We start from the raw sequence: 56925 nt of genomic DNA, 5'->3' as shown, positions 1-56925 counted from the left end.
AAAATACTGTCTTAGATATACGCTGTAGTACAGGATAATTGTTGCATTTTAGTAAGCTGTTGATTGGTTTTCGAAGTTAATGAACGATTTGGCATGCGATGGAATTACGTTCGTTACTTTTGCGTATTATGAAAGTTTGTTGTGGAAAACGAAATCCCTTCTGGCCTAGATGAAAAAATTCATCTTCTAATTGTGGAAGACTACAAACATTTAGCTGAGACTTTTGGAGTGGTTTTTAAAATGGCGGGTTTCTTGGTAACTGTTGAATCTGACCCACTTAGTGCCTTGAAACTCGCCGAGGCTAATGAATACAAAGTGTTTTTAATTGACTTGGGTTTGGACAATTTTAGCGGACTTGAGTTGGCGCGAAGAATTAGAAAGATGCCGCAATTTAAGTGTGCGTTTTTGATTGCGATGACAGGTTTGGGAGCGGAGTATAGACGTGCTTGCATTAACGCAGGGTTTGACGAGTTCTTTACAAAACCTGTTGATGCAGCAGAAATTGTAGAAATTTTACGAGGGAAATTCCAATTGAAGTGTCGTTCTGAAGCTGGTGGTAACTTCAATTGTAATTAAGGAGAGCTTTACGAATGACTGTGCCAGTAACTTTTAAAGAACTGGAGTTGCGCTTGCGCAAATTGGACTCTACAACGCCCGATTGCAGGACTGCGATATCCGGTTTTCGTCAAGAAGTGGATGCAGCGTGCGATAAAAAGTATATTTCACTTAAAGAGTGGCGCGAACTGGTGTTAAGACTTTCACCAATTCAGGAGAAATGTCTACAATTGCAGCCTGATGCCTGGCGGCGGCCTGTGCCTAAGGCATAACCAGTTGGCTGGATGACTTGTGCTAGATTAAGCCGGCGACGTTATTGAAACATCGCCGGCTTTTCTTTCCTACAGCTGAGATAAGTTGCACATAGGAACACGGGCCTTTTATGAGGTCCGTTTTCGTTTGAGTCATCGATTCGCCTATTTGCAGGTGTCCTACGGCCTTCGGAAAATTACCGCAAAGTTACTTTTAGCCATCGTTGTAGTAGTCTAGCGGGATGCACATTGAACTTCAACGTACCTTCGGAACCTACACGGAACCTCAACTAGAGGATGAAGATGTTGATTGGTATCAACATTTTACTTCTAACCCGCGGCGACTGACCTGGGACGACCTTCAGCGGTCCAGTGTCACAGTGGTGCTAGGTGAGGCCGGCATCGGTAAGACTGCAGAGCTTCAATTGCAAGCAGCGCGCATGAAGGCGTCAGGCCGTCTATCCTTCTTCATCCCGCTTAATGAGCTAGTGACGGTCGACTGGGAGTTAGCGCTAGGGGACGAGCTAGCCTTATTCCAAGCTTGGCTGCACGGTTCTCAAGAGGGATACTTTTTTCTTGATGCGGTCGACGAGGCAAGGCTGCAGACCCACGCTGACTTCAAGCGCGCAATCCTGGCGGTTCGCGCTGCAGTAGCTTCCAACATCCAGCATGCCAAGATAGTTATCTCATCCAGGGTAACTGATTGGACTGAGCTAGACGTCCAGAAAACAGTTACCACTTACCTGCTCAAGCCGATAAGCCAGGCCGGCGCTCGTGAGGTGGCTCGCACCCTGGAGATGACCGCGACTGAATCGTCAGAGCAAACGAATTTGCAAGTTATTCGAGGCGAGGACAATGCTTCTTTCGAGGCGAGTGAAAGCAGGGAAGAGCTGAACGTCGTCACGCTCGACGCGCTTTCAAAGGAGGATGCCTACCGCTGCGCTAGATACTACAAGCTAGAGGAGGAAGCTGGGTTCTGGGCTGCGGTCGACGAAGGTGATTACGAGTTCATGGCAAGTCGTCCTCTAGACCTGCAGTGGATGGTCAGGCTGTGGAACCAGCGGAGAGTTCTTGGGACGTATGCAGAACTCATTGAAGCGAACATCGGTGAGCGGCTGCGCGAGCCAAACGAACTTTACCGTCATGCTAGACGCTCGCTTGCTGAAGCGCGGCTACGAGAAGGCGCCACTGAGCTCGCCGCGGCAATGGAGTTTGGAGGGATACCTTTCATAGCTGTGCGGGACTCTGGTGCCTTTGAAGGACGTGTCCTTGACACGTTCAAGGTGCTCGATACCTGGTCGCCGCCAGACGTCCAGCTGCTACTCACCACAGCAATTTTTGACGAAGCCAGCTTTGACAGGGTGAAGTTTCATCACCGGTCTGTTCGTGAGTACTTAGCTGCGAAATGGGTCGATGCAAAGCTGGTCCAAGGCGTACCGTTTAGCCGGCTCGAACCACTGTTTGTCGGCAAGCCCAGTGGTGTGCTCACTCTTATCCCATCGCGAAGGCCGGTGCTAGCTTGGCTAGCTGCAATCAACGTACAAGCCCGTGCCTGGGTCGTATCGAAATTCCCGGAAATCCTGCTGCATGGAGGAGACCCTCAGTCCTGGGACCAACAATCGGCCGACCTTGCCTTCAAAGCAGCTACCTATGAGACTAAGCGAAGTGTACGGATTCGAGAATGGTACAAGAGCGTTGGGGACTACCTGCGAATCGGTCGAGCGCTTAGCCCTGGTCAAGTAGCCTCCGTTCTCGACGACCCCAACGCGTCTTGGCAGGGATTGTCCATCGCTTACCGGCTAGCACGCCACGGGAAAATCTACGATTGTGCTGGTGCCGCCTTCGAAATATATCGCGGTAAGGCCCGCTTTGATTGGGAGAAAACTGCAGCCCTAGCAGTCCTAGCAGCGGTCGGCACACCTATTCAACGTGAGCACATACTTGCCGATATTGAGGCCGGCGCCGTTTCGACAAACGAGATGATTGCAGCTGCACTCGCCTGTGTAATCCTCTCCGCTCTTTCTCCCGCACGGTTAGCCGCCATCTTTCGTCTTACACAGAGCGAAGGCGAGCATGGGACTGGGCCCATGGCCGATACAGTTCGAAGGCACATCCTTCCAAAAGCCGACTTGGCGTCAGCCATACTTGTACTTCAGGCTGTTCTTCTGAGTCTCCCGCGGCCGCTGCCTGGCCAACGATTTGAATGGTATCCATCAGAAAATGCGCCTGAGCGTGCGTGGCTTCTCCACGTGCTTCCTCACTGCTTGCTGACCGTTCTTAACTTGACTGACAGAGTCGATGAGCAAACCCTCCCGAGCATCTTGGACGCTGCTCAGCAAGTTACGACGTTGCGACATACTGGATTTTCGAACAAGGAGGAGACCAAGCGCATACGTGAGGCTATCAATCTATTACCCGAACTGAGAAGGCAAGTCGCCGTTGCAATCTCTAAGGTTAAAGACCTTCAGCGACCCATTGACCGCCTCGTCTGGGATGACTGGTCTATCGTTAGCTTTGCTACTGAAGACTTGCCAGAGTTGACGCGTCTGGCAAACGACTCGAGTGTCGAGTCGGCGGAACGCGACCTCTGGTTTGGAGTTGGTGTTGAAGTCGCAATTAGGCTAGGTAACGGCAAGGCACGTGCAGCAGCGATGCGCAACTTGAGAGGGTTAGACGGACGTCGTTCAGAAGCGGTTTCAGAGCGGTACAGGACCTGGCATGGCGGCGCACGAAGTCAACGCAAGTGGAAGGCCGAGGAGCGAGTGCGACAAGCTAAGCAAACCGCTGAATTGCTTCAGACTCGTTCAAAATTTCTCGCTAAAAAAGCATCTATCGAGAGCGGGACGGACTCTGCAAGCTTAGCGCAGCTAGTGTCTCTTGCTCATCATTGCTCAGCATGGGGTGACAATGAAGGCGTGAAGCTGGATGTCTTTGCCTCTCAATATGGGACGGAGGTAACAGACTCACTTAGTAAGGGATTGCAGGCCTACTGGAAGCTGACACCTCCACCGAACCCGTCAGATTTCCAATACGGGCAAGTTCCATGGGAGGCCCTTACAGCGCTTGCAGGCGTGAGCTTGACCATAGGAGACGGGACTAATTTCTCAAGATTGTCGTCGGGAGAAGTAATGTCGGCTGCTCAAATCGCCGCGTGGGCCCTCCCAGGGCCACCGAGTTGGTTTGAACCTTTGTGTCGAGCTCGCTCGAGCGAAGTCGAAGCTGCTCTCAATCCATGGGTGCTTAACGAGGTCACACATGACCGACCTGGTACGGGAATCCGCGGTGCATTCGTCTTAGCGATGCACTGTCCTGTGGATATGCGGCGTTCTCTAATCGCCGGCGCCGAGCGCCTGGTCCTCGATGGCAGCGTGACGAGCAATGACGTTCGAAAGCGGTTGGTACATGCGTTGTACGAAGACGGCCTCATGTCCCCAAGTGAACTAGACAAGGTATGTCAGAGCGAGCTTGAGCTATTGAGTGATGAGTCCTTGAACAGCTTGGACTTTAAATGGCTTCGAATCTGGGCAACTAGTCGGCCGGACGAGGCGTGGAACTGGTACAAAGAGCGTCTCTCGCCTTCAATCGAAGAGCGCGAGGTAGAGCTTAGTAGCTTCGCGGCGTCAATGGACCAGCTGGACTGGATTCCCATGCCCTGGGACCCAGAAGCTGTTCGAATAATGCTCGACATCGCGGGAGTCTTGAGGGCTGGCGACCTCAACACAAAGACCGCCCTCAACACGGGGAACGCGATAGAAGACTCGCCGATTAAGCACATGGTTTATGTGATTGGCAAAAACTTCGCAAACCTGCCTGGTCGCGCAGGTCGCAACGCGCTTCAGGCACTGGTTACTGACGAGTTCAATTTAGACCTGAGGTCGAATTTCTTAGAGTTCTTGCATGAACATGCAGAGCGAGATGTAAGCATCGGACAGCAGTGGACCATTGCGCGGCTGCGGAGCCTGCATAGCTCCTTCGACTCTGCGCCCCAGAGCGAAGCTCAGCTATACGACCAGGTGATAGCACGTTTAGAAGAAATTCGAACCGGCCTCGAGGAGGGGCCGTTCAGCGAACGCAGCCTCTTCAGTGCAGAAACTTCGGAGAAGCAGCTTCAGCTATGGCTTGCTGCCAAATTCCGCGACACTCAAAACTGCAGATTTAGCGTTCACCGCGAAGAAGAGGTCGACGACGATAAGAAAACCGACATCCAGCTTAGCTCGCGCGTCTGGAACGTATGCGTCGAAATCAAGCCTGTGGACGCAACCCGGAGCTATTCAGCGAACTCTCTTACCGACACGCTTCGAACTCAAATCGTCGAGCAGTACCTAAAAGGGAACAACAGTTCGCGAGGCATACTAGTGCTGATGCAGCTGGATAGAAAAACATGGGACATCCCAGGCAGGCAGAGAGGACAGCCCTTCGAAGCACTGGTCGAGTACCTTCAGCAGCAGGCCCAGCGCATCAAGGAGAGTTCATCTGGTGTAAACGAGCTCGTAGTGTTCCCCATGCGATGCGTTATCTGATTTAGCCTGGCACGAAATGTTGAGCCAATGGTCTAGAGTAGTTGTCTTTCTGTCGAAATTCTAACCGCGGAGTGATGATGTCGTTACCTTCTGACCTGACGGACGCACGTGAACACCATCTAACCGCACTTGTAGACGCGGGTGCGAGCGAGAACACATATCTCGATTTCAAGCGAGACATTCCAGGCCGCGACGCACGAGGAACTCAAGACCTTGTAGCGGATGTGTCTGCCTTCGCTAATAGTTCAGGCGGCGACCTCATCTATGGCATTAACGAGGACGGGGAAGGTCGCGCTGCCCAAATCGTGCCGCAAGCAGGCAATATGGATGAGGAAGCGCGACGCGTACAAGACGTCTTAATGAACGGTATCGAGCCACGTGTGCCAGGTCTACAGGTCGTTCCAATACAAGTAGCCAGAGGTTTCGTTCTGGTCGTCAGAGTCCCACAAAGCTGGGCTGGGCCTCATCGGGTTAGGTCAAACAATGCATTTTACCTTCGCGAGAATGGACGTAAGCGAACGTTGGACGTGCCGGAGATTCGAGGACTATTTCTACGCTCGGACCAGCAAGCACAACGGGTCCGCGACTTCAGAACTGAGCGGATTGGCCAGATTCTCGCTGGAGGGGCGCCGCACCGCTTAGTACACGGAGCAGTTCTTGTAGGGCATTTCGTTCCGACACAAGCAGCGCTTGGCGAAGTCGCAGTTGACCCTGTACCGTACATGCGTGACCGCCGTTTACCAGTTCTAAGTACCACCATCCCGGGCGCACGAATCAATGCCGATGGCGCTCTTGTGGTACGCACTCCTAGAGCTGAAGGAACCTATGGGTATTCGCAGCTGTTTAGAAATGGGTACTTCGAAACAGTGAAAGTCTTCGAAGCCCCAGCAGGGGAGTTGGCGCCTCTTGGGAGCATTGCGTATGAGCGTGACTTTATCGCCCTGGTTCGAGCACTTCGGGCTGAGTACACACACCTCGGAATTGGCACTGAGATGACGTGTATGGTTTCGCTCCTGCGTGCGAACCGAGCAGAACTTGGCCTCAACAGATGGGACTACAATCTCGAAGACCATCAGGGGCTCTTCGACAGAGAGACGCTAGTTTTGCCAGATGTTCTGTTGCCAGCAGAGCTGAGTGAAGAGCAGGCACTTCGACCAGTCTTCGACCTGATGTGGCAGTCTGCAGGCATTGAGCGTTCGTTAAACTACAACGATGCAGGCAACTGGGTTCCTGGTCGACGCTGAGGAAGAGATATCGTAGGATTGATATCCGACCACCAGTCGACCCAACATATCGCCCATAAGAGCTGTTCACTTCTTCCGGTCCTTCACTTCCTGACCGCTTTCTAGCTTACTAGTACTGCTTGCCGTAGTCTTCATATCATGGAACGTTACGGCCGGCAGTATGGCAGGTCCAGCTTGCATCCGCGACGTCAGAGCCAGAATTTGGTCACGCATAGCAGACCAGAGAAATGATGCGCCGTTCACGGTTGCTAAGTTCTCTGGTGTCTCTATTCGCTCAGTTCCCTTCAGTACAAGCACCAGGGCTCTGGCTTCGATATCAATTTTGTATGGAGAAAACACTTGTTCTGAAGTGTTCTCTTCAACTTCATTTTTGACCGCCAATCGCATGGTAACTAAGAATACTTGACCATGCTCCTGAGTTGCATCGGCCTCCGCTATGCTCACTGAGGTATCTAAACTTACGCCAGAAAAGGCAAAGACCGTTGTTAGCGGATTTGGCAGATTTTTAGGAGCGTGTGCAGCATCGTATTCGACGTCAACTTTCTTAAAGAACAGTTGCAACATCTGAACTGGACCTGTTTTCATGCCGCCTCCTTAGGATATGCTATCGCGTCTTCTTTTGTAAATGGTGTTCCCATAGGTAGAAATGAAGAAGATGTTTCTACTTTTCGAACGTCGACTTCACGTATGCCAGCATCCAGCGCATCCGCCATCCATCCTTCAAAAATCGGACTCATAGCCTCCCCTAGCGACAGTGCAGGAATCGTGATATGGCCTTTGCCTTCATAGACGTGCTCATGACGACCGAGCGGTGTCACTGAGTCTACATCCCAGATGATTGGAACAAATTGATGCTCCAATCGTGGCGCTAATAGAATATTTTCCAGAGCTTCTTCCTCTACGCGCTTCTTCCAAAGTGGAATATCTACTCCAGCCTTGTCAGCTAGAGCCTTCAACACGTCAGAGCGCGTCATCACAAGCTCTAGTAGCAAACGTGTAGACGTGTCAGGGTAAAACTCTTCGTTTTCGTAACGTGAGAACGCTATAACTCCCTTACCAATAATTTTGGAAGCCTGTTTTTGCGTCAGCCCGTACTTCTTACGAAAAGCAACAATTTCCTCACCCATCAGCTGCCCTTCGTACTCTGACTTCCTAGCAGTTAACCGACGCAGGTTCTCAGAGTGCTGTTCAGAGGACATGGTAACGGCCTTGCACTGGTCACAATGCAATTCTAAGAGCTCGACGCTAACAGTTTTCTTGTTAGGATAAAAATTTCTGATTCTAGTCGCTTCATGCAAATTTCCTTGTTTGCACACTCGACAGATTTCTTTTGATTCCATGAATATCTCCAGTTTGTTAGAGGTGGCAAGAGACCAGTACTAAGATTAAATCTCCGTTAACTCCTAACGAAAACTTCAGATAAATGTACAAACCGTCTTCAGTACGCGTGCCAGTTTTTTCATCAAAATGTAAGCCGTACACGTCGCAAGGGAAAATGTCTTCCCCATCTACCTCAGCCCATTCGGACTTTTTGTAATCGCCCTTACCTCGACCGCCTGGGCGTAGAGCACAAATCATCTGCGCAATCTTTGAATATTCCCACTTATACTTGACAAGAACATCATCACGGCATTTAGGTGTTGCTAACCACAGTTGTTTCTTATCAAAATCGATTTGTTTCTCTCTTATCAGTTTTTGAAGCTCAGGTAATTTGATTAAAGGCCCCTTTGATATCACCCGTCTGTTCTTGTTCTCTTCTGGGAGAGGTATCGAATTGGGGTCTCGATGCCAGAGTGTAGGTATGTTTATCATGGTGATAAATCCATGTCGCGTTGGCAGCATCATACCTCATGTGGGATATCTCCACAGTCTTGCCTCAGTCTTCTAGTACTTTCCGAACAGCTGAAGCGAAGCCAACGTCAAACAGAGTTCTACCACGCTCGTTCAGAATCTCGCCGTGAGGCCCCTCAACCCATCCGTTGTCGGCCAAGAATTCAGCATCAATCGCCTTCTTCAATGCTTGTCGTTCCGATTCGGTCAGGCGAGCACCGACGTTCACAACCGCAACTGGAGATGCTTCTTCAGGAAAAGCAATAGTGGCGCCAAGCGGCCGCTTGTCGATGATTCCGCGGGGGAGGGACCGGAGAACATTGTTCTCGCCACGTAGCTTGTCGCGCTCGATGATGACGCCTTCCATGATGGAGCGAACCGCTGGGTCCTCAATTCGAGCAAGGAAAGACTGCGCAACCGGAGTTTGTTTACGAGCCCGAGGGGTAGGGTCTGCTGGGCCCGCATATGCCTGCCAAGCTTCGATAAGCTTCCCATACTCAGGAGTGTTGTACATTGAACGGTAGGCCACGCCACCTTGCTCTTCAGTGTACTTGCTTATTGTCCTGAATGAGAAGTCACGCGAGTTACGCTCGTTCTGACGCCGACACGCTTCGTGCACCAGCTTCAGGTTTTTCAATTTTGCTGGGCGCCCCCCGGCAGCGAGTAGCGCTACTAAAACGTTGTCAGGATGAATATCAGTCTGCATCAAACAGCTTTCTTAGAATTTGGTTGTGCTGCCGGTACAGGGCGAATTGGAATCACTTTCCTTGACTGGGCAACTAGCGATGGGACCAGTTTGGCAACATCAATGCCGAGCATCTGTCCGAGCTGTTCACCAGAATCCATTAGTTCAACGACTCTACGCATACCCAGCTGTACGTTATTAGGTGATACCTGATTGGCCAGTTGACGCATGAAAGCGTTACCACAAGCGAGCTGGTCCGCTTCGGACATCGTCATGAATACGGGCACGGAGCCTTCCCTGCACAAAGCTAGGTCTAGGAGCTGCGACCGGCGGAAAACGGCTTTGCCAGCGTCCAGGTCTGGATACACTTCGACTCCTTCGCAAACGCCAGAGAGCTGCAGGAGTTCAGACTCTGTTTCTTCAAACGCGACCGCAACGTCGTTTACGTCGCCTACGGCGACTAGTTGATTCCCGTTTGCTAGGCCCTCCTTGAGCAGCGTAGTGCACCGCTCAATCAGGCGCCAGGTAGCGACCAAAGTCTCGGCCAAGTCGCTGAACTTCTTCATGGCTCCTTCATACACCCGCTCATGCTCCAGGAAGTCTGCCATCTGCTGGAAAGGTTGGCCCGAGGCCTCCACCTCAAATTTCAGGCGACGCATCTCTTGGAGACGTTCTTCTGCAGCCATACAGCTGTTACGCGCTTCGTCAAAATGGTAGGCATGGTTGTTAAACGTCGCGACTAGACTAGGCAGATACTGTGGCTGCGTCGCGAACCATCGACACCTTGGGCAGTTGCGACTCCCTCCAGGTACTGGAGCCCACTTCGGTTGCAGTTCGGTTCCCACATTTGGCCCGCCGTTGTGGCATCCGCCAACCTTTTTGTTCTCCTCGACTTCGGCGGTATTACCGCCGACCATGCACATCCCATGATGTAGCAGCATCCACCCAGCCGGGTTCCTAGCTCCCGGGTCCTCAGCGATTACGCTTTTGATGCTTGGAGCGCTGTTGTAGGCAACCTTCTTCATCAGCTCATCATGCTTGGCATCAGCCACAAACCGCTTGATACTCCCTGCGCTGTTCTCTTCCATACGTGCCGCTGCCGCTGCTAGCTCAGTCCCTACAAACGTGGGTCCCAGTTTCGTGTAGTAGAGCGTCATCAAAAGACGGCTATGGCCAACAAGCTTTTGCAAAATCGAGAACGGTACCATCCCATCGAGAGCCAAGGCAGTGATGAGTGACACACGTAAGCTCTGCAGTGGAAAATAGACTGTTACTCCGCCATTGCTTTCTTCGTATGGAGGAACAAACGCAAACGGCATACCGCCTGAGTCATACTGGCCGGTTTTATCTAAGCGTTCCTGCAAAGCTAAAAGAAGCTCGTACCATGGTCTGTTCATGGCAGTAATGCCCATAGGTAAGTGACGTTCATCTAAAGGGACCTCACGCAGCCTAAACAAGAAGCACGTATCTGGATACGTTGCAAGCTGTGCCGGTCCTTTAAGTTGAATATGATTAGCCTTGAGTTCAGTCCAAGATGTTCGACGCTTAATGGGATTATATTTTTCCTGCCAATTGCGCAGCCGTTCTGCCCAATAGAATGGGTTTTGGTGGATGGGACCATTATTAGGCCAAGGTACTTCATATCCCTTGGCCGGACCTGATTTTTTCTGGTCTGCTGATTTGTTGGTATTCACGTATAAAATTGCCTGCTGCTTGACATCCTTTAGATGGTCGACGCGTCGAAAGAGTCCCTGTGCAAGAGGACGCCGTTTGGTACCTTGAGCCAATTCGTGCTTGTTCTCAAGCCATTTCCCATCAGCGTATCGCCACGTATCTGCCTCACCTGAGTCAAGCATGCGGACTTGAAAAACGCGGAACGGAAGCTGAAGCTTGAACAGGAGAGCAACCCATCTAATGGGACTCCACATCTGATACTCTGAGTGTCCTGCCTCATATCTACGTATTCGCCAAACGCAGTCTGGGTCATTTTTATCGATATCTTTCTCATTTACCGAAAACCAGTCGCTAGCGTCTCGGCCGTTTGTAGCTGCTTGCCTGCCAAGGGCATTGTGCGCCCACGTCCAGTCGCTAAATGTTGGTCCTTGCGCAAGCATCAGCCTCATATCTTCAATAAAGCCAAACGGAAGAGGAGAGTACACACTTTCACGATTCGTCGACCCACCAGAGTGCGACCGATAGGGCACCGGATTGCGATATGCTGGTGATACGACAGGAATCCCATCATCATCGTCACAGGAAAAGTGCGTCTTGAGCAACCAGTCAAGAAAATCATGAATACGATTATTATTATTAGCCGCTTTTTCGCCGGTATTTTCTCCGCCTTCTTTGTCCTTCGCGCAACAAGTTACGTAAAAGTCCGGAACGAGTGATTTCCTTGAGAAGAGATAGCTTGGCGTAGCAGGCAAATTTTGGCCGATGAGATATCGGTCAAAAAACAGGACAAGTGCCTTCAATCGACTATCGATGCCCCGAGTTTCCTGCGCTAACCATTCAGCCGCGAAGCTTCGCCATTCTTCCAAGTCTGGACGTGATTCGGTAACCCACGAGAGCGTCGTGTCAAAATGCTTTGCAACAGTCTTGACAGTTCGCTTTAAAATAGGGTTATGGTAATTCTTAGGAATTGTTCGTACCCCGTCTGGCCCAACAATCGATAGTCTTTTATTTAATACCCAATTACTAAAATTGTGCATGTGCGTCGTCCAGGGACGGGCATAAAATTCAGAGCGTCGAGCTAGACAAACTTCATAAAAGTCTGGAATCCTAGAAGTAACTTCAAAGAATTGTTCGGGTACAGTCGGCAGGCCCTCTCCAATGATAAACTCACGGAAAAAGCTTTGAAGCGCTATAAGTTTTGGTTTTGATGGCCCTGTTTGACCGGCTAACCAATCAATAGCGAGCAACCGCCATGCTGCCAACTCGGGGTAGAGCTTCACTACCCAACGCAGACTCTTATCAACATGAGGGCGTAGACTCGGGTCATCAATTGTACGGTCCGCGACTTTTTGGATTCTGCGAACTGGATTTGCGAAGCTTGGTAATGGTACTTTATGTCCGGTATCTTCGAGGTCGCTAAAGTCCTCAGCAATTATCCACGACAGGAAATCGGCAATATGGTCGTTGCAAACAATACGGCGTTTGTCCGTAATCTTGACATGCATAATGCTTGCTGAAAAATCCGGCCAGACCTGTCCTTTGCGCAAAAACATCTCCGGGCTTGTTGGCAGATTGAGCCTTGCTAAATACTCTTCGAAGAAGACGCGGAGGTGCTTCAGTTTAAAAATCACGTCTTTATTCGACTTGGCCAGCCAACGTACAGCGTAATCGCGCCATGCCGTTAAATCAGGGTGCCGCTGCTCCATCCAGGCAAGCGTGATGTCACTGCTTGGGGGCGATTTCATTTTTGCTCGACTCATTTTGATATGCCTGTGTTGAATCGCATTCGCTGAAAACCGGCTTCTAGAGCTACCAATGCTTCCTGCGTTGTACTGGTGGTGTAGACCTCTTGGCTTTGCTCAGTTGCGTGGTGCATGCACTTTTTAATCAAGTTATGTGGGATACCGGCGGCTGCCAAGCGTCGGCCGTATGAGTGTCTATGGCCATGTGGGGTAGTCCCAAGGTGTTTCGCTACTTGTAGGCCAATTCGCTCGCAAGCGCGACCATGCGACGTAATAAACTTGTCGAGAGCGTAGATTGAACCTTTAGGCTCCCGACGAAGGTTCATAAATGCATATGGGTGTCGACGTTGGTTGAGTGGAATATCTGCTACCTCTTCCATGTATTTTTCCCAAATCTGCATGAATAGCTCTGCGTAGTCTGGTTTGAACCAGAACGGCACTAGGTAGTACTTTCCGTCTAATGCAACGCCTTTCCAGCCAGCTTCTCGTTTGCTCATGAGGTCAATACGTGGAGCCAAGCCGTATTTACGTTGCAGATACTCGGCGCGGCCACATCGAATTGGCCGCCCTCGCTCGTCAAGCAAGTCACCAGGCGCTTCACCTAGAGATGGATGATGAATTCGAACATGTGCTCTGAGGTAGTTGCTCGGGTCCCGTGTCACGTCGCCGATGTAGATATGCATAGGTTCAGATACCCTGAAGCCCCCTCCATGCATTAATAAGGTAATTGCTTGGTCACGATAGTTGGTACGACCGCCAATAGTGAAGCCTCGTTCGAGGAGCTCTTCAAAACGCTCGTCCGGGAAAGCCGGCGGTTCACCAGTAACCCTGGGACCAGAACTACCACCTACTGCGCGAGTGGTTTGTTCTGTATCGGTCGGAGGCTTCCAGATGTGTCCAAGAAGAGTGTATCTGCGTCGGTAAGTCTCAGCACACCCACGAATGGCCTTGTCTGTTGCACTCATGCGCACGCGCGGGTTTGCCACAATGACGCTCGAGTCCCTTTGGCTCAGCCAATCTAGAAAGTCGCTGAGCCTTGTGATGATTTGCTGCACATCGTATGGCGTGCGTGGCCTCCAACCCAAGCGACTTGGGTCGTGGCCCGTTTGCGGGTTGAACGTACCTGTCTGGAGCTTGCTAGCAAAATTCTTGAACAATTGCTCATTGTTCTGCTCATGAGGGTTCACATATACGTACTCCAGGAGCAACTGAACGCTGTGTACGAGCTTTCGCATCCAGACAGTGCTCTTGCCTCGCTTTTCGAGACAGTAGTCGAGCAAGGAATCGAAGTACCCGGTCTCTGTATGCAGGACAGGCACTTCGTAGAAGCTTCCCGAGCTGTCGTTGTAGACCTGGCGCGACACGCTAACCGAGCTAAACATCAGCCAAAATCTCGATGGCAGAGCGTAGAACATCACCCCTATGAAAGCCCTGCAAACTCAGAAAGCTTTGAGTATCCATGATGATTTTTCTGAAGCTGTTCATTTGGTTACGATACCGTGGAGCCTGTTCGGTAGTCAACAGCAATCCGAAAAAATATTCAATATAATCATAGACTTACAATCATTTTGCTATAGTAAACGACACAGATTGTAAGGCTCGCCCGGCTGATAACTCCGCCAACTTCCCCACATTGAGACAGGCATAAGGCAGTCTCTATGCCGTCCATTGGAATGAGCAGGTTCTCTGAAACGGATGGTCTTCACAGCGTCCAGTAAGCGCAGCTTCCGTAGTGCTGCGCTGACCTTTTTACGCAAGTAACTAACCATGAAATATGAAGTAATAAGGGGGTACAGATAGCGCCTCCGCCGAGAGAAAGCGGAAACAAAACCGCGAAATCGAGCTGAAATTCGTGCTGCGCACGTCCAAAATCAGCGCAAAACCTAGAACTATGAAATAGAAACTAGGGGTGATATTGAACATGCCGATCGCGCGCATCGTGATGACGACCGCCGTCAAGTACAACGGCTATGAGGAAGAAGAGATCTCGGCGGCGCTGGCCAAGCAGATCGCCGGCCGGGCAGGGCGCTACGGCGTGCACGAGGAGGGTTTTGTCGCGGGCTACGACGACGACACCCACCAGGTGATGCGCGCGCTGATGAAGGAAAAGATTCCGCCGGTGGCGGCCACCGGCTTCGCGGTCGCGCCTTCGCTCGAGCAGCTGCACCGCATCTCCTCGGTGACGGGCGAGACCTCGCTGGTGAAGCTCTTGAAGCGCTTCGTGCACAACATCGACGTACCGGACGGCTTCTTCTATCCGCGCATCACGGAGGAGCAGAACGAGCGGGCCGAATGGCTCGACACGCTGCCGCTGTCCGTGGCCGAGAAGTTCATGCTGTCGCTGGTGCCGATCTCGAGCCGGGTGCCGGTACTGCAGAGCGCCTGGGAGCACTGGGCGCTGTCGCTGGCCAAGAAGAAGGTGTGCAAGCTGCAGCCGCCTACCCAGGAGCTGTATTACATGAACCTGCAGGAGGTCGAGGATACCTGCCGCATGTATTCCGCCTACGCCTGGCTGGGCTACCGGGAGCCGGAACACTTCCCGAGCATCGAACTGGCGCAGCAGTTGGCGCGCGAGGCATCCGAACGGGTCGATTCGATGCTGCAGCAGCAGAACACGGCGGCACGGCAGCGCGGCGGTTCTAGCGGGGGCAAGCGCAGGCGCTAGTGGCCCGCTTCACCCCGGGCAGTGTACGATGCCGCTTTTTTTAACGACAGTACCCGCCATGAACCCCAAGTACACCCCTGACTCCTTCAACGACTTCGGCAAGTCCTTCCTGCCGGGCCACCTCGGCATCCGGATCACCGAAGTCGCGGAAGGCCGCGTCTGCGCCGAGCTGCCCGTGCAGCCCCACCTGCTGGCCCCGAACGGCTACCTGCATGCCGGCAGCGTGGTCACGCTGGCCGACACCGCGGCCGGTTACGCCTGCATCGCCCACCTGCCGGAAGGCGCGCACAGCTTCACCACCATCGAATTGAAGTCGAACCACCTGGGCACCGCGCGCCAGGGCACCATCGCCGTCGTGGCGACCGCCGTGCACCTGGGACGCACCACGCAGGTGTGGGATGCCGTGGTCACCGACAAGGACAGCGGCAAGACCATCGCCCTGTTCCGCTGCACCCAGATGATTTTGTACCCCAAGGCTTAAGAAGCCAGCTCTTTCTCGATCAGCTTGTGCAGGGTCGGGAAGTCCGGCTCGCCCACGTACTGCTTGATGATCCTGCCCTGCTTGTCGATGACAAAAGTGGTCGGGGTCAGCGTGACGTCGCCGAACTGCTTCGCGATGTCGCCGGCCGAGTCGATGGCGACCTTGAAGGGCAGCTGGCGGGTCTCGGTGAAGTTCAGCACGTAGTTGGGCGGGTCGTATTGCATTGCGACCGCCACGAACTCCAGGCCCTGCGCCTTGTACTTGTTGTAGGTCTCGACCATCTGCGGCATCTCCTTGACGCAGGTGACGCAGGAGGTTGCCCAGAAGTTCACCATCACCACCTTGCCGCGCAGGGACTCGGTACTGATCTTGTCGCCGGCGATGCTGATGAAGGTGACGTTCGGCGCGGGCGGGGCGCTGGTGAAGGAGGCGTAGCCGATGCCGGCCAGGGCCAGCACCACGGCGGCAGCGGCGGCGGGCTTGATCCAGGAACGGGAGGAAGTCTGAACGGTCATGATGGGAGCGGATAAAAAAACGGCAGGACCGCAGTCCTGCCGTTGGGATTAACCCTGGCTTGGCGCCGTTTGGTTGGCGCGGGGGTCTTCGTCGGCGATGTATTCAAAGATCTTGACGACCTTGACCACGCCCGGCACGCCCTTGGCGACGTCGGCGGCGATATTGCCTTCACGCGCGGTAACCAGGCCCTGCAGGTAGACGATGCCGCGCTCGGTGGTCACCTTGAAGGCGGTGGCCGAGACGGTCTTCTTGTCGACCAGGCTGGCCTTGACCTTGGTGGTGATCAGGGCGTCGTTCGAACGCGAGGTATAGCTCGATGGGCCGGCGATCTCCAGCTCGTTGATCACCGAGACCACGTTGTCGATCGCGCGCACTTCGCGCTCGGCCGCCTGCTTCATCGCGTCATCGCGCACTTCGCCGGTCAGCAGCACCTTGCGGTTGTAGCTGGTGACGTTGATGTGGCCGTTCTCGCCGGTGAGCTCGCGCAGCTTGAGCTCGGCCTTGACGTTGATCGCCTTGTCCTCGGTCTGCATGCCGAGGGTGCGGCGGTCGTTGGCCGACAGGACGGCCGTGGCGGCACCGCCCACGGCCATGGCCACGCAGCCCGACAGCGATGCCGCCAGCGCGGTACCCAGGACGATTTTGGACAGCAGGCCGGCCAGCGGGCGCAGTTTGGTCATTCCTCTTCTCCTCCGAACAGTGCGACGTCGATGCCGTCGCAGATGCAGTGAATCGCGCACAGGTGGACTTCCTGGATGCGCGCGGTGCGTGCGTGGGGCACGTTGATATGGATGTCGGCGTCGGTCAGCATCTTCGCCAGCGCGCCACCGTCCTTGCCGGTGAAGGCGACGATGCGCATCTCGCGCTCCAGCGCCGCCTCGACCGCGGCCAGCACGTTGGCCGAATTGCCCGAGGTCGAGATCGCCAGCAGGACGTCGCCGGCCTGGCCGAAGGCCTGCACCTGCTTCGAGAAGATCTCCTTGAAGCTGTAGTCGTTGCCGACCGCCGTCATGATCGAGGTGTCGGTGGTCAGCGCGATGGCCGGAAGCGGGAAGCGCTCGCGTTCGAAGCGACCGACGAGCTCGGCAGCGAAGTGCTGGCAGTCGGCGGCGGAACCGCCGTTACCGCAGGCCAGGATCTTGTTGCCGTTGGACAGGGCGCCGAACATGAGTTCGACGGCCTGCGAAATGGGTTGTGCCAGGGCAGCAGCCGATTTCATCTTGAGATCGGCGCTCTCCTGGAAGTGAGCGAGGATGCGTTGAGTGTTCATAGCCGAGAATTATAGTGCAGTGGCAACCCGGGTCGGGCAACCACAGTAAAAATTGCTTACATTTAAAGATGCTTAATTAATTACATTCTGCAGCCATTCCAGCTGGTCACCATCGATGGCGACGACATCGAAGCGGCAAGGCGGCGTGACGGGAAAACGCAACAAGTACACCTGGGCCGCGCGCACCAGGCGGCGGATCTTGGCGGGAGTGATGCTGGCGGCAGCGCCGCCGTGTTCGCGATCGGCACGCTGGCGCACCTCGACGAACACCAGGGTATCGCCATCGCGCATGACCAGGTCGATTTCGCCGCCCTTGCAGCGAAAATTCTCTTCGACCGGCTGCAAGCCGTGGCGTCGCAGGTAGAGCAGGGCGACCCGCTCCCAGTCGCGGCCCTGGGCTTGCCGCGGTGACAGACGCAGCGGCCACATGGTAGAAGCTATCCCAGTAAAGTTTCTTAGCGCCCGAAGGCGACCGTTTCGTAGATGCCGTCACGGTACACCGTGCCGGTTTCGACGCGCCGGAAGCCCCCTGCGCCGGCGCCCATGTCGATCGACAGGCGGCCGGTCACGCCATCCAGTTCGAAGCGGGCGTCGGGACGTGCGGCCAGTTCGCGGGCGATGCGGTAGGCGTCGATGCCGAGGGCGTACAGGCGCTTCATGTCGTAGCCGCCGGTCTCGCCGCTCCAGCGCGGATAGCTTGCCACCAGGGGATTCTCCGGCTGCACGGTCCAGGGCAGGTCGAGGATGCGCACCCCGGCCAGTTCCGGGCCGCCCACGGTCGGGTCCGGGCCCGGGTTAATCGAGCCGGTACCATAGGTCGGCAGCGAGGTGCCGATGGCGCTGCGCACCTGGCGCAACTGGACCGGGTCGAGGGCGGCGAACACCAGTTGCGGCTGGTCGACCTGCATGCGCGCGCGCAGCTCGGCCAGCGCGTTCGGATCCACATAGCCGTCGCTGCTGGGCAGTTCGACGGTGGCATTGTTCAGGCCCAGCTGCGCCCAGCGCGCGGCGAAGGCGCCCGACAGGCGTTGCTCCATGCGGTCTTTCCAGTCAGCACCAGGGCGCGCCCGCCCGGCTGTTCCGCGGCGGCCCAGTCGGCCACCTGGCTGGCTTCTTCTTCGAGCGACAGGCCAACCACCAGCATCTGGCGCGGCAGCGGACCATTGGTCTGCGGGTGATTCAGGGCAATGGTCGGCTTGCTCACGGTGCCGCTGATGGCCAGCGCGGCCACGGCAGGGCGGGTGAGGGGGCCGACCACGATGTCGTTCTGTTCGCTGGCACGCGCATAGGCATCGAGCGTGGCCTGCGCGGAATCGCTGGTGGAAACCAGGTTGACGGTCACGCCGCTGCGGTCGCGTTCGTAGCCGGCCATGAAGCCGGCGCGCAGCGCTTCGGCAGGCTGGGCGAATGCGTCGGATTGCATGGGCAGCAGCAGGGCAATACGTACTCCTTGCACGCCCGTGCGGGGGAGGCTCGATGCCAGCGGACGGCCATCGGAAGGCCCGAGTTCGACCGGATTGGTGCGGACCGGGGCGGACGCCGGCGGGGGCGTATAGCCGGGTTCGGCAGGTGGCGGGCTTGCACTCGGCGCTGCGGGCGCGCAAAATCCGCCCGGTACGCCGCAGCCCCTGTCCGGCGGCATCGGCGTGCTGCTGCAGCCCGCCAGTGACGACGCCAATACACCCAGCGCGGCCGTCGCCAGCAGCGCCCTGATATTCTTCTTCTTCAACATCGGAATCCCTTATGACAGAACAGCAGACCATCGACATCGCCCGGCTTCCCGTCATGGGCGAAGCGGCCCAGCAGTCCTATCCTACCGCAACGCTGTATGTCGTGGCTACACCGATCGGCAACGTCACCGACATCACGCTGCGCGCACTGCACCTGCTGGCGCTCGCCGATGTCGTGGCCTGTGAAGACACCCGCAAGACCGGCGCGCTGTTGCAGCGCTTTGGCTTGAGCAAGCAGACCATCGCCGCGCACATGCACAACGAGCGCGAGGTGGCCGACAAGATCGTCGAGCGCCTGCAGGCCGGACAGCGCGTGGCCCTGGTGTCGGATGCGGGCACGCCGGCCGTCTCCGACCCGGGGGCGAAGATCGTCGATGCGGTGCGCGCGGCCGGGCTGAACGTGGTGCCGCTGCCGGGACCGTCGGCGGCGATCGCGGCCCTGTCGGCCAGCGGCCTGGTGAACGACCGCTTCCATTTCGTCGGCTTCCTGCCGGCAAAATCGAAGCAGCGCGAAAGCGCGCTGGCCGAGCTGGCGCGCGAGACCTCGACCCTCGTCATCTACGAAGCGCCGCACCGCATCGTCGAGTGCGTCGAAGGCTTGATGAGCGTGTTCGAGCCGACCCGCCAGGTGGTGTTCGCGCGCGAGTTGAGCAAGATGTTCGAAGAAGTGCACCGCTGCCCGCTGAGCGAGGCACGGGCCTGGGTCACGGCCGACCAGCACCGCGAGCGCGGCGAATTCGTCGTGCTGGTGGAAGGGGCCACCCTGGAAACCGATGCGCAGGATGCCGAGGCGGAACGCATCCTCCAGATCCTGCTGGGCGAATGCTCGGTCAAGCAGGCCGCGAACCTGGCGGCGCAGATCACCGGGCGCAAGAAGAATGCGCTGTATGAGCGCGCCCTGCAGATCAAGGGCGAGTGATGGTCCCGGCCGCCCGCCTGCAATAGTCTTGCCCCTTTTTCCCTGGCCTGGGCTCTCCGCCCAGGCCTCCCCCCTGTTTCCCTCTCCATTTCCTGTGCCGGGCAGCGCAATGCGTTGTCACGCCGTCATGTGAATGGAAATTTAGTTAAGCAATTTTTGATTCAGATCAAGCAAATGGTTTGATCGGCATAAATTGCGTACCTACAATATTGCTCTGTATTCACTTAAATATCTTGTGGGAATCATGAATTAAGGTGTTAACCGCGAGAACTCGCATCGCTACCGTAGTTCACTCAAAGCCAGTGGCATTCCCGCTCGTTCGAGCACCCTTCCGGATCGATTGCTGAGTAATCAACGACATGCCTGTTGGCAATGGCGTTCTTTTGTGGCTTCAATCAACGACGATGGGTATCGCTATGGTGCAGCATGTGCAGCAGCTTGTGAGGTCAATGCCGACCAACGCATTAGATGAAACGGTCGACACGATCGGACGCGAAATTGGACTCGACCAGCAAGAGGTGGCCGAACGCATGGCCTTCCTCGACCTGCGCCCGGACGATCTCGCCCTGCTGCGCGAGCTGCACGGCCTGGCCGTGGAAGACACCGACACCTTCTCGGACGACTTCTACGAGCACATCCTCGGTTTTCCGCAGCTGCGCCAGCTGGTGAAGGACGACGGCACCGTCCAGCGCCTGAAGCACTCGCAGGCCGCCTATTTCCGCAGCCTGACTTCGGGCGACTACGACGACGCCTACATCCGCGACCGCCTGCGGGTCGGGCTGGTCCACCAGCGCATCGGGCTGGAGCCGAAATGGTATATCGGGGCCTACCGCAAGTACGTGGCGGGCATGTTCGACCTCCTGTGGAAGCAGTTCCACGCCGAGCCGGAACGCTTCCGGGCGATGTTCAACAGCGTGCTCAAGGTCGTCTGCCTGGACATGGGCCTGGCCCTCGACACCTATGCCCACGCCGACCGGCGCAGCGTGGTCCAGCACCAGAACTACCTGGAACAGGTCATCGGCGGCATGCCGGCCGGGCTGATCGTCACCGATGCCTCCGGCCGGATCCGCTCGATGAATGCGACGATGCGGGACATGCTCGGCATCCCGGACGATGCGCTCGAGGCGAACCCCTGGCTGGAATCGCTGCTGCCTTCGCCCGAGCTGGCCGAACGCATGGCCACCGCGCTGGCATCCGGCGCGCCGCAGGACGGTATCGTCGTCACGGTCGACGGCCATGCCGACGGGGTGCGCTATTTCGAATTCAACATCCGCCGCACCAGGCAGGCCGACGAGAAGATCCTGCTGCTGATCGGCCACGACGTCACCTTCAAGCGCCAGGCCCGCCTGCGCCTGCAGGAAAGCGAGGAATTCTTCCGCCTGACCTTCTCCCAGGCCGCGGTCGGCATTGCCCTGCTGTCGCGCGAAGGCCGCTTCGTGCGGGTCAACCGCAAGCTGACCCAGATCGTCGGCTTTACCGAGATCGAGCTGCTCCAGCGTTTCCTTTACCAGATCACCTACCAGAGCAACCTGCTGGAAGACCGTGCGCTGTTCCGGCAGCTCATCGACGGCGAGATCCGCGACTTCCAGCGCGAGACACGCTTCATCTCGAAGCGCGGCAACCCGGTCTGGGTGACGGTCAGCGCGTCCGCGATGCGCGAAGCCGTCAGCGGCCAGCTGCGCCTGATCATCGCGGTCGAGGACATCTCGCGCAGGAAGGAGGCCGAGGAGGCCTTGCTGCGCATGGCGAACCACGACGCGCTGACCGGGCTGCCGAACCGCATCCTGCTGCAGGACCGGCTCGCGCACGCGATCTCCCAGGCCCAGCGCAGCGGACGCCTGGTCGGGGTGATGTTCGTCGACCTCGACCGCTTCAAGCACGTCAACGACAGTCTCGGGCACGAGGCGGGCGACCAGATGATCATCGAGATCGCGCGCCGCCTGAGCCACAGCCTGCGCGAGAGCGACACCGTGGCGCGCCAGGGCGGCGACGAATTCGTCGTGGTGCTGCCGGACCTGGCGAGTAGCGGCGACGCGGCCCTGGTGGCCCAGAAGGTGCTGTCGGAGCTGTTCCAGCCCTTGATGCTGGCCGGGAACGAGCTGTTCCCCACCGGGAGCATCGGCATCGCGCTCTATCCGCGCGACGGGCAGGACCCGACGGCCCTGCTCAAGGCCGCCGATACCGCCATGTACCGCTCCAAGGCGAACGGCGGCAACCACTTCCATTTCTATACCGAGGACATGGGCATGCGTGCCGAAGAGCACCTGCATGTCGAGGCAAGGCTGCAGCGCGCGCTGCAGCGCGAGGAACTGCGCCTGTACTACCAGCCCCAGGTCGACATCGCCAGCGGCCGCATCGTCGGGCTGGAAGCCCTGCTGCGCTGGGAGGTCGACGGCGTCGAGGTCCTGCCGGCCGCCGACTTCATCCCGCTGGCGGAAGAAACCGGCCTGATCGTGCCGATCGGCGAGTGGGTGCTGGCCACCGCGATGCGCCAGCTGGCGGAGTTCGCCCGCATGGGCCTCGCGCCGCTGCGCATGAGCGTGAACGTCTCGGCGCGCCAGTTCCACCAGCAGGACATCGCCGCGCAGGTGGAGCAGCTGCTGGAAGCGTCGGGCTGCGACCCGAACGCGCTGACGCTGGAGATCACCGAGACCCTCCTGATGGAAAGTCCGGGCACCGCGGCCGAGGCCATGGTGCGCCTGTCGAACATGGGCATCCAGCTGGCCATCGACGATTTCTGTACCGGTTACTCGAGCCTGGCCAACCTCAAGCGCTTCCCGATCCATGGCCTGAAGATCGACCGTTCCTTCGTCGCCGATATCCCGGGCGACAGCGACGCGGCCGCCATCGTCCATGCGGTGATCGCGCTGGCCGGCTCGCTGCAGCTGGACGTGGTGGCCGTGGGCGTCGAAAGCGCGGAGCAGCAGGCTTTCCTGGAAGCGCACGGCTGCCGCCACCTGCAGGGATACCGGTTCGGCAAGCCGGCGCCGGCAGCCGAGATCGAACGGCGGCTGCGCGGCGGATACGTGGACGCGTCGACATGAGGACACTGCTGCACCGTATGCCGGGCGGCCTGCGCCTGGTGATCCTGGGCGCCCTGCTGGCCGTGCTCGCCCTGGGGCTGGCCCTGAGCTGCGCGAGCTTGCTGGCCTTCGCGGTCGGCGTGAGCGCCGGCGCGGCCATCATCCTGGTGGTGCGGGCGCGCCGCGTGCCGGAACCGGGTGTGGGACACCGTCCGGAACCTGCCTCGTGCTCTCCATCCGCGCCAGACGCGCCCGCCCCGTTGCCGGACCGGCGCCACGCGCTGGACGTGCTGGCCGAAGCGATCGATGCCGCACGTCGCGACGGCGGCTCGGTGGCCGTGATCGTGCTCGACATCGACGGCTTCAGGAAGATCAACAGCCACTATGGCTGGGCCGGGGGCGACGAGGTGCTGCACGAATGCATGGCGCGCCTGGCTGCGCGGCTGGGCCCGGACGACCTGCTCGCGCACCAGGGCGGCAACGAATTCATCGTCGTGTGCAGGCAGGCCGGCCGCGACGGCGCGACGGCGCTCGCCAGGGGACTGCAGGAATGCATGCGCCTGCCGTTCGCGCCGGGCGGGCACTGCGTGTTCCTGTCGGCCAGCGTGGGCATTGCGGTCCTGCCGCCCGAGCCCTGCCAGGCGCCCCAGCTCCTGCACATGGCGCAAGTGGCGAGCGCCTGCGCACGCCACGAAGGACCGGCGCACCTGTGCTTCTATATGCCCCGCATGGGCGGCGCGATCCGCGAACGGGTCGACCTGGAAACCATGCTGTGCCATGCCATCGAGCGCAAGGAATTCGTGCTCCAGTACCAGCCGCGCATCAGCATGAAGGACGGGCATATGGTCGGCGTCGAGGCCCTGGTGCGCTGGCGCCATCCGGAACTCGGCCTGCTGTCGCCGGCGCGCTTCATTCCGCTGGCCGAGGAGAGCGGCCTGATCAATGAGCTCGACCTGTGGGTGCTGCGCGAAGCCTGCACCTGCGCCGCCGCATGGCGCGCGCAAGGCCTGTTCGGCGGCCGCGTGTCGGTCAACCTGTCGGCGCGGCAGTTCCAGCAGCCCGGGCTGGCCGGGCGGGTGCGCAGCGCGCTCGAGGACAGCGGCCTGGCGCCGGCCGGACTGGAGCTCGAGATCACCGAGAGCACCGTCATGCACGACACCGAGGACGCCGCCGACTTGCTGCGCTCGCTGAGGGAGCTCGGCGTGACCGTGTCGATCGACGACTTCGGCACCGGCTATTCCTCGCTGAGCTACCTGAAGCGCTTCCCGCTCGACGTGCTGAAGATCGATCGCGCCTTCGTCAGGGACATGGAAGGCGATGTTACCGGCGCGGCCATCATCCGCGCCATCATCACCCTGGCCCATTCGCTCGGCCTGTCGGCGGTCGCGGAGGGCGTGGAGACGGCGGAGCAGGTGGCCTTCCTGAAGGAAAACGGCTGCGATGAAATCCAGGGGTATTACTTCAGCCGGCCTGTCTGGCCCGACGAGGTAGCGCGCCTGCTGGCGGAGGAAGCGCCGGCCCTGTGTTCAACCATGTAAGAGTCCATCCTATGCGTCTATTCAATCAACTCAGCATCAAGCTCCGCCTCCTGCTCGTGCTCTCCCTGCTCGGCATCGAACTGGTCATCGGCGCGACCGTCGGGCTGTTCAGCCTGGGACAGGCCAACGACGAGCTGCAGTCCCTGTACGCCGACCGATTGGTCCGCCTGGGCCAGCTCGACCAGATCGTGCGCAGGCTGAACCGCAACCAGTTCAACGTCTCCGAGGCCTTGACGGCCGATGCTGCCCACGTGCCGGCCCTGCTCGACGACATCGAGCGCAACAAGGCCGTGATCGACGAACAGTGGAAGGCCTACACCGGATCTAGCCTGGCAGGTCAGGAGCAGGAAGCCGCCGCGCGCTTCCTGCAGGCGCGCGCAGCCTTCGTCGAGCGTGGCCTGCAGCCCGCCGCCGCGGCCCTGCGCGCCGGGGACCTGGAGCTTGCGCGCCAGATCGTGCACGGTCCGCTGGTGGCGCTGTTCCGGCCCGCCGCCACCGCCATCGATGCGCTCATCCAGCTGCAGCTCGACGAGGCCAGGCAGTCGAACGAGGCCTCGCGCCGCCAGTTCGAAGTGGTGCGCGCGGTCTGCCTGGGCGGCATGATCCTGGGCCTGCTGCTGGCCGGCGCGGTCGGGGTGGTGCTGGTGCGCGGCATCGTCGGTCCGCTCGAGCAGGCGGTGCGGATCGCCGGTGCCGTGGCCGACGGCGACCTGACCCGGGACATCGACGTCCAGGGGCGGGACGAGACCGGCCGCCTGATGCAGGCGCTGAGCGACATGAACGAAGGGCTGGCCGCCATCGTCGGACGGGTGCGCGGCGGCACCGACACCATCGCCACCGCCTCCGGCCAGATCGCGGCCGGCAACCTGGACCTGTCGGCGCGTACCGAACAGCAGGCGGCTTCGCTGGAGGAGACCGCGGCTTCGATGGAAGAGCTGACCTCGACCGTCAAGCAGAATGCCGACAATGCGCGCCAGGCCAACGGGCTGGCGCAGTCGGCGTCGGCGGTGGCGAACCAGGGCGGGCAGGTGGTGGCGAAGGTGGTGGACACCATGGCCGCGATCGACGCCTCGGCGGCGCGCATCGGCGACATCACCGGCGTCATCGACGGCATCGCGTTCCAGACCAATATCCTGGCCCTGAATGCCGCGGTGGAGGCCGCGCGCGCGGGTGAGCAGGGACGCGGCTTCGCGGTGGTGGCCGGCGAGGTGCGCAACCTGGCCCAGCGCAGCGCCGCGGCTGCGAGGGAAATCAAGACGCTGGTCGAGGATTCGATACGGACGGTGAGCGAAGGCTCGACCTTGGTGGAGCAGGCCGGCGCCACGATGGAAGAGATCGTCCGCAGCGTCGGCCGCGTCGCCGACATCATGGCCGAGATCATGGCGGCCAGCCAGGAGCAGGCCACCGGCATCGAACAGGTGAACCAGGCGATCATCCAGATGGACCATGCCACCCAGCAGAACGCGGCCCTGGTCGAGCAGGCCTCCGCCGCGGCCCAGGCGCTGCGCGAGGAAGCGCACAGCCTGGCGCAGGCGGTCGGCGCCTTCCGCCTGCGTACGCAGGGCCTCAAGGGTACTGGCGCGGCCGGTCACTTTGGTGCGGGCAGGCCGCCTGTGCAGCTGCTGGCGCAGGCCTGACAGGCCGCGTCAAGCCTTCAGGCGAGCGCCTCTTTCGCGGCTTCTTCAGGGCTCAAGCCATCGTAGAACTGGTCGGTGAACCATTCGACCTGTTCTTCGATATGGTCCTGGGCCTGCCTGACGGTGGCGCCGCCGGCGACCAGGAATTTCTCCACTTCGGTGAGCCAGCCGATGAAGGCCAGCGTTTCTTCGTCCAGTTCTTCCTTCTTTGCCATCTTGATTCCTGTTCTTGCCTTGCCGGTCGGTGCAACCGGCTTCCAAGGCATTCTACTGCAGCAGCCCCTGATACCAATTCGGATATCGGCATGCGATAAAAAGTTATTGGTCCCTTGCCAAGGAATTGCCGCAGAATGTTAGCGCAACCATTATAAAACTGCAGTGCTTGGAAGTAACCGTTGGAGAGGAGAAAACACATGATGAGGACAATCCGCATGGGCCTGGCTGCCGGGGTAGCCGGCCTGGCTTGCGCCCTGGCCGTGCCGGCGCTGGCGCAGGACGACAAGATGACGCCGATCGCGATCCCGGCGCAGCCGGACGCGATCGTGCTGGGGACCGGCGAGCTGCCGGGCGCGAGCGTGAAGGAAAGCTGGCACAGCCAGTACGGCAGCGTGTTCGCCCGCAACGTCACGCTGGCGACCCTGACGCCCTTCCTGCCGGCCCCCGGAAAGGCGACCGGCGCCGCGGTGATCGTCGCGCCGGGCGGGGGCTTTCGCACGCTGTCGATGAATAACGAAGGCTGGGACGTGGCCCGGGCGCTGGCCGACAAGGGCGTGGCGGCCTTCGTGCTGAAGTACCGCCTCAACCAGACGCCGCAGGACATGGGGGAATTCGGGCGCTCGATGGCGCAGATGTTCTCGGCGGGCGCGCAGGCGGCCCGGCGAGCGTCGCAGCAGGATCCCGCCGTGACCCTGGCGCCGCAGATCGCCGATGCGCGCGCGGCTTTCGCGCTGGTGCGCTCGCGCGCCAAGGAGTGGCGGGTGGATCCCGAGCGCATCGGCATGGTCGGCTTTTCTGCCGGCGCGATGCTGACCATGGCCACCGCGCTGCATGGGCAGGACGCCAAACCCGCCTTCATCGGGAACGTCTACGGCCCACTCAGCCCGATGAAGGCGCCGCCTGACGCGCCGCCGCTGTTCATCGCCCTTGCCGCGGACGATCCGCTGTTCGGCAATGCCGGCTATGGCCTGGTCGACAGCTGGCGCGCCGCCAAGCGGCCGGTGGAGTTCCACCTCTACGAGCAGGGCGGCCACGGCTTCGGCATGTACCAGAAGACGACCACCAGCACCGGCTGGTTCGACGGCTTCGCGCGCTGGCTGGACATGCACGGCTACCTGAAGCCGAAGAAGGGCGCGTAAGGCCTTACCACTTGCAGCCGTGGTCCTTCTTGTCCATGGCCAGGAACAGCGGCGCCAGCAATCCACCGGGGATGCCGTCCTTGCAGTTGCGGCGCTTGGCCCTGCTGATGGCCTTGCCGAGCTTCGATTCCGTTTCCAGGGGCGGATCGGGGAATTGCGCGTTCGCATGTCCTTCGCGGCCCAGTTTTGTTTGACCTGCCAGTTGTCGCGCTGTCTGCCTGGCGACGTTCATGTCGAACTGGGGCGCCTCGCCTGGCGCCGGTTCGTCCGCCTGTTGCACCGTGAAGACATCCGGCGCGTCTTCCTGTTCGGGTGATGCCGGAACCGCAATCACGGCTTGCGGCGTCGACTTACGGTCGTTGCGTGCGCTGCGTGCCGCTGGCGCTGCGCTGCGCTGTCGCGCTGCCGGCTCGGCGCGCGGCGGCGCCGGCGCCGGCAGCGGCGGCGCGATTCGCACAGTAATGAAAGAGGGCGGTTCAGGCACGGCGGGGACCGGAGCTGGCCCAGTAGTGCGATAGGCAAGCATCAAGAGAATGTGCACAGTCACGGACACCCCGACACCGGCCAGGAAGCGCCTGTGCTCCTGCCGCTTACCCTCATGCAGGCTGTCATGGACTGCTAGATACACAATATTGTCCGCACAATCATGAATAATGCGCCAGAGAATACGGTGAGCTGCTTATTTTGCCCTTAAGCCTTGACCTGGTTTGGCCGACGCGTTATGATCTTCGTCTTCGGAGTGTAGCGCAGCCCGGTAGCGCACCTGGTTTGGGACCAGGGGGTCCAAGGTTCGAATCCTTGTACTCCGACCAGTTTCAAGAAAAAGCCGACAGTGAAAACTGTCGGCTTTTTTCGTTGTCGGGTGTGTTCAGCCGGCGCGTTTCGCCGCAATGGCATTCCCGGCGCGGCTCGCGCCCTTGCGCCCCAGCTGCTGCGAGATGAACTGCCCCGCATCCACCACCTGGTCGAGGTCGATCCCGGTCTCGATCCCCAGCCCGTTCATCAGGTAGAGCACGTCCTCGGTGGCGACGTTGCCGGTCGCGCCCTTCGCATACGGGCAGCCGCCCAGGCCCGACACCGACGAGTGGAAGATGGCCACGCCGACTTCCAGCGCCGCGTAGATGTTGGCCAGCGCCTGTCCATAGGTGTCGTGGAAGTGGCCGGACAGGAGTTCCAGGGGGAATTCCTGCGCCGCGCGCAGCATCACGGCCTGGGTCTTGCGCGCGGTCGCCACGCCGATGGTGTCGGCGATATCGATTTCATCCACGCCGAGGTCGCGCATGCGGCGCACCACGTCGGCCACGCTTTCCAACGGCACCTCGCCCTGGTAGGGGCAGCCGAAGGCCGTGCTGATCGAAGCGCGCAGGCGCAGATTGTTGGCCTTGGCGGCTTTTGCCACCGGCTCGAAACGTGCGATCGACTCGGCGATCGAGCAGTTGATGTTCTTCTGCGAGAAGGCTTCCGAGGCCGAGCCGAAGATCACCACTTCATCCGCCTTGGCGGCCAGCGCCGCCTCGAAGCCCTGCATGTTCGGCGTCAGCGCCGAGTAGATCGTGCCCGGCAGGCGCTCGATGCGGGCCATGACTTCCGCACTGGTGGCCATCTGCGGCACCCACTTGGGCGACACAAAAGAAGCCGCCTCGACGTTGGGAAAGCCCGCGCGCGCCAGCCGATTGACCAGCTCGATTTTCACCTCGGCGGACAGCGCTTCCTTCTCGTTCTGCAGGCCGTCGCGCGGCCCCACTTCGACAATCTTTACCTTCTTCGGCAGGCTGGCTTGGTTCATTCTTTCAGTATCCTAGATCGCGGTCGACGATGTCGTCGACGGGTTGGCCGCTCTCCAGCCTCGCGATCTTGTCGGCGATCTGGCGCACGGCGTCGTGGCGCACGGTGAGCGCCGAGATATGCGGGGTGATGCTGATGCGCGGCTCGTTCCAGAACGGGTGCGGCGCCGGCAGCGGCTCGTGACGGAACACGTCGAGCGTGGCGCCGGCGATCTGGCCGGAGCGGATCAGGGTCATCAGGTCCGGCTCGGCCAGGATGGCGCCGCGCGAGACGTTGATGAGATAGGCGCCCGGCTGCAGCTTGCCCAGGTTGTGGCGGTCGAGCAGGTTGGCCGTCTCGGGCGTGAGCGGCAGCATGCATACCAGCACCTTGGTGCCGCGCAGGAAGGGCTCCAGCCCTTCCTCACCATGGAAGCATTCGACGCCGGGGATGTCCTTGGGCGTGCGGCTCCAGCCGCGCACCGGGAAGCCGAACAGGCGCATCGCCTCGACCACCGGCAGGCCGAGCCTGCCCAGGCCCATGATCCCGACCGCGAATTCTTCCTTAGGCGTGAGCGGCAGCGGATCCCAGACGCCGTGGCGGGCCTGCTGTTCGTAGTCGTCGAAGTGGCGGTAGTAGCGCAGCACCGCATGGGACACGTATTCCGCCATCTGCACGCCCATGCCGGCATCGCCCAGGCGCACGATCGGCACCGGTGGCAAGGCCTCGCCCAGCTTGAGCAGGGCGTCGACGCCGGCGCCCATCAGGAAGATCGCGCGCACGTGCGCGAGCTGGTCCAGCAGGGCCGGCGTGGGGCTCCATACCACCGCGTAGTCGCAGGGCGGCAGGGCGGCGCCTTCTTTCCATGCGACGGTCTCCACCTGCGGCATGAGGGCGGCGAATTCGCGCACCCATGGCTCGATCACGCCGTCTCCACGGAACAGGAGTATGCGCATGGTCTCCCCCTCTTTATTCTTGTGTTGGTGTTACGCCGCGGCCTTGAAGGCCAGCAGCGGCGCGCCATCCGCCACCTGGTCGCCGACCTGGTACAGCACTTCTTCCACCAGGCCGTCGCTCGGCGCGGAAATCGTGTGCTCCATCTTCATCGCTTCCATGATGACCAGCGGCTCGCCCTTCTTCACTTCCTTGCCGGACGAGGCCAGCACCGCCACCACTTTACCCGGCATCGGCGCGGTCAGGCGCCCGCCCGCGGCCTCGTGCTCGCCGGCATGCGCCATCGGGTCATTGTACGACAGGGTGTAATGACGGCCGCCGGTGAACACGTGGAACAGATCGCCGTCGCGGCGCACGCTGCCGTGCAGCGAGGTTTCGCCCAGGCGGATGCTCAGCTCGGCGCCTTCGTGGCGCACCAGTGCCAAGGGCCGGCGCTCGCCGCCCGCGTCGATGTCCCAGCCGTGGGCGCCATAGGTCAAACCGACCTGGTAGCCTTTGTCGCCGCTGAACTCATCGGCAAAGGAGAGCACGCGGCGGTAGGCGCTGTTCATGCGCCAGCCGCGTGCCTGCGCCCACGGATCGGCCGGATTGGCCGCGCCGCGCACGGTTTCGCCGCTGCTGAGCGCCAGCGCGGCCAGGGCCAGGGCGCCCAGCGGGGCGGCGCCAGGGGCCGGAAACAGCGTTTCGCCGTGGCGGTCGATCAGGCCGGTGTCCAGGTCGGCCGTCGAGAAGGCCTCGCCTTCGACCAGGCGCTTGAGGAAGGCGATGTTGGTCGCCAGGCCGACGATCTGGAATTCGGCCAGGGCCTGCGACAGGCGCGCCAGGGCCTGGGTGCGGTCGGCGCCCCAGACGATCAGCTTGGCGATCATTGGGTCGTAGAAAGGCGAAATCGCATCGCCTTCGCGCACGCCCGAGTCCACGCGCACTGCGGCTGGATTCGTGCCGTCGGCGCCCAGCTGGAATTCGACCGCTTGCGGCGTGTCCATGTGGCGCAGCGTGCCGATCGACGGCAGGAAGCCTTTTTCCGGATTCTCGGCGTAGATGCGCGCCTCGATCGCATGGCCGTGGATCGCCAGTTCATGCTGCTTCTTCGGCAGCGGCTCGCCGAAGGCCACGCGCAGCTGCCATTCGACCAGGTCGGTGCCGGTGATCATTTCGGTGACCGGGTGCTCCACTTGCAGGCGGGTGTTCATCTCCATGAAGTAGAAGGAGCCGTCCTGGTTGGCGATGAATTCCACCGTGCCGGCGCCCACGTAGCCGACCGCGCGCGCGGCATTCACGGCCGCTTCGCCCATGGCGGCGCGGCGGTCCTGGGTCATGCCAGGGGCCGGCGCTTCTTCCAGCACCTTCTGGTGGCGGCGCTGCACCGAGCAGTCGCGCTCGTGCAGGTAGACGCAGTTGCCATGGGTGTCGGCGAACACCTGGATCTCGATGTGGCGCGGGCGGATCAGGTATTTCTCGACCAGCACCTTGTCGTCGCCGAAGGAGCTGATCGCTTCGCGCTTGCACGAAGCCAGCGCGGCTTCGAAGTCTTCCGAGCGCTCGACCACGCGCATGCCCTTGCCGCCGCCGCCGGCGCTGGCCTTGAGCAGCACCGGGTAGCCGATGCGGTCGGCCTGCTCGCGCAGGAAACCCGGGTCCTGGTTGTCGCCGTGGTAGCCCGGCACCAGGGGCACGTTGGCGCCCTCCATCAGCTGCTTGGCGGCCGACTTCGAGCCCATCGCGCGCATCGAGGAACCCGGCGGGCCGATGAACACCAGGCCGGCGGCCTGCACGGCTTCGGCAAACTCCGCGTTCTCGGACAGGAAGCCGTAGCCCGGGTGAATCGCCTGGGCCCCTAGGGCCTTGGCCACCTCGATGATCTTCTGGCCGCGCAGGTAGCTGTCCTTGGCGGCGCTCGGACCGATCAGGACCGCCTCATCGCAGACCGCCACGTGCTTCGAGCCCGCATCGGCTTCCGAGTAGACGGCGACGGTGCGGATACCCATGCGGCGCGCGGTGGCGGCGACACGGCAGGCGATTTCGCCACGGTTGGCGATGAGGATTTTGGTGAACATGCGTTTGTCTTTCGCTTCTGGTTGTTCGAATTGGTTGGTTGCGGCCGTGTCTCCCCGGCCGCGGTGCATCAGCAGCCGCAGGCAGCCTTCGGCGCCGAATCCAGCGTCGCGGCGCGCGTCTTCAGACCCAGCTTCTCGAGCAGCACGCGGTCGTCGTCCGCCTCCGGGTTGCCGGTGGTGAGCAGCTTGTCGCCGTAGAAGATCGAGTTGGCGCCGGCCATGAAGCACATCGCCTGCACCGCCTCGCCCAGCTCGCGGCGGCCGGCGGACAGGCGCACGCGCGCCTGCGGCATGGTGATGCGCGCCACCGCGATGGTGCGCACGAATTCGATCGGGTCGAGCTTCTCGACGCCGTGCAGCGGGGTACCTTCGACCTGCACCAGGTGGTTGACCGGGACCGACTCCGGATACGGGTTCAGGTTGGCCAACTGGGCGATCAGGCCGGCGCGCTGCTCGCGCGTCTCGCCCATGCCCACGATGCCGCCGCAGCAGACCTTCAGGCCGGCGCTGCGCACGCGGCCGAGCGTGTCCAGGCGGTCCTGGTACTCACGGGTGGAGATCACGTTGTTATAAAAATCCGGCGCGGTGTCGATGTTGTGGTTGTAGTAGTCCAGGCCCGCTTTCTTGAGCTGTTCGGCCTGGCCCTCTTCGAGCATGCCGAGGGTGGCGCAGGTTTCCATGCCGAGCGCCTTCACTTCGCGCACCATGGTTTCGACCTTCTCCATGTCGCGCTCCTTCGGGCTGCGCCACGCCGCGCCCATGCAGAAGCGGGTCGCGCCGTTGGCCTTGGCTTCGCGCGCAGCACTCAACACGGTGTCGAGGTCGAGGATCTTCTTGGCTTCCACACCGGTGTCGTAGCGCGCGGCCTGCGGGCAGTAGCCGCAGTCTTCTTCGCAGCCGCCGGTCTTGATCGACAGCAGGGTGGCCAGTTCGACGTCGCCGTCCGGGAAGTTGGCGCGGTGCGCGGTCTGGGCGCGGTGCATCAGTTCGTTGAAGGGCAGCTCGAACAGAGCCAGCACGTCGGCCAGCGGCCAGGTGGCGTTCTCGGCCTGCTTGATGGCGACAGGACGGTGGAGGGCGACGGTGTTAGTTTGGGACATCTCGGTTTTCCTTAAGTCTGGACGCGCGGGGAATGCCAGCCCGGCAGCCCCGCGAGGTCGATATATTCTGCGGCGGCTTGCGCCGTCGGGTTTTGCAGGCGGGGCACGTGGCCCAGCAGCGGCGCCGGAATGCGTTGTTCCAGCGCGTCGATGTTTTCGCGCTCGAAGCGCATGTCCGGGTCGACCGTGTTGGCGACCCAGCCGGCCAGCACCAGGCCTCGGGATACGATGGCCTCCACGGTCAGCAGCGCATGGCTGATGCAGCCCAGGCGCATGCCCACCACCAGGATCACCGGCAGGTTCAGTTGCGTGGCCAGGTCGGCACTGTCGAAATCGTCGTTGAAGGGCACGCGGAAGCCGCCGACGCCTTCGACCACGACGGCGTCCGAGGCCGCGTGGATCTCGGTGTAGGCAGCCAGGATCGGCACCGGTTCGATGGTGACGCCTTCCAGCGCGGCGGCGATGTGCGGCGCCGCCGGCTCCTTCAGCATGAAGGGCGTGGTGATGCTGCTTGGCAGGTGCACGTTGCCGGCCGCGCGCAGCATGTCGGCGTCCTCGTTGTGCAGTTCGCCGTCACGCATCTCGGCGCCGGCCGCGACCGGCTTCATGCCGCAGGCGCGGCGCCCGCTCGACGCCAGCTTGTGCAGGATCGCGGCGGAGACCAGGGTCTTGCCGATCTCGGTATCGGTGCCGGTGACGAAGCAGCAGAGGCGCGAGGGCACGGCGTCCAGCGGCAGCGCTTCCGGCTGCGGCTCGGCGGGCGCTTCCGTGGCGACCGCGGCGCCGGCGCTGCCCGGCACCGTGAGCACGGGCGTCAAGGCGACCGGCTGGTCTGGTTCGTTCAGGTTCTTCATGCGGTGGCCCTTTCCAGTTCGTTCAGTGCGCGTGCCAGCCTTGCCACTTCGTCGTGGCTGTGCGCAGCCGACAAGGTCACGCGCAGGCGCGCCGTGCCCGGCGCCACGGTCGGCGGACGGATCGCCGGCACCCACAGGCCCTGTTCGTGCAGGCCGGCGGCCACGCGCAGCGCGTCCTCGTTGCTGCCGATGATGATCGGCTGGATCGCGGTATGGGACGGCACCAGCTGCCAGCGCTGCAAGCGCAGCGCATCGCGCAGCTGCGCCACCAGCGCGGCCAGGTGGCTGCGGCGCCGCACGCCTTCGTCGCCGCCGATGATATCAAGGCTGGCCTGCAGCGCATGCGCCAGCGCCGGCGGCGCGGCCGTGGTGTAGATATAGGGGCGGGCGCGCTGCACCAGCAGCTCGATCACGCTGGCGTGCGCCGCAACGAAGGCGCCACCCACGCCGGCGGCCTTGCCGAGCGTGCCGATGTAGACCAGGTTCGGGGAGCGCAAGGCGAAGTGTTCGAGCGCGCCGCGGCCATGTTGTCCCAGCACGCCGAAGCCATGGGCATCGTCCACCACCAGCCAGGCCCCGTGGCGTTCGCACAGCGCCAGCAGCTGGGGCAGCGGCGCCAGGTTACCGTCCATGCTGAACACGCTGTCGGTGACGACGATCCTGGTGCCGGCCGTGCTGGCGCCCAGCTGCTGTTCCAGTTTATCGACATCGCCATGCGGATAGACCGAGACATTCGCCTTGGCCAGGCGGGCGCCGTCGATCAGCGAGGCGTGGTTGAGCGCTTCCGAGAAGATCTGCGCATCGGCGTCCGCCCCCAGTGCGGTCAGCACCGCAAGGTTGGCCATGTAGCCGGTGCACAGGTAGAGGGCACGCGCATTGTCGATGTAAGGCGCCATCCACTCGCCGAAGCGCTGCTCGAGCAGTGCATGGGCGCGGCTGTGGCCACTGACGAGGTGCGAAGCGCCGCTACCGGCGCCGTAGCGGTCTGCGCCTTCGCGCAGCGCCGCGACGATGGCCGGATGCGCCGCCAGGCCCAGGTAGTCGTTGCTGCAAAAGGCCAGCATCTCGCGGCCGTCGACGACCTGGCGCGGGCTGCTGGCGCCGTCGGTCACGCGGCGGCGGCGCGTCAGGCTTTGCGCTGCCAGCGCGTCGAGTTTGCGGTCGATTCCTGCGATCAGATCCATATTCAACCCGCGATCACCGATTCAAACACCTTCTGCGTGCGCGCGGCCAGGCCGGCGACATCCTCGTCGTCCAGCACGTAGGGCGGCATCAGGTAGACCGTGCGGCCGATCGGGCGCAGCAGCAGTTCGTTCTCCACCGCCGTGCTGAAGAAGCGGCGCGCGAAGGTCGAGGCGCGTGCCGGGTCCGGCTCCACCGCATCGAAGGCGAAGATCATGCCGCGCTGGCGGAAGTGGCGCACGCGCTCGTGCTCGGCCAGCGGCGCCAGGGCGATGGTCAGCTCCGTGGCCAGCTCGCGGTTGCGGTTCAATACGTCGTCGTCCTCGAAGATATCGAGCGTGGCCAGCGCCGCGCGGCAGGCCAGCGGGTTGCCGGTGTAGGAATGCGAATGCAGGAAGCCGCGCGTGATGTCTTCGCTGTAGAAGGCCTGGTAGATGGCGTCGCTGGTGAGCACCAGCGAGAGCGGCAGGTAGCCACCGCTGATGCCCTTGGACAGGCACAGGAAGTCCGGCCAGATGGCCGCCTGTTCGCAGGCGAAGAAGGTGCCGGTGCGCCCGCAGCCGACCGCGATCTCGTCGGCGATCAGGTGCACGTGGTGCTGGTCGCACAGCTCGCGCAGCAGTTCCAGGTAGAGCGGGTCGTACATCGCCATGCCGGTCGCGCACTGCACCAGCGGCTCGACGATGATGGCGGCGATCCTGTCGGCGCGCTCCTCGAACAGGGTGCGTACATCTAGAATGGCGCGTTTGGCCACGTCCTGCGCCGACTCGCCCTCGACCGCATTGCGCGCATCGGGCGCCGGCACCACGTGCGAGGCGCGCAACAGCGGGCCGTAGGCATCCTTGAACAGCGGCACGTCAGTGACGGCCAGCGCCCCGATGGTCTCGCCGTGGTAGCTGCCCTGTAGGCAAACGAATTCCTGCTTGGAGGAATAGCCGGCATTGCGCCAGGCGTGGAAGCTCATCTTCATCGCGATCTCGACCGCCGAAGCGCCGTCGGACGCATAGAAGGCGTGGCCGAGGTTGTGGCCGGTGAGGGCGGCCAGCTTTTCCGACAGTTCGATCACGGGCTCGTGGGTGAAACCGGCCAGCATCGCGTGTTCCAGCTTGTCCAGCTGGTCCTTCAGCGCCGCATTGATGCGCGGGTTGGCGTGGCCGAACAGGTTGACCCACCAGGAACTGATGCCGTCCAGGTAGCGCCGGCCTTCGTGGTCATACAGCCACGGACCCTTGCCATGGCTGACCGCGATCAGCGGCACCTCTTCGTGGTGCTGCATCTGGGTGCAGGGGTGCCACACGCTGCGCAGGCTGCGTGCGATCCAGTCGGAAGAGGTTTGCTGCTTCACAATCGATCCAATACTTGATACGTAAACTTAATTCAGCCAGGTCGGCTTGCGCTTCTCGAGGAAGGAGGCCACGCCTTCGCGGCCCTCGAGCGACGCGCGGATTTCCGCGATGCGGTTGGCCGTGTCCGCCAGCAGCGTGTCGTCGACCGGCTGGCCCACGACGTCGCGCACCAGCGTCTTCGCTTCACGCACGGCGTTCGGGCTGTTCGACACCAGGCACTTCACGATGCCGGCCACGGTGGCGTCCAGTGCGTCAAGCGCGACGACTTCGTGGGCGAAGCCAATGCGGCGGGCCTCAAGCGCATCGAAGCGTTCGGCGGTGAGGAAGTAGCGGCGCGAGGCCTGCTCGCCCATGGCCTTGATGACGTAGGGCGAGATGGTCGCCGGGATCAGGCCCAGCTTCACTTCGGACAGGCAGAAGTGCGCCACCTCGCTGGCGACCACGATGTCGCAGGCTGCGACCAGGCCCATGCCGCCGGCGTAGCAGTCGCCCTGCACCTTGGCGACGGTCGGTTTCGGGCACAGGTAGATGGTGCGCAGCATGTCGGCCAGGCGCGCGGCGTCCTGCTGGTTCTCGCTGTGCGAGTAGCCGGCCATCTTCTTCATCCAGTTCAGGTCGGCGCCGGCGCAGAAGGCCGGGCCGTTCGCGGCCAGCACGATGGCGCGCACCTGCTCGTTGCGGCCGAGTTCATCGAAGGCCAGCGCCAGTTCGGCGATGGCGTGCTCGTTGAAAGCGTTGCGCAGGTCCGGGCGGTTCAGGGTGACGGCGGCCACCTTGTCGTCGATGGAAACAGTGAGGGTCTGGTATGTCATGTCAAGTTCCCTTTACATCCGGAACACGCCGAATTTCGTTTCCTCGATCGGCGCATTCAGCGCGGCCGAGAGGCCCAGGCCCAGCACGGTACGGGTGTCGGCCGGGTCGATGACGCCGTCGTCCCACAGGCGCGCCGAGGCGTAGTAGGGGTGGCCCTGGTGCTCGTACTGCTCCTTGATCGGCTGCTTGAAGGCCGCTTCTTCCTCCGGCGACCACTGGCCGCCCTTGCCTTCGATGCCGTCGCGTTTTACTGTCGCCAGCACGGATGCCGCCTGGTCGCCGCCCATCACCGAGATGCGCGCGTTCGGCCACATCCACAGGAAGCGTGGCGAGAAGGCGCGGCCGCACATGCCGTAGTTGCCGGCGCCGAAGGAGCCGCCGATGATGACGGTGAACTTCGGCACCGAGGCGGTGGCGACGGCCGTGACCATCTTGGCGCCATTGCGGGCGATGCCTTCGTTTTCGTACTTGCGGCCGACCATGAAGCCCGTGATATTTTGCAGGAACACCAGCGGAATCTTGCGCTGGCAGCACAGCTCGATGAAGTGGGCACCCTTGAGTGCCGACTCCGAGAACAGGATGCCGTTGTTGGCGATGATGCCGACCTTCATGCCATAGATGTGGGCGAAGCCGCACACCAGCGTGGTGCCGTAACGGGCCTTGAACTCGTCGAATTCGCTGCCGTCGACCACGCGCGCGATCACTTCGCGCACGTCGAAGGGCTTGCGGGTGTCGACCGGGATCACGCCGTACAGCTCTTCCGGCGCGTACTTCGGCTCGACGCTTTCGCGCAGCGCGCCCTGCACCGGCTTGACGCGGTTCAGGTTCGACACGATGGTGCGGGCCAGCGACAGCGCGTGCAGATCGTTCTGGGCCAGGTGGTCGGCCACGCCCGACAGGCGGGTGTGGACGTCGCCGCCGCCCAGGTCTTCGGCGGTGACGACTTCGCCGGTGGCGGCTTTTACCAGGGGAGGGCCGCCCAGGAAGATGGTGCCCTGTTCCTTGACGATGATCGATTCGTCGCTCATGGCCGGCACGTAGGCGCCGCCGGCGGTGCAGGAACCCATCACCACCGCGATCTGCGGGATGCCCTTGGCCGACAAATTCGCCTGGTTGTAGAAGATGCGGCCGAAGTGGTCGCGGTCCGGGAACACGTCATCCTGGTTCGGCAGGTTGGCGCCGCCCGAGTCGACCAGGTAGATGCAGGGCAGGTGGTTCTGCTCGGCGATCTCCTGGGCGCGCAGGTGTTTTTTCACCGTCATCGGGTAGTAGGTGCCGCCCTTGACGGTGGCGTCGTTACAGACGATCACCACTTCCTGGCCGGCGACGCGGCCGATGCCGGTGATGATGCCGGCGCTTGGTGCCGCACCCTCGTACATCTCGTAGGCGGCCAGCTGGGAGAACTCGAGGAAGGGCGTGCCCGGATCCAGCAGCATCTGCACGCGGTCGCGCGGCAGCAGTTTTCCACGCGCGACGTGCTTGGCGCTGGCGGCATCACCGCCGCCTTGCGCCATCTGCGCCACTTTCGCGCGCAAGTCGTCGACGATGGCCTGCATGGCCGCGGCGTTGGCCTTGAAGTCCTCGCCGCGCGGGTTGAGTTTGCTCTCGATGTGGGGCATTGCCGTCCTCTGTCTCTGGGAGGTTCGAATAACCTACTGCGCGTTGCACTGGCGGTGGGGGCGCCTAGCCTTGCGATGCTCGCTGCGGTTCTTCGATCCTCCCATATTTATTTTGGGAAACTGCCGTCCAGGTAATACCAGCGCTTCTCCCCGGTTTCGGAGTCAGCTTCGCGCAGGAAACGGCTCACTTCATGAAGCCGGTGCGCGCGTCCGCCTACCTTGAAGCGGGCGACGAATTCCACGGTATCGCTGTCTGGATCGTCCGGTGAATTTACTTTACGTTGACGTAAACGTAAAGCAGATTTTACCTCAAGCCCCAGCCATCGGATTGGTTCCTTGTCATCGATGATGGGTTCTGCAGGACGGGTCGTAGGATGCCAGGTAGCAAGCAGATAAGGCTCGTTCTTCAGCGTATACGCGGTATAGCGCGAGCGCATCAGGGCTTCGGCCGTGGGCGGCAGGGCTTCGCCGGCAATGAACGGGCCGCAGCAGGCGCCAAGGGACGGCCCGCCGCAGGGGCAGGCTCCAGGAGTGGTCGTTTTGGACATGGCCGTCATTATCCGCCATTTCGACGGTGGAGACGGCCGATCGGTATGCGTGGCGGGTCAGCCGCGCAGGGTCAGCCCATCCAGGGAGAAGGGCGGCGCCTCGCCTTTCATGGCGCCGGCCAGCAGGCTGGCGCTGCCGCAGGCGAAAGTGAAGCCCAGCGGGCCATGGCCCACGTTCAGCCACAAATTGCCGTAGGGGGTGGCGCCGATGATCGGGGCGCTGCTCGGGGTGGCGGGACGCAGGCCGGCCCAGACCGAGAGCTGCGAATAGTCCGCCGCGCGCGGCATGGTTTCCTTCACCTGGCGCGTCAGGCCCTCGACGCGCTTGGGATTGTGGCTCAGGTCTTCGCCCACCATGTCGACCATGGCCGCCACGCGCAGCTTGTCGCCGATGCGGGCGTACAGCACCTTGCGCTCGAAGTCGGTGACGCTGATTTCCGGCGCCACGTCGTCGGCGCGGATCGGCGCCGTCAGGCTGTAGCCCTTGAGCGGGTAAAGCGGCAGCGAGATCCCGACCGTGTCCGAGAGGGTGCGGCTCTGGATGCCGGCCGCCAGCACGTAGCTGTCGGCCTGGAGGATGCCCTGGTCCGTCTCGATGCCGGTGATGCGGCCTTTGCTTGCCACCAGGCGGCGCGCCTCGGCGTGGATGAAGCCGTCGAAACGCGGATGCTCGCGCAGGCGCGCGGCCAGCGCCACGCAGAAGGCATGGCAGTCGGCCACCGCTTCGCCGCTGTTATAGATGCCGCCGGCCAGCAGCGGCTCGGCCGCCGCCAGGGCCGGTTCGCGCGCGGCGCACTCGCTGGCGGACCAGATCTCGCCGGCGCCCGGCTTGCCGGCCGCCTTCTCGAACACCTCGCGCGAGCGGTAGACCACCAGCTTGCCGGCGTCGCGCCAGTCGAATTCCTCGAGCGGCACGGTGACTTCGAGCTGCTTCATGCCCTGGCGCGAGAGCTCGCCCAGTTCGAGCAGCTTGGCCGTGGTCTTGCGGTTGACGTCGGCGCGGCAGTGCGCGAGGAAGCTGGCCAGCCAGCGGTACTGGCGCAGGTCGGCCTCAGGCCGGAAGTGCAGCGGCCCGGTGTCCTGGAACATCCATTGCAGGGCCTTCAGCGGCACGCCCTCGTCGGCCAGCGGCGACACGTAGCGGTAGCTGAGCTGGCCGCCATTGCCGTAGCTGGAGCCGCTGCCGACGCCTGGTGCGCGTTCGAGGAGGCTGACGCGGTAGCCGGCTTGCGCCAGCCACCAGGCCGAGGTCAAACCGACCACGCCGCCGCCGATGACGATGACGATGATTTGCTGCATTCTAAACTCTTCTTTTTAGCGTGGGTGTGGAGCTTATGCGCTGGCCGGCGCAGCGGCCAATGAAAGTCGCGTCGAGCGCCATAACCGGCTTATATAGGGATGCGTTGATATCATGTTGCCGCCTGTTGGCCGACGATGGCGCGGCGGTGCAGCGCGCTGAGGATGCGCTCCTCGAAGCGGGCCCGCGCCGAATAGCGTCCTTTCTGCAGTTCCGGATCGGCCGAACAGCCTCCTGCCAGCATGACCAGGCCATTGCCGCGCGCGAGGTCGGCTGCGAAGACCGAAATCAGGCCATATGCGTCGCCCGAGTGGCCGACCGCATCGAAGCCGCCGCCCTCGACCAGTCCGGTGCCGGGTCGGTCCGGGAAATGGGCGTTGCCCAGGCCCCAGGCGGGGAAGAAACCGTTCAGCGAATCGCCGTTGCCGCCCTTGTCGTCGATGGTCCAGTGGCGCGCGAACATGCGCTCGAGCGTGGCGCGCTGGAATAGTCGCGTGTTGCCATGCACGCCGCCGTTCATCAGCATCCGCATGACCACGCCCATGTCGCGCGCCGAGATGCGCAGGCCGCCGGTCGGGCTGAAGGGCGTGGCATTGGCGCCGGGGACGTAGCCGGCGATGCCGGCGGGAGGAGCCGGGGGCTTGGCCGAATAATCGTCGACCTGGGCAATCCAGGGGCCGTTCGCGTTCCAGACTTCGGTGTCGACCGTGCGCTTGCGGTACAGCGTCGCCAGGTTCTCGAGCGCCGCCGGCGGCAGCGCCGACGGGTTGTAGCCCGCCACAATGCCGAGCGGCTGCAGCAGCAGGCGCTGCATCAGGAGGTCGAAGCGCTCGCCCGTCACGCGTTCCATCGCGGTGCCGATCACGCCCCAGCCGAGGTTGCAGTAGGTGAAGTACTCGCCCGGGCCGGCGAGGGCAGACCACATCTTTCCTTCGCCGTACAGGGGAGCGCCCGGCACCAGCACATCCTTCAGGGCAGTGGCGAACGGCCAGGAATAGCCGCCTTCGTCGCGCAGCGAGGAGGTGTGGGTGAGCAGGCTGCGCAGCGTAATGACGCGCTGGGGGAAATGCGGGTTGCGCAGGCTGAAGCCCAGGTAGCCCGACACGTCGGCCTCGAGGTCGACGCGGCCCGCTTCTACCAGGCGCATCAGGCCCAGGGTGGTCATCATCTTGGAGATCGAGGCGATGCGGTACAGGGTCGCGGGCGTGGCCGGCTTGTCGGGCAGTGCGCCGTTACCGATATAGCGGCGCCCGAAAGCCTGTTCATACACCGGCTGGCCGGCGCGGATGGCGACGACCGACAGGCTGGCCAGCTGCATCGCCGGATCGTCGACGATGGCCGCCAGTTCGGCGTCGAGCGCCTGGCGCGCCGCGGCGGTCAGGAGCGGCGTGGCCGCAGGAGAAGCCGGCGCCGCGAACAGCGGCTCGACCGCGCCCAGCAGGGCCATGCCCAGCAAGCTGCGCCTGCGCTCGTTCATCCCGGTCTCCTTTCGTCTTTTGTTATTTGTGAAATATGTGAACCTTTGGTTGAGCATACGGAGTGACAGGAAGGATTGCCAAATGAATAGCTGTGGCCTTGGCATAACCGTTTTATATTGGTCTCAAGTGGTATGCCTATGAGAGAAGTGCATGCATATACGAAGCTTTTTCATGGATCGCACTGTGCCGGGAACAGGTGTTGCCATTACACTTTGTTCAACCCCCTGAGCATGCCGCCGATGACGACTAGCACCCCCGCCTTCCAGGTCGACCTGACCGACAACTCGCCGCTGTACATGCAGCTGGCGCGCAAGCTCGCGCAAGACGTGCGCGACGGCCGCTACCAGGCCGACCAGGCCCTGCCTTCCGAACGCACGCTGTCCGAGCAGCTCGACGTCTCGCGCGTTACCGCGCGCAAGGCGATCGACCAGCTGGTCGACCAGGGCCTGGTGGTGCGCCGGCGCGGCTCCGGCAACTACATCGCGCCGCGCATCGAGCAGCCCTTGTCGGACCTGTCGAGCTTTTCCGAGCAGCTCCAGCAGCGCGGCTATACGCCCAGCAGCCACTGGCTGCGCCGCGAGGTCGTGCTGGCCGACGCCGACGAGCAGCTGTCGCTGGGTTTGTCCCCGGGCACGCGGGTGGCGCGCCTCGAGCGCCTGCGCCTGGCCGACGAAGTGGTGATGGCGTATGAAGTCAGCGTGATCCCGGCCACCGTGTTGCCGCGTCCCGAAAACGTCGGCGGCTCGCTGTATGCCCACCTGGCCAAGACCGGGCACATGCCGGTGCGCGCGCTGCAGCACCTGCGCGCGATGAACGCGTCCGCCGAGCTGGCGGCGCGCCTGGACGTGCCGGAAGGCCGCGCGGTCCTGTTCATCACCCGCGTCGGCTACCTGGAATCGGGCGAGCCGGTGGAGCTGACGCATTCGTATTGTCTAAGTGATCACTACGATTTCGTCGCGGAGCTCAGGCGCCCAGCATAACTTTTCGGCATGATGAAAGGCGCAGCTTTCATAAGCCACCCGCCGTAATTGGTATTACACTGGTTTCATCGACTACTTTGCACCAAGAAGACACGGCATGCTGAAAACCGAAACCCCGGCCCAGGACCACGCTTCCCTCGACCAGTACCCGACCGTGGAGCTGGTCAACGTCCTGGTCGACGACCAGCTCAATGCGGTCAATGCCGTGCGCGCCGCTGCGTCGCGCATCGCCGCCGCCGTCACCGCCGCGCTGCCGCGCGTGGAAGCGGGCGGGCGCCTGATCTACGTCGGCGCCGGCACTTCCGGCCGCCTCGGCGTGCTCGACAGCGTCGAGCTGTACCCAACCTTCTCCTGGCCGCACGAGCGCGCGGTGGCGCTGCTGGCCGGCGGCCAGGAAGCGATGTTCGTCGCGGTCGAAGGCGCGGAGGATGACTTCGAGCAGGGCGCGGCCGACCTGAAGCAGGTCGATGTCAGCGCCAACGACGTGGTGCTCCTGATCGCCGCGTCGGGCTTTACCCCCTACGTGCTGGGCGCATTGCAAGCCGCGCGCGCGGCCGGCGCCCTGACCATCGGCTTCGCCAACAACCCTGACGCGCCGGTGGCCAAGGATGCCGAGATCGGCATCACGCTCGACACCGGCCCGGAAGTCATCTCCGGTTCCACCCGCCTGAAGGCCGGCACCTCGCAGAAGATCGCGCTGAACACCTTCTCGAGCGCGCTGATGGTCCGTTTACACAAGGTGTATGGCAACCTGATGGTAGACTTGAAGGCTACCAACGCCAAGCTGGTGCGACGCGCCATCCGCCTGACCGTGTTCGCCACTGGCGCCGACGAAGCCGCCGCGCAGGCGGTGCTCGAGCAGTGCGGCTACCACGTCAAGACCGCGGTGGTGGCCCTGATCAAACAAACCAGTGTCGAGCAGGCGCAAGCCCTCCTGGAGGCGGCGCACGGCAGCGTGCGCGAAGCCATCGCGTAATCTGGCCGGCGCACACCCCCGTGCGCCGCTCCTGCCGACCACGAAAGACCTATGCAGACTTCGCTCGACAAACCTTCGTCCACCGCCAGCCCGTCGCAGCCCAATCCGTGGTCCTGGATCCCGTCCCTGTACTTCTCGCAGGCCATCCCCTATGTGGTGGTGATGAGCCTGTCCGTCATCATGTACAAGGACATGGGCGTGTCGAACTCCGACATCGCCTTCTATACCAGCCTGCTGTACCTGCCCTGGGTGATCAAGCCCCTGTGGTCGCCGATCGTCGACATGTTCGGTACCAAGCGCCGCTGGACGGTGCTGCTGCAGCTGGGCGTGGCCGCTTCGCTGGTGGCGGTGGGCCTGTCGCTGCAGCTGCCGAACTTCTTCATCGCCAGCCTCGCCGTGATGTGGTTGATGGCCTTCAGTTCCGCCACCCATGACATCTCGGCCGACGGTTTCTACATGCTCGGCCTGCGCCAGCAGCAGCAGGCGGCCTTCGTCGGCGTGCGTTCGACCTTCTACCGCCTGGCGACGCTGTCGGTGCAGGGGCCGCTGGTGGTGCTGGCCGGCTACCTGGCGACACGGCTGGGCAGCGTCAACCAGGCCTGGGCGATCGTGTTCTTCGTGCTCGCCGCCTTCTTCTTCGGGGCCTTCCTGTGGCACGGCTTCATCCTGCCGAAGCCGGACAGCGACCGCAAGGTGGCGCGCTCCAGCAACCCGCTGCGCGACTTCTTCACCACCTTCGCCCTGTTCTTCCGCAAGCGCGACATCTGGCTGATCCTCGGCTTCATCCTGACCTTCCGCCTGGGCGAAGCCCAGCTTCTGAAACTGGTGGCGCCCTTCCTGAAGGATCCGCTGGCCGCGGGCGGCCTGGGCCTCACCACCGAGCAGTACGGCATCGCCTACGGCACCATCGGCATCGCCTTCCTCACGCTGGGCGGCCTGGCCGGCGGCTACCTGATCTCGCGCCTGGGCCTGAAGCGCTGCCTGTGGGTGATGGTGTTCGCGATCCACCTGCCGGACCTGGTGTTCGTCTACCTGTCGCAGACCCAGCCGACCAGCTTCGCCGTGGTCTGCACCGCGCTGGCGATCGAGCAGTTCGGCTACGGCTTCGGCTTCACCGCGATGATGCTGTACATGATCATGGTCTGCGAGGGCGAGCACAAGACCGCCCACTACGCGATCTGCACCGGCTTCATGGCCCTGGGCATGATGGTGCCGGGCATGTGGAGCGGCGACCTGCAGGAATACCTCGGCTACAAGAACTTCTTCATCTGGGCCTGCCTGTCGACGATCCCCGCCTTCATCATGGCGGCGCTCGTGAAGATCGACCCCGAGTTCGGCAAGAAGTAAATCACGGGGCCGCCGGCCCCGTATAACGAACAACAACAAGGAGACAACGCAGCAATGCGCGACGCACCCGTGCGCCTGACCTCGCTCGACGCCTTCCGTGGCTTCACCATCGCCGCCATGGTGCTCGTGAATAATCCGGGCGACTGGGGCAACCTGCATGCGCAGCTGGCCCACGCCAAGTGGCACGGCTGGACCTTCACCGACTGCATCTTCCCCTTCTTCCTGTTCATCGGCGGCGTCGCCATGACGCTGTCGCTCGGGCGCCTCGCGGAAAGCGGCGCCGATAAGCCGCAGTTGCTGCTCAAGCTGGCCAGGCGCGCCGCGCTGATCTTCCTGATCGGCTTCCTGCTCAACCTGATTCCGCGGTTCGATTTCGAGACCGTGCGCATCCCGGGCGTCCTGCAGCGCATCGCCCTGTGCACGCTGCTGGCCGCGCCGCTCGTGGTCTACCTCGGCTGGCGCGCGCAGCTGGCCGTGATCGCCGGCCTGCTGGCGCTGTACACGGTGCTGATGCTGTGGGTGCCGGTGCCGGGCATCGGCGCCGGCGTGCTGGAGCCGGGCCAGGATTTCGGCGCCTGGGTCGACCGCATGGTGCTGGACGGTCACATGTGGGTGCAATCGAAGACCTGGGACCCGGAAGGACTGCTCAGCACCATCCCCGCCCTGTGCAGCCAGCTGTTCGGCGTGCTCGCCGGCCGCGTGCTGGCGGCCAGGCTGCCGCGCGTCGAGCAGACCGCATGGATGCTGTTCGCCGGACTGGTCCTGCTGGGCCTGGGTTCGAGCCTGGATGCCGTGCTCATGCCGATCAACAAAAGCCTGTGGACGGTATCCTATTGCCTGTGGATGAGCGGCTGGGCGTTGCTTGCCTTCGGCATGTTCTACTGGCTGCTGGATGCCAACCCCCATGCGATCGTGCGCGAACGCGCTGCCGCGTGGGCCAAGCCCTTCGTCATCTATGGCATGAACGCGCTGTTCATTTTCGCGTTCTCGGGTTTCGTGGCCAAGATGCTCGGTTTTATCAAGCTGGGGCAGCCGGACGGCAGCCAGCTCTCGCTCGGCCGCATGTTGTACGCGCCGATCAAGGCGCTGCCGCTGGGCGCCGCCAACACCTCGTTGTTATATGCCATCCTCTTCAACGCCTGCATGTTCGCGATCGCGTACGGCATGTGGCGCAAGCGGTGGTTCGTCAAAGTCTGAGAAGAGAACAAAGGAGCGGATTTGAAGCCCGATTTGAAAAAACGTGCGTTCACCCTGGCCGGCATGGCAGGCATGGCTGGTGCGCTGACCATGGGCGGTTTCCTCACCGCCTGCACCACGCAGCCGACCGTTCCCGAAGGCGGCGCGGGCGGCGCCGACCATCCGCCGCCGGCCCCGCGCGAATTCCGCGCCGCCTGGGTGTCCACCGTGGCCAACATCGACTGGCCGAGCAAACCTGGCTTGCCGGCCGTGCAGCAGCAGGCCGAGGCGATCGCCATCCTGGAGCGCGCGGTCGCGCTCAACCTGAACGCCATCGTGCTGCAGGTGCGTCCGGCGGCCGACGCGATCTACCCGTCGAAGATCGAGCCCTGGACCGAATACCTGACCGGCGCCCAGGGCAAGCCGCCGATGCCGTGGTACGACCCGCTCGCCTTCTGGATCAAGGAAGCGCACGCGCGCGGCCTCGAGCTGCACGCCTGGTTCAACCCCTACCGCGCGCGCCACGACAATGCGCGCTCGCCCGCGGCGCCGAACCACATCACCAACACCATTCCGTCCGCGGTCAAGCGCTACGGGAAGTTCATGTGGATGGACCCGGGTGAAGAAGCGGCCTCGAAGCAGACCATGGACGTGATTCTCGACGTGGTGCGCCGCTACGACATCGACGGCGTGCACATCGACGACTACTTCTATCCCTACCCGATCGCGGCGCCGGAAGTGGCGGGCAACGCCCAGGCGCTGGACGGCAACGGCAAGCCCGCGACGAAGGAACTCGACTTCCCCGACGGCCCGGCCTGGGAGCGCTACCTCGCGCGCGGCGGCAAGCTCGATCGCCCGTCCTGGCGGCGCGACAACGTCAACCGCCTGATCGAGGCCATGTACAAGGGCATCCACAAGGAAAAGAGCTGGGTGCGCTTCGGCATCAGCCCCTTCGGCATGGGACGTCCGGACCGCCGCCCGCCGGGCATTTCCGGCTTCTCGCAGTACGACAAGCTGTACGCGGATGCCGAGCTGTGGCTGGAGAAGGGCTGGCTCGACTATTTCGTGCCCCAGCTGTACTGGCCGATCGCCCAGACCGCCCAGTCCTACCCGGTGCTGCTCGACTACTGGATCTCGCAGAACCCGCAGAACCGCCACATGTGGCCGGGCCTGTTCACCAGCCGCATCGGCGCGGCGGCGCCGACCCTGAACTACGAGCCGAAAGAGATCCTGGACCAGATCGCGCTGACCCGCCAGCGTCCGTTGTCGACCGGCCACGTGCACTTCAGCATGGTGGCCCTGACCCAGAACCGCAAGGGCATCAGCGACCAGCTGCGCGCGACGACTTACCAGGGCCAGGCGCTGGTGCCGGCCACGCCCTGGCTGGCCAGCGAAGCCCCCGGGACCCCGCAGGTTTCGGCCAAGCGCGGCAAGGACGGCGTGCAACTGCGGCTCAAGGCCGGCAGGGCCAACATGCTGTACGCGATCTGGGCCCGTCATGGCGGCGAGTGGCGCTTCTCGGTGGCGCCGGCCGCGCGCGTCGACTGGACCGTGCCGGACGACGCCAGACTGGGCGCCGCCGACCTGGTGCTCGTGAGCGCGGTGAACCGCCTCGGCAAGGAAGGCGCACGCGTGCAGGCCTGGCGCAAGCCCTCGTAATATGGAACACTCGCAGGCCATGCACCCTCACGAACTGCAAGACAATCTCGGCCTCGGCATCGACGCCGGCGGCACCCAGACCCGCTGGGCCCTCGCGGCGCCGGGCGGGCGCATCGTCGCCGAAGGCACGGCCGGGGGCCTGTCGGCCCTGCAGATGGGCAGCCTCGAAGGGCGCGAGACCGTGCAGGCGACCTTCGGCGCCATCGCGCAGGCAGTGCTCTCGCATGGCCGCCCGGTGGCGGTGCGCGCCGGCGTGACCGGTTTCGGCGGCGACGGCGGTCCCCTGCAGCAAAGCCTGGGCGCGCTGCTCGGCCTGGACCCGAAGGCCGTCGTGCTCAGCAATGACATCGAAATCGCCTACCTCGCCAGTTTCAAGCCGGGCGAGGGTTACCTCGTGTATTCCGGCACCGGCTCGATCGGCGCCTTCATCGATGCAGGCGGGGGCTTCCACCGCGCCGGCGGACGCGGGGTGGTGCTGGACGACGGCGGCGGCGGCTTCTGGATCGCGCGCGAGGCACTGCGCCACATCTGGCGCCTCGAGGACGAGCATCCCGGCGCCTGGGAATCCTCGCCGATGGCGCACGCCGTGTTCCAGCACGTGGGCGGCTCGGACTGGTCGTTCTCGCGCCAGTTCATCTATGGCCGCGAGCGCGGCGAGGTCGGCAAGCTGGCGATCGCGGTCGCCGCCACCGCCGAGCGCGACCCGGCGGCGGCCGCCATCCTGCGCGAAGCGGGCCGCGAACTGGCCCGGCTGGCGCAGGCGCTGGTAAACCGTTTCGGCCCGCGCCCGGTGGCCCTGGCCGGCCGCGCCGCCGAACTGCACCCGGCGATCGTCGAAACCATGCGCGCGGCGCTGCCGCCCGATACCATACTGAGCCAGACCGGCATGCGCGCCCATTACGCGGCCGCACGCCTGGCCGCTGGGCCATCCCACTAGATGCAAACCACCAGGATTCCACGCCGATGAAACACCTGAACCTTCTCGCCGTTCCGATCATTCTTTCCGTGCTGGCCGGCTGTACCACCGCGCCGGTCGCGCCAAGCGGCCCGAAGATCGATACCACCTACACCGCCAAGGGCCAGTCGAGCCGCGCGCGCTTCCTGGTGCTGCACTACACGGTGTCCGACAACCCGACCTCGATCAAGATCCTGACCGAGCAGCAGGTGAGCTCCCACTACCTGGTCACGAACCATGCCCAGCCGATCATCTACCGCCTGGTCGACGAGAACCGCTCCGCCTACCATGCCGGCAACTCGAGCTGGAAGAACTACACGCAGCTGAACAACAGCTCGATCGGCATCGAGATCGTGAATCCCGGCTGGACCGCCACGCCCGACGGCGGCCGCCTGTTCTACCCCTTCCCGCAGTCCCAGATGGATGTCCTGATCCCGCTGCTAAAGGACATCGTGCAGCGCCACGGCATCGCGCCCGAGAACGTGCTCGGCCACAGCGACATCGCGCCGCAGCGCAAGCAGGACCCGGGCCCGCTGTTCCCGTGGGCGCGCCTGGCCCAGGAAGGCCTGGTGCTGTGGCCGGACGCGAACCGCGTCGCCCTGGTGCGCCCGATCTTCGACGCGACCCTGCCGGACGTGTTCTGGTTCCAGCGCAAGCTGGCCACCCACGGCTTCGCGATCCAGCAGACCGGGGTGCTCGACCAGCAGACCCGCACCGTGCTGCAGGCCTTCCAGATGAAATACCGCCCGGCGGACTTCGCCGGCAATCCGGACGCGGAAACCGCGGCCCTGCTTGAGGTGCTGACCACGCCGGCCAATGCGCCGCTACCGGTGATCCTGCCGCCGCCGGTGACCACCTCGCCGGTGCCGATGCTGCCGCCGGCGACGCCGCCGGCCCCGGTGGTGCCTGAAACCGCGCCTGCCCCTGCCGCGCCGGTGCCCGTGCCGACACCGGCCGTCCCGGCGCCGGTGCCGACGCCGGCCACGCCGCCCATCCCGGCCCCGGTCCCGGCGGCGCCGGCTGCACCGGCGGCACCAGCCACGGCGCCGGCCGTACCGGCGAGCCCAGCTGTTGTGAACACGCCGTGACGGTCGCCGCGGCCGGGTTTTCCCTGTATCCTTCGAAAAATCCGCGTCATGCGCGCGGGGTCTCAACAGAAGGATGAAGCGATGCGCCTGCGCCATATCGAAGTTTTCCACGCCATCATGCAGGTCGGTACCATCAGCGGTGCCGCCCAGGTTCTCCACATCTCGCAGCCGGCGGTGACGAAAGTCCTGCAGCACGCGGAGCTGCAGCTGGGCATGCCGCTGTTCGAGCGGGTGCGCGGCAAGCTGTATCCGAAACCGGAAGCGCACCGCCTGTTCGCCGAAACCGAGAAGCTGAACCGCGACCTGCAGGGCATCCGCCGCCTGGCCGCCAGCCTGAAGAGCCGCGCGGTGGAAACCGTGCGCCTGGTCTCGACACCGACCATCGCGATCAGCGTGCTGCCGCAGGCGATGACGGTATGGCGCCGCGACTTCCCGCAGGCGCGCTGCGAGCTGTCCACCCACCACACCAGCGAGATCGTGAACGCGCTGCGCCTGGGCGAAGCCGACCTGGCGCTGTCGCTGCAGGACCCGCGCCACCCCGGCATCGTGGCCGAGCCGATCGCCCACGGCTATCTCACCGTGATGGCGCCGCGCGGCACCTGGAGCGAGGAAGAACTGTCCCGGCCTTTCGGCGCCGAAGGCTTGAGCGGCGAGCTGATCGGCCTGACCGACGGCGACCCGCTGGGCGAGATCGTGGTCGCGGCCTGCGAGGCCCAGGGCGTGCAGCCGGTCTACCACACCGTGGTGCAGACCTACCAGATCGCCCGCTCGCTGGTGGAAGCCGGCGCCGGCCTGGCCGTGCTCGACCCCTTCACCGCGGCTTCGGCCGACCCGGCCAGGGTGCAGTGCCGCCAGTGGGCGCCGGCGATGCCGGTGCACCTGTATCTCCTGAGCGCCAGCCATTCCCCCTTGTCGCACGGGGCGCGGGAGCTGGCCAACTGTATCGGCGCGACCGCGCGCGCCTGTCTCGAAAAAGGCTGTGCATGACCCTGACTGTGGCCAGCGAGGATATCGCCGGCAGCCCTGAATTCCGCCATCTCACCAGTATCGACGGGATCGCGATCGACCTGCGCTACGCCACGCCCAACAACTTCGTCGGACGTGACCTGTATTCGCCTTTCGATTGCGCCTGGCTGCACCGCGACGCCGCCGAGGCGCTGGAGAAGGTCGTGGCCTGGCTGAAGCAGCGCCGTCCCGGATACACCGCCCTGGTGCTCGACGCCCTGCGTCCGCAGCGCGTGCAGCAGCAGCTGTGGGACGCGCTCGAGGGCACCGGCCTGCAGATGTACCTGGCCAACCCGGCGCGCGGCTCGATCCACTCCTACGGCATGGCGCTCGACATCACCCTGCTCGACGAACAGGGACGCGAGCTCGACATGGGCACCGGTTTCGACGACATGACCAATTTGTCGCATCCGGCGCTGGAAGAAGGCTTCCTGATCACCGGCGAGCTCACCGACGAGCAGGTGGCCAACCGCCGTCTGCTGCGCGAGGGCATGCTGGAGGCGGGCTTCTTCGGCATCAACACCGAATGGTGGCATTTCGACTGCGGCGACCGCGAACTGGTGCGCGCCACCTACCGCCGCGTGCTCTGACATGCGTGGCCTGCGCCCCTTATGCTGGCTGCGCAGTGCGATTACATTAGTCTGCATCCTGCTGGCGCCGCAACTGCAGGCCCAGTCGGTCGCCTTCACCTTCGACGACGGCCCGATTCTGGCCGCTACCCCACACCTGGGGCCGCAGGCCCGTAACGCGGCCATGCTGGCGGCGCTGGCGCGGCAACAGGTCCAGGCCGCGCTGTTCGTCACCGTCGGGAACGGCGCCGACCGCCCGGAAGGCCTGGCGCTGGCGCGCGCCTGGGGCCAGGCCGGCCATGCGCTCGCCAACCACACCATGACGCATCCGGACCTGGACAGCGACAAGGTCACGCTCGCCCAGTACCAGCAGGAAGTGCTCGACTGCGACCGCGTCATCGCCGCTCTGCCGGGCTACCAGAAGTGGTACCGCTACACCTACCTGCGCGAAGGGAACAGCAAGGACAAGCGCGACGGCATGCGCGCCTTTCTCCGCCAGCAGGGCTACCGCAACGGCTACGTCACGCTCGACACCAGCGACTGGCGGCTGAACGAGAAGCTGACCGAGGTGCTGGCAAAGAATCCGTAGGCGAACGTCGAGCCGATCCGCCTGGCCTACCTGGCGCACATCCGCCAGCGTGCGCTGGCCTACCGCGAGCTGGGGCAACGGCTGCAGGGCAGGGACATCCCGCAGGTCCTGCTGCTGCACCATAACCTGATCAATGCGATGTGGCTGGACGACGTGATCCGCCAGTTCAAGGACATGGGCTGGACCATCACCACGCCGGCCCAGGCCTATGCCGATCCCGTCTACCGCTTCATGCCGGAACGCTCCGGCGGCAGCCTGTTGCTGGCCATGGGACGCAGCCTGGGACTGAAGCCTGCAGAACTGGGATTGCGCCTGATGGACGACGGCGACTTCGAGATCGAGGCCCTCGCGCAGCAGGGCCTTTGAAGCCGGCGTGGGCTTGCGCGCAGGGCCGTTGCGCTGGCTCATAGGTAGCAGACTGGACAGTACTAAAGTTAGTCCAGACGATGCCGAAAGGAGCGCTTCCATGCCTGCCTTCGATCACGTACGCCGCCTGTGCGGCGCGCTTGCCGCAAGCTGCTTTCTCCTGGCCTCACCGCTGCATGCGCAGTCGGTGGCCCTGACCTTCGACGACGGTCCATCGCTGGCCGCAACCCCGCTCCTGTCGCCCCAGGCCCGCAACGACGCGATGCTGGCGGCGCTGGCCAGGCACGGCGTCCAGGCGGCGCTGTTCGTCACCGCCGGCTTCGGCACCAACCGGCCCGAAGGCATGGCGTGGGGGCTGGCCGGCCATGTCATCGCCAACCATACAGTGACCCATCCGGACCTGGACGACCCCGCGGTCACGCTGGCGCAGTACCAGCAGGAAGTGCTCGACTGCGATCGCGTCATCGCGGCGCTGCCCGGCTATAAGAAATGGTTCCGCTTCCCCTACCTGCGCGAAGGAGGCACGCCTGAAAAACGCGAGGGCATGCGCGCCTTCCTGGGCGAGCACGGCTACCGCAATGCGCGTATCACGCTGGACACCGCCGATTGGCGCCTGAATGGCGAACTGCTCGAGGCGCTCGCGAAGGATCCGCAAACGGACCTCGAACCCTTCCGCCAGGCCTACCTGGCGCAGGTCCGCGAGCGTGCCGAGACCTACCGCGAACTGGCCCGGCGCCTCCAGGGCCGCGACATACCCCACGTGGCCCTGCTGCACCATAACCTGATCAATGCGCTGTGGCTGGACGACGTGATCACCCTGTTCCAGGACATGGGCTGGACCATCACGAGCCCGGCGTATGCGTATGGCGGCAGGATCCACCATCTGGCGCCGAAGCCTCCGGCGCCCGCGCTGAGGATGCTCTAGGGCATGGCCGGTGCCTGTGCCGGCGCCGCCTGCGCTCCCGAACGCGCCACCCAGTCCACCAGCGCATCGAGCACCGCGCGTCCGCGACCGTTGCCGGCCTGCTCGCTGTTGACGATCGCGACGAACACGTTCTGCACGCCGTCCGCATCCGGCACGTAGCCCGCCAGCGCCACCACGTTGCGCAGCGTGCCGGTCTTCAGGCGCGCACGTCCCGCCGCCGCGGTGCCCTGCAGGCGGCGGCGCAGGGTGCCGTCGATGCCGGCGATCGGCATGCTGGACTGGAATTCGGGCGACCAGTTGCTGCGCAGGCCGGCCTGCAGCAGGTAGGCCATCTGCTGCGGCGTGATGCGTTCAAGGCGCGACAGACCCGAGCCGTTCTCGATCACGAAGCCGGCATCGTCGATCCGATGGCCGCGCATCCATTCGCGCACCGCGGCATCGGCCCGTGCGAAGGTACTCTCGTCGTTGACCGGAAGGGCGAAGCTGCCTGCCGCCGGATCCGGCTGCAGGCTGCCCAGGCTGAGGAACAGGGTGCGCGCCAGCAGGTTGTCCGAGGGCTTGTTGGTGTCGCGGACCAGCTCCGGCAGCATGCGCGAGGTATGCTCGGCCAGCAGGGTCGAGTCGGGCGGCGCCGTGCCCTCGACCGCCTTGCCGCTGAACTTTCCGCCCAGCTCCTTCCACTTCTGCCGGAACAGGCGCTCGATGTAGTCGTTCCGGTCCAGCACGTTGATGCTGTAGCTGCGCGCGCAGTCTTTCGGGAAGGTCCCGTGCAGGAGCACCCGGATGCGGCCGTCCTTCTTGCGCACGGCTTCCGGCAGCTTCCAGCCGTCTTCCCACTTCGCGCAGTCGGCGTCGATGAGCGTCATGTCGGAGCCGATGCTCACGCGATCCAGTTGCGGCTGCATCTCCAGCTTCAGGCGCTTGTTGGTCGAGCGCATGTCGATCTGGATCATGTTCTTGTTGACCAGCAGCGCATCCGGGATCACGTTGTAATAGGCCTCGGGCGACTCGTCGAAGGGCGCGATGCCGACGTCCGTGCGCGCCGGCTGCCACAGGCTGCGGTCCAGCACCAGGTCGCCCTCGATGCGGCGGATGCCCTGGTAGTGCAGGGCACGCAGCATGTTTTCCAGGTCTGCGCCGGACAGGTCGGCGTCGGCGCCGCCTTTCAGGATCAGGTTGCCGCGCAGGACGCCTTTCTCGATCTCGCCCGTGGTGCGCAGCTCGGTGCGGCCGCGGAAGGCGGGGCCGAGGCGCTCCAGGCTGACCATGGTCGTCACCAGCTTCATGGTCGATGCCGGCTGCATTGGCCGGTCGGCCTGGTGCGACAGCACCACGCTGTCGCCCTTGAGCACCAGCACGCCGAGGGCGTCTTCGGGCAGGCCCTGCTGCGCCAGCACCTGGGCGACCGGCGCCGGCAGCTGGGCATGGGCGCTGCCGAAAACGGCAACGAAGAGGGTGGCGAGGGTAAGGCGGCGCAGCATGATGACTCCTGATTAACCGAAGAACAGATAGGCGACGAAGATGGCGCCGATGACGCCGGCCAGGTCGGCCAGCAGGCCGTAGCCGATCGCATAGCGGGTCTTGCGGATGCCGACCGAGCCGAAATACAGCGCGATGATGTAGAAGGTGGTGTCGGCGGCGCCCTGCAGGATGCTGGCCAGGCGGCCCACGAAGGAGTCGACGCCGTAGGTGGTCATGGCATCGATCATCATGGCGCGCGAGCCGCTGCCCGACAGCGGTTTCATGAGTGCGGTAGGCAGCGCGCCGACGAAGTCGGTCGGCAGGCCGAGGGCGGTGAAGATCCAGGCGAAGCCGCTCACGATCAGGCCCAGGATGCCCGAGTTGCGCACCACGCTGATCGCCACCAGCATGCCGACCAGGTAGGGAATGATCCGCAGCGAGGTCTCGATGCCGCCCTTGGCCCCTTCGATGAAGGCTTCGAACACGTTCACCTTCTTCGCCAGCGCGCCGACCATGAAGGCCGCGATGATCGAGAACAGGATCAGGTTGGCGGTGACCACCGAGACCAGCTGGATCTGCGCCTTGTCGAGGAAGACGGTGAAGTACCAGACCAGCAGGGCGATGAGGGCGGTCAGGCCGCCGATCCAGCCGAACACCGCCGGGTGCAGCAGGTTGATGCGCTGGCGCAGGCTGACGGCGATGATGCCGGTCATGGTCGAGCAGTAGGTCGCGATCAGGGTCGGGATGAAGATGTCGGCCGGATTCGCGGCCCCGAGAATTGCGCGCTGGGCCATGATCGCCAGCGGGATGATGGTCAGGCCCGAGGTCTGGATCACCAGGAACATGATCTGCGCGTCGCTGGCCTCGTCCTTGCTCGGGTTCAGCGTCTGCAGGCTTTCCATGGCCTTCAGGCCGAAGGGGGTGGCGGCATTGTCCAGGCCGAGCATGTTGGCCGAGAAGTTCATCACCATGTGGCCGTTGGCCGGATGGTCCTTCGGCACGCCGGGGAAGATGCGCGAGAAGAAGGGCGCGATGATGCGGGCGAACAGGTTGATGGCGCCGGCCTTTTCGCCGACGTTCATGATGCCCAGCCAGAGCGTCATGACGCCGGCCAGCGGCAGGGCGATGTCCATCACCGCCATCTTGGCCGACGAGAAGGTGCCGTCGATGATGCGCTTGAAG

49 protein-coding genes, 1 tRNA gene and 3 pseudogenes (1 of these 53 running past the window's edge) are annotated in these 56925 nt (G+C 62.9%); 25 read left to right on the top strand and 28 right to left on the bottom strand.

What is annotated here, in order from left to right:
• The first annotated feature begins 141 nt into the window (after positions 1-141).
• The 5 genes and pseudogenes from FG94_RS26540 to FG94_RS28130 all read left to right on the top strand — a co-directional run bounded on the left by FG94_RS26540 (position 142) and on the right by FG94_RS28130 (position 6570).
• Positions 142-576, top strand: a complete 435-nt coding sequence (locus FG94_RS26540; protein ID WP_081925872.1) for a response regulator — start codon at positions 142-144, stop codon at positions 574-576.
• Between the two features lie 14 nt (positions 577-590).
• Positions 591-827 (top strand): hypothetical protein, encoded by a 237-nt coding sequence (locus FG94_RS27200; protein ID WP_152570905.1) that lies wholly within the window; start codon positions 591-593, stop codon positions 825-827.
• 419 nt (positions 828-1246) lie between these two features.
• On the top strand, positions 1247-5326 hold the full coding sequence (locus FG94_RS08565) for a hypothetical protein (RefSeq protein WP_036209793.1): 4080 nt from the start codon (positions 1247-1249) through the stop codon (positions 5324-5326).
• 74 nt (positions 5327-5400) lie between these two features.
• A pseudogene (locus tag FG94_RS28625) lies at positions 5401-5838 on the top strand (helix-turn-helix domain-containing protein); the annotation flags it as partial.
• Positions 5839-6327: 489 nt separating this feature from the next.
• Positions 6328-6570 (top strand): hypothetical protein, encoded by a 243-nt coding sequence (locus FG94_RS28130; RefSeq protein ID WP_229445894.1) that lies wholly within the window; start codon positions 6328-6330, stop codon positions 6568-6570.
• 66 nt (positions 6571-6636) lie between these two features.
• On the opposite strand, the gene FG94_RS27195 is transcribed toward FG94_RS28130, so the two are convergent.
• The 6 genes from FG94_RS27195 to gmtY all read right to left on the bottom strand — a co-directional run bounded on the left by FG94_RS27195 (position 6637) and on the right by gmtY (position 13916).
• Entirely contained in the window at positions 6637-7155 is a 519-nt protein-coding gene (locus FG94_RS27195) for a hypothetical protein (RefSeq protein WP_152570904.1), read from the bottom strand.
• Entirely contained in the window at positions 7152-7910 is a 759-nt protein-coding gene (locus FG94_RS26530; protein WP_081925870.1) for a type II TA system antitoxin MqsA family protein, read from the bottom strand. The genes FG94_RS27195 and FG94_RS26530 overlap by 4 nt, the downstream gene beginning before the upstream one ends.
• A 16-nt stretch (positions 7911-7926) precedes the next feature.
• Positions 7927-8382 (bottom strand): hypothetical protein, encoded by a 456-nt coding sequence (locus FG94_RS27190; RefSeq protein ID WP_152570903.1) that lies wholly within the window; start codon positions 8380-8382, stop codon positions 7927-7929.
• A gap of 64 nt (positions 8383-8446) precedes the next feature.
• Positions 8447-9106 carry a gamma-mobile-trio protein GmtX gene (gene gmtX / locus FG94_RS08560; protein ID WP_036209791.1) on the bottom strand — a complete coding sequence of 220 codons (660 nt, stop codon included), beginning with the start codon at positions 9104-9106 and terminating at the stop codon, positions 8447-8449.
• Entirely contained in the window at positions 9106-12504 is a 3399-nt protein-coding gene (locus FG94_RS08555) for an integrase family protein (protein ID WP_161783950.1), read from the bottom strand. The genes gmtX and FG94_RS08555 overlap by 1 nt, the downstream gene beginning before the upstream one ends.
• Positions 12505-12515: 11 nt before the next feature.
• Complete coding sequence (gene gmtY, locus FG94_RS26525) at positions 12516-13916, bottom strand: gamma-mobile-trio recombinase GmtY (RefSeq protein ID WP_081925868.1); 1401 nt, start codon at positions 13914-13916, stop codon at positions 12516-12518.
• Positions 13917-14404: 488 nt separating this feature from the next.
• Between gmtY and FG94_RS08550 the strand changes: the two are divergent.
• Positions 14405-15166 (top strand): annotated as a pseudogene (locus FG94_RS08550) (SUV3 C-terminal domain-containing protein); the annotation flags it as partial.
• A gap of 58 nt (positions 15167-15224) precedes the next feature.
• A complete protein-coding gene (locus FG94_RS08545; protein WP_036209789.1) occupies positions 15225-15647 on the top strand; it encodes a PaaI family thioesterase in 423 nt (140 codons plus the stop codon).
• On the opposite strand, the gene FG94_RS08540 is transcribed toward FG94_RS08545, so the two are convergent.
• From FG94_RS08540 to FG94_RS28435, 6 genes are all read right to left on the bottom strand, one after another.
• A complete protein-coding gene (locus tag FG94_RS08540) occupies positions 15644-16162 on the bottom strand; it encodes a TlpA disulfide reductase family protein (protein WP_036209784.1) in 519 nt (172 codons plus the stop codon). The two genes, FG94_RS08545 and FG94_RS08540, sit on opposite strands and share 4 nt — an antisense overlap.
• Positions 16163-16210: 48 nt before the next feature.
• Positions 16211-16843, bottom strand: a complete 633-nt coding sequence (locus FG94_RS08535; protein WP_036209783.1) for a BON domain-containing protein — start codon at positions 16841-16843, stop codon at positions 16211-16213.
• A complete protein-coding gene (locus tag FG94_RS08530) occupies positions 16840-17433 on the bottom strand; it encodes a phosphoheptose isomerase (RefSeq protein ID WP_036209780.1) in 594 nt (197 codons plus the stop codon). The genes FG94_RS08535 and FG94_RS08530 overlap by 4 nt, the downstream gene beginning before the upstream one ends.
• Positions 17434-17505: 72 nt before the next feature.
• Positions 17506-17862 carry a YraN family protein gene (locus FG94_RS08525; RefSeq protein WP_036209778.1) on the bottom strand — a complete coding sequence of 119 codons (357 nt, stop codon included), beginning with the start codon at positions 17860-17862 and terminating at the stop codon, positions 17506-17508.
• A gap of 26 nt (positions 17863-17888) precedes the next feature.
• The gene (locus tag FG94_RS28440; protein WP_051996348.1) at positions 17889-18470 is read right to left on the bottom strand and encodes a penicillin-binding protein activator; all 582 of its coding nucleotides are present in this window, start codon (positions 18468-18470) and stop codon (positions 17889-17891) included.
• Positions 18416-19165, bottom strand: coding sequence for a penicillin-binding protein activator (locus tag FG94_RS28435; RefSeq protein WP_267872332.1), 750 nt, complete (start codon positions 19163-19165; stop codon positions 18416-18418). The genes FG94_RS28440 and FG94_RS28435 overlap by 55 nt, the downstream gene beginning before the upstream one ends.
• 11 nt (positions 19166-19176) lie before the next feature.
• Between FG94_RS28435 and rsmI the strand changes: the two genes are divergently transcribed.
• The 4 genes from rsmI (at position 19177) to FG94_RS28550 (ending at position 26280) form a co-directional block, all read left to right on the top strand.
• Positions 19177-20082, top strand: coding sequence for a 16S rRNA (cytidine(1402)-2'-O)-methyltransferase (gene rsmI, locus FG94_RS08515; RefSeq protein ID WP_036209777.1), 906 nt, complete (start codon positions 19177-19179; stop codon positions 20080-20082).
• Positions 20083-20531: 449 nt separating this feature from the next.
• A complete protein-coding gene (locus FG94_RS25905; RefSeq protein ID WP_051996346.1) occupies positions 20532-23126 on the top strand; it encodes an EAL domain-containing protein in 2595 nt (864 codons plus the stop codon).
• Entirely contained in the window at positions 23123-24643 is a 1521-nt protein-coding gene (locus tag FG94_RS08505) for a bifunctional diguanylate cyclase/phosphodiesterase (protein WP_081925867.1), read from the top strand. The genes FG94_RS25905 and FG94_RS08505 overlap by 4 nt, the downstream gene beginning before the upstream one ends.
• Before the next feature lie 11 nt (positions 24644-24654).
• On the top strand, positions 24655-26280 hold the full coding sequence (locus FG94_RS28550) for a methyl-accepting chemotaxis protein (RefSeq protein WP_036209775.1): 1626 nt from the start codon (positions 24655-24657) through the stop codon (positions 26278-26280).
• Positions 26281-26297: 17 nt separating this feature from the next.
• Here FG94_RS28550 and FG94_RS08495 read toward each other — a convergent pair whose 3' ends face one another.
• Positions 26298-26495 carry a hypothetical protein gene (locus FG94_RS08495; protein ID WP_027866389.1) on the bottom strand — a complete coding sequence of 66 codons (198 nt, stop codon included), beginning with the start codon at positions 26493-26495 and terminating at the stop codon, positions 26298-26300.
• A 198-nt stretch (positions 26496-26693) separates the two neighbouring features.
• On the opposite strand from FG94_RS08495, the gene FG94_RS08490 reads away from it, so the two are divergent.
• Entirely contained in the window at positions 26694-27635 is a 942-nt protein-coding gene (locus tag FG94_RS08490) for an alpha/beta hydrolase (RefSeq protein WP_152570902.1), read from the top strand.
• A gap of 4 nt (positions 27636-27639) precedes the next feature.
• Here FG94_RS08490 and FG94_RS08485 read toward each other — a convergent pair whose 3' ends face one another.
• Entirely contained in the window at positions 27640-28119 is a 480-nt protein-coding gene (locus FG94_RS08485; RefSeq protein WP_152570901.1) for a hypothetical protein, read from the bottom strand.
• A gap of 251 nt (positions 28120-28370) precedes the next feature.
• On the opposite strand from FG94_RS08485, the gene FG94_RS08480 reads away from it, so the two are divergent.
• Positions 28371-28447 (top strand) — tRNA-Pro (locus FG94_RS08480).
• A 56-nt stretch (positions 28448-28503) separates the two neighbouring features.
• On the opposite strand, the gene FG94_RS08475 is transcribed toward FG94_RS08480, so the two are convergent.
• The 12 genes from FG94_RS08475 to FG94_RS08425 form a co-directional block, all read right to left on the bottom strand.
• Entirely contained in the window at positions 28504-29421 is a 918-nt protein-coding gene (locus tag FG94_RS08475) for a hydroxymethylglutaryl-CoA lyase (protein WP_036209763.1), read from the bottom strand.
• 4 nt (positions 29422-29425) lie between these two features.
• Entirely contained in the window at positions 29426-30355 is a 930-nt protein-coding gene (locus tag FG94_RS08470; protein ID WP_036209760.1) for a glyoxylate/hydroxypyruvate reductase A, read from the bottom strand.
• Between the two features lie 30 nt (positions 30356-30385).
• The gene (locus tag FG94_RS08465) at positions 30386-32410 is read right to left on the bottom strand and encodes an acetyl/propionyl/methylcrotonyl-CoA carboxylase subunit alpha (protein WP_036209757.1); all 2025 of its coding nucleotides are present in this window, start codon (positions 32408-32410) and stop codon (positions 30386-30388) included.
• Between the two features lie 68 nt (positions 32411-32478).
• Positions 32479-33510: a biotin synthase BioB gene (gene bioB, locus FG94_RS08460; RefSeq protein WP_229445893.1), complete on the bottom strand. Its 1032-nt coding sequence runs from the start codon at positions 33508-33510 to the stop codon at positions 32479-32481.
• An 11-nt stretch (positions 33511-33521) separates the two neighbouring features.
• A complete protein-coding gene (gene bioD / locus FG94_RS08455) occupies positions 33522-34364 on the bottom strand; it encodes a dethiobiotin synthase (protein ID WP_081925866.1) in 843 nt (280 codons plus the stop codon).
• Positions 34361-35548 (bottom strand): 8-amino-7-oxononanoate synthase, encoded by a 1188-nt coding sequence (gene bioF / locus FG94_RS08450; RefSeq protein ID WP_036209754.1) that lies wholly within the window; start codon positions 35546-35548, stop codon positions 34361-34363. Before bioF ends, bioD begins: the two co-directional genes overlap by 4 nt.
• Positions 35549-35550: 2 nt before the next feature.
• Positions 35551-36891 carry an adenosylmethionine--8-amino-7-oxononanoate transaminase gene (bioA, locus tag FG94_RS08445; RefSeq protein WP_036209751.1) on the bottom strand — a complete coding sequence of 447 codons (1341 nt, stop codon included), beginning with the start codon at positions 36889-36891 and terminating at the stop codon, positions 35551-35553.
• 27 nt (positions 36892-36918) lie between these two features.
• Positions 36919-37704, bottom strand: a complete 786-nt coding sequence (locus FG94_RS08440; RefSeq protein ID WP_036209748.1) for an enoyl-CoA hydratase/isomerase family protein — start codon at positions 37702-37704, stop codon at positions 36919-36921.
• Positions 37705-37716: 12 nt separating this feature from the next.
• Positions 37717-39324: a carboxyl transferase domain-containing protein gene (locus FG94_RS08435; protein WP_036209746.1), complete on the bottom strand. Its 1608-nt coding sequence runs from the start codon at positions 39322-39324 to the stop codon at positions 37717-37719.
• Positions 39325-39431: 107 nt separating this feature from the next.
• Entirely contained in the window at positions 39432-39872 is a 441-nt protein-coding gene (locus FG94_RS26515) for a YchJ family protein (RefSeq protein WP_081925878.1), read from the bottom strand.
• 57 nt (positions 39873-39929) lie between these two features.
• The gene (locus FG94_RS08430) at positions 39930-41171 is read right to left on the bottom strand and encodes a D-amino acid dehydrogenase (protein ID WP_036209744.1); all 1242 of its coding nucleotides are present in this window, start codon (positions 41169-41171) and stop codon (positions 39930-39932) included.
• Between the two features lie 110 nt (positions 41172-41281).
• A complete protein-coding gene (locus FG94_RS08425; protein WP_229445892.1) occupies positions 41282-42646 on the bottom strand; it encodes a serine hydrolase in 1365 nt (454 codons plus the stop codon).
• Between the two features lie 240 nt (positions 42647-42886).
• Between FG94_RS08425 and FG94_RS08420 the strand changes: the two genes are divergently transcribed.
• The 12 genes and pseudogenes from FG94_RS08420 (at position 42887) to FG94_RS08370 (ending at position 54282) form a co-directional block, all read left to right on the top strand.
• Positions 42887-43627: a GntR family transcriptional regulator gene (locus tag FG94_RS08420; protein WP_036209828.1), complete on the top strand. Its 741-nt coding sequence runs from the start codon at positions 42887-42889 to the stop codon at positions 43625-43627.
• Positions 43628-43724: 97 nt separating this feature from the next.
• Entirely contained in the window at positions 43725-44603 is an 879-nt protein-coding gene (murQ, locus tag FG94_RS08415; RefSeq protein ID WP_036209741.1) for an N-acetylmuramic acid 6-phosphate etherase, read from the top strand.
• Positions 44604-44654: 51 nt separating this feature from the next.
• A complete protein-coding gene (locus FG94_RS08410) occupies positions 44655-45950 on the top strand; it encodes an MFS transporter (RefSeq protein WP_051996344.1) in 1296 nt (431 codons plus the stop codon).
• Positions 45951-46004: 54 nt separating this feature from the next.
• Entirely contained in the window at positions 46005-47147 is a 1143-nt protein-coding gene (locus FG94_RS08405; RefSeq protein ID WP_036209738.1) for an acyltransferase family protein, read from the top strand.
• A gap of 63 nt (positions 47148-47210) precedes the next feature.
• The gene (locus FG94_RS08400) at positions 47211-48785 is read left to right on the top strand and encodes a glycoside hydrolase family 10 protein (RefSeq protein WP_051996349.1); all 1575 of its coding nucleotides are present in this window, start codon (positions 47211-47213) and stop codon (positions 48783-48785) included.
• Positions 48786-48804: 19 nt separating this feature from the next.
• Positions 48805-49722, top strand: a complete 918-nt coding sequence (locus FG94_RS08395; protein WP_036209817.1) for an N-acetylglucosamine kinase — start codon at positions 48805-48807, stop codon at positions 49720-49722.
• Positions 49723-49748: 26 nt separating this feature from the next.
• Positions 49749-50543: pseudogene (locus FG94_RS08390) on the top strand (N-acetylmuramoyl-L-alanine amidase); the annotation flags it as partial.
• 366 nt (positions 50544-50909) lie between these two features.
• A complete protein-coding gene (locus FG94_RS08385) occupies positions 50910-51815 on the top strand; it encodes a LysR family transcriptional regulator (RefSeq protein WP_036209727.1) in 906 nt (301 codons plus the stop codon).
• Complete coding sequence (locus FG94_RS08380) at positions 51812-52423, top strand: M15 family metallopeptidase (protein ID WP_036209724.1); 612 nt, start codon at positions 51812-51814, stop codon at positions 52421-52423. The genes FG94_RS08385 and FG94_RS08380 overlap by 4 nt, the downstream gene beginning before the upstream one ends.
• Before the next feature lies 1 nt (position 52424).
• Positions 52425-52991, top strand: a complete 567-nt coding sequence (locus tag FG94_RS28115; protein ID WP_229445891.1) for a polysaccharide deacetylase family protein — start codon at positions 52425-52427, stop codon at positions 52989-52991.
• A 138-nt stretch (positions 52992-53129) separates the two neighbouring features.
• The gene (locus FG94_RS28110) at positions 53130-53357 is read left to right on the top strand and encodes a hypothetical protein (protein ID WP_229445890.1); all 228 of its coding nucleotides are present in this window, start codon (positions 53130-53132) and stop codon (positions 53355-53357) included.
• 100 nt (positions 53358-53457) lie between these two features.
• A complete protein-coding gene (locus tag FG94_RS08370) occupies positions 53458-54282 on the top strand; it encodes a polysaccharide deacetylase family protein (RefSeq protein WP_051996343.1) in 825 nt (274 codons plus the stop codon).
• On the opposite strand, the gene dacB is transcribed toward FG94_RS08370, so the two are convergent.
• On the bottom strand, positions 54279-55763 hold the full coding sequence (gene dacB, locus FG94_RS08365; protein ID WP_036209721.1) for a D-alanyl-D-alanine carboxypeptidase/D-alanyl-D-alanine-endopeptidase: 1485 nt from the start codon (positions 55761-55763) through the stop codon (positions 54279-54281). The genes FG94_RS08370 and dacB overlap by 4 nt on opposite strands.
• Positions 55764-55775: 12 nt before the next feature.
• Positions 55776-56925, bottom strand: partial view of a nucleoside recognition domain-containing protein gene (locus FG94_RS08360; RefSeq protein WP_036209718.1) — the 3' portion only. 89 nt of this gene lie beyond the right edge of the window; 1150 of the gene's 1239 nt are visible here — the last part of the coding sequence; its start codon lies off the right edge, out of view; the stop codon is at positions 55776-55778.

The organism is Massilia sp. LC238 (assembly GCF_000735635.1).
Taxonomy (GTDB): Bacteria; Pseudomonadota; Gammaproteobacteria; order Burkholderiales; family Burkholderiaceae_D; genus Telluria; species Telluria varians.
This window is presented reverse-complemented; position numbering and strand designations above follow the sequence as displayed.

Coding starts and splice junctions, on each gene's coding strand:
- FG94_RS08490 (WP_152570902.1), top strand. CDS start 26,694: ATGATGAGGACAATCCGCATGGGCCTGGCTGCCGGGGTAGCCGGCCTG.
- FG94_RS08555 (WP_161783950.1), bottom strand. CDS start 12,504: ATGAAATCGCCCCCAAGCAGTGACATCACGCTTGCCTGGATGGAGCAG.
- FG94_RS08385 (WP_036209727.1), top strand. CDS start 50,910: ATGCGCCTGCGCCATATCGAAGTTTTCCACGCCATCATGCAGGTCGGT.
- FG94_RS08535 (WP_036209783.1), bottom strand. CDS start 16,843: ATGACCAAACTGCGCCCGCTGGCCGGCCTGCTGTCCAAAATCGTCCTG.
- FG94_RS27200 (WP_152570905.1), top strand. CDS start 591: ATGACTGTGCCAGTAACTTTTAAAGAACTGGAGTTGCGCTTGCGCAAA.
- FG94_RS08440 (WP_036209748.1), bottom strand. CDS start 37,704: ATGACATACCAGACCCTCACTGTTTCCATCGACGACAAGGTGGCCGCC.
- FG94_RS08495 (WP_027866389.1), bottom strand. CDS start 26,495: ATGGCAAAGAAGGAAGAACTGGACGAAGAAACGCTGGCCTTCATCGGC.
- FG94_RS25905 (WP_051996346.1), top strand. CDS start 20,532: ATGCCGACCAACGCATTAGATGAAACGGTCGACACGATCGGACGCGAA.
- FG94_RS28435 (WP_267872332.1), bottom strand. CDS start 19,165: ATGTTGAAGAAGAAGAATATCAGGGCGCTGCTGGCGACGGCCGCGCTG.
- FG94_RS26515 (WP_081925878.1), bottom strand. CDS start 39,872: ATGTCCAAAACGACCACTCCTGGAGCCTGCCCCTGCGGCGGGCCGTCC.
- FG94_RS28110 (WP_229445890.1), top strand. CDS start 53,130: ATGTGGCTGGACGACGTGATCCGCCAGTTCAAGGACATGGGCTGGACC.
- FG94_RS27190 (WP_152570903.1), bottom strand. CDS start 8,382: ATGATAAACATACCTACACTCTGGCATCGAGACCCCAATTCGATACCT.
- FG94_RS08425 (WP_229445892.1), bottom strand. CDS start 42,646: ATGAACGAGCGCAGGCGCAGCTTGCTGGGCATGGCCCTGCTGGGCGCG.
- FG94_RS08545 (WP_036209789.1), top strand. CDS start 15,225: ATGAACCCCAAGTACACCCCTGACTCCTTCAACGACTTCGGCAAGTCC.
- FG94_RS08410 (WP_051996344.1), top strand. CDS start 44,655: ATGCAGACTTCGCTCGACAAACCTTCGTCCACCGCCAGCCCGTCGCAG.
- FG94_RS08430 (WP_036209744.1), bottom strand. CDS start 41,171: ATGCAGCAAATCATCGTCATCGTCATCGGCGGCGGCGTGGTCGGTTTG.
- bioD (WP_081925866.1), bottom strand. CDS start 34,364: ATGAAGAACCTGAACGAACCAGACCAGCCGGTCGCCTTGACGCCCGTG.
- FG94_RS08370 (WP_051996343.1), top strand. CDS start 53,458: ATGCCTGCCTTCGATCACGTACGCCGCCTGTGCGGCGCGCTTGCCGCA.
- FG94_RS28550 (WP_036209775.1), top strand. CDS start 24,655: ATGCGTCTATTCAATCAACTCAGCATCAAGCTCCGCCTCCTGCTCGTG.
- FG94_RS08475 (WP_036209763.1), bottom strand. CDS start 29,421: ATGAACCAAGCCAGCCTGCCGAAGAAGGTAAAGATTGTCGAAGTGGGG.
- rsmI (WP_036209777.1), top strand. CDS start 19,177: ATGACAGAACAGCAGACCATCGACATCGCCCGGCTTCCCGTCATGGGC.
- bioF (WP_036209754.1), bottom strand. CDS start 35,548: ATGGATCTGATCGCAGGAATCGACCGCAAACTCGACGCGCTGGCAGCG.
- FG94_RS28130 (WP_229445894.1), top strand. CDS start 6,328: ATGGTTTCGCTCCTGCGTGCGAACCGAGCAGAACTTGGCCTCAACAGA.
- gmtX (WP_036209791.1), bottom strand. CDS start 9,106: ATGCAGACTGATATTCATCCTGACAACGTTTTAGTAGCGCTACTCGCT.
- FG94_RS08505 (WP_081925867.1), top strand. CDS start 23,123: ATGAGGACACTGCTGCACCGTATGCCGGGCGGCCTGCGCCTGGTGATC.
- FG94_RS08400 (WP_051996349.1), top strand. CDS start 47,211: ATGGCAGGCATGGCTGGTGCGCTGACCATGGGCGGTTTCCTCACCGCC.
- FG94_RS08525 (WP_036209778.1), bottom strand. CDS start 17,862: ATGTGGCCGCTGCGTCTGTCACCGCGGCAAGCCCAGGGCCGCGACTGG.
- gmtY (WP_081925868.1), bottom strand. CDS start 13,916: ATGTTCTACGCTCTGCCATCGAGATTTTGGCTGATGTTTAGCTCGGTT.
- murQ (WP_036209741.1), top strand. CDS start 43,725: ATGCTGAAAACCGAAACCCCGGCCCAGGACCACGCTTCCCTCGACCAG.
- FG94_RS08470 (WP_036209760.1), bottom strand. CDS start 30,355: ATGCGCATACTCCTGTTCCGTGGAGACGGCGTGATCGAGCCATGGGTG.
- FG94_RS08380 (WP_036209724.1), top strand. CDS start 51,812: ATGACCCTGACTGTGGCCAGCGAGGATATCGCCGGCAGCCCTGAATTC.
- FG94_RS28440 (WP_051996348.1), bottom strand. CDS start 18,470: ATGGAGCAACGCCTGTCGGGCGCCTTCGCCGCGCGCTGGGCGCAGCTG.
- FG94_RS08465 (WP_036209757.1), bottom strand. CDS start 32,410: ATGTTCACCAAAATCCTCATCGCCAACCGTGGCGAAATCGCCTGCCGT.
- FG94_RS08530 (WP_036209780.1), bottom strand. CDS start 17,433: ATGAACACTCAACGCATCCTCGCTCACTTCCAGGAGAGCGCCGATCTC.
- FG94_RS08540 (WP_036209784.1), bottom strand. CDS start 16,162: ATGACCGTTCAGACTTCCTCCCGTTCCTGGATCAAGCCCGCCGCCGCT.
- bioB (WP_229445893.1), bottom strand. CDS start 33,510: ATGTCCCAAACTAACACCGTCGCCCTCCACCGTCCTGTCGCCATCAAG.
- FG94_RS08565 (WP_036209793.1), top strand. CDS start 1,247: ATGAAGGCGTCAGGCCGTCTATCCTTCTTCATCCCGCTTAATGAGCTA.
- FG94_RS08405 (WP_036209738.1), top strand. CDS start 46,005: ATGCGCGACGCACCCGTGCGCCTGACCTCGCTCGACGCCTTCCGTGGC.
- FG94_RS28115 (WP_229445891.1), top strand. CDS start 52,425: ATGCGTGGCCTGCGCCCCTTATGCTGGCTGCGCAGTGCGATTACATTA.
- FG94_RS08395 (WP_036209817.1), top strand. CDS start 48,805: ATGCACCCTCACGAACTGCAAGACAATCTCGGCCTCGGCATCGACGCC.
- FG94_RS08420 (WP_036209828.1), top strand. CDS start 42,887: ATGACGACTAGCACCCCCGCCTTCCAGGTCGACCTGACCGACAACTCG.
- FG94_RS27195 (WP_152570904.1), bottom strand. CDS start 7,155: ATGAAAACAGGTCCAGTTCAGATGTTGCAACTGTTCTTTAAGAAAGTT.
- dacB (WP_036209721.1), bottom strand. CDS start 55,763: ATGCTGCGCCGCCTTACCCTCGCCACCCTCTTCGTTGCCGTTTTCGGC.
- FG94_RS08435 (WP_036209746.1), bottom strand. CDS start 39,324: ATGCCCCACATCGAGAGCAAACTCAACCCGCGCGGCGAGGACTTCAAG.
- FG94_RS26530 (WP_081925870.1), bottom strand. CDS start 7,910: ATGGAATCAAAAGAAATCTGTCGAGTGTGCAAACAAGGAAATTTGCAT.